Genomic DNA, 47999 nt, shown 5'->3' on the forward strand with positions numbered 1-47999 from the left:
GGCTGCGGAGGGAGGTGGGGCCCCCGGCTGCGCGGCGGGGAGGCGGAGGGGCCTGCTACGGAGGTGGGCACGGATGCGGGGCGGGGGCGGCGGCGAGGTGGCGGGTGAGGTGGCGGGTGAGGTGGCCGGGCGGCTGTGGGTAGCGGGCGGCAGGGTGGCGGTATGGGGGAGCGGGCGGCAGGGTGGGGCGATGGGCTTCAGATTTCCGGAGGCGTTTCTCGGGGCGCTGATCGAATCCGGTCGTGGGCGCCGGGTGACGGTGCGGTGCCAGACGTGTGACAGGTATACCGAGCAGCTGACTCTGCCCGAGCCGGGGCCCGGGAGCCCGCTGGTGGATCTGCCGATGATGGCGATGTTCACCAGCGGGTACTCGTCGATCTGTCTGGGCTGCCGGACGCTGCACCGTCAGACTGAGCCGTTCGACGACTGACGGTGCAGGGTGGCGACGCCGGCCAGCAGGGCCAGCAGCACCACGGCGAACCAGGTCATCACCGTGATCACCGGGGCCGATTGTGCGGCTGTGCCGATCGACAGGGCGGAGACGGCCAGGGCGACGTAGGCGATCAGGAAGATTCCGGCTAGCGCCGCGCCTCGCTCCCGGTCGGTCGCGAGCGCGGCGACCGTACCGATGCTCGCTTTGAAAAGGACGCCGGCCCCGGCGGCCGCGAGCAGGCCGCCGAGCAGGAAGACCGTCAGGCTTGCCTGATGCATTCCGGTCACCAGGATGATCGTGCCGAGGGCCTGGGCGGTCAGGCCCACGGTGGTGCGGCGCCGCGCCGGCCATCCGGTGGTGAGGGTCTGCGCGGCCGCCGAGCCGCCGAAGACCGCGAAGACGATCAGTCCGGCGAGCGCGCGTGAGGGGTGGTGCAGGGTGCCGGCGACGAATCCGGGCGCGACCGAGGTGAAGAAACCGAAGACCGAGAACGCGGCGAACGCGCCGGTCGCCGCGGCGAGATGGGCGGGGCCGCGGCCGGTGGTCACCCGCTGCGGCCGGTACCGGTAGCCGGGATTCGGGCGCACCGTCTCCGGTGCGCTCGCGACCGCGGCGACGGCCGCCACCAGCAGGATCAAGAATATGAGGTACGGCGTACGCAGCGGAGCGTCCACGAAAGAGGCGAGCAGACCGGCGACGAGCGTTCCCAGTCCGAGGCCCCCGATGTTCGCCGCTGTCGACACGATCTCGAACCGGGCGCCGGAGGTCCCGTTGAGCTCGAGCAGGTGCGCGGTCGCCGTGGCGGTGATCATGCCGACGCCGAGCCCGGTGATGAACCGCGCCGCCAGCAGCACCGGCAGTGATGTCCCGGAGAGGAACAGCACCGCCGCGACGATCTCCAGCCCGAGTGCCGGAATCAGGATGGTCCGCCGTCCGACCTGGTCGGACACGTGCCCGGCCAGCAGCAGACTGGCCACCACACCGACCGCGTAGGCCGCGAAGATCACCGTGACCGTGAACGTGGAGTAACCGTAGAGCGGGTAGAGCGGTGCCGGAACGGTCGAGAACGCCATCGCCACCGCGAAGGCGAACGCGACGGGCCAGAAGCCCGTGGTCCGGGTGACCACCCGTGTCTCCAGAAGTGCCATGTGCCGACTGTCCGCCGCTTCGATCATCACCACCAACGAAAGATTCAGCTCGCGACGATCGCTGTCGTTGATACTTCCAGGTGTGGAACTCCGCCAGCTCGAATACTTCGTCGCCGTCGCCGAGGAGCAGCACTTCACCCGTGCGGCCGCCCGCCTGCACGTGGTCCAGTCCGCCGTGTCCGCCGCGATCAAGACCCTGGAACGCGAGCTCGGCGCCCCGCTGCTCGACCGCAACGCCAAACGGGTCCACCTCACCGACGCCGGTCTTGCCCTGCTGCCTCGCGCCCGGGTCGCCCTCGACGCGGCCCGGGACGCCCGGGACGCGGTCGCCGAGGTGCGCGGCGGCCTGCGCGGCACCCTGCGGATCGGCACGCTCACCTCGATCCGGGTGATCGACCTGCCCGCGCTGCTCGGCGAGTACCACCGGCGTCACCCCGGCGTACTCCTGCAGACGGCGGTGTCCCCGATGGGCTCGCGCGGGCTCGTCGCGATGCTCGCCGAGCACCGCCTCGACCTGGCGTTCGTGTCGGTGCCCGGGCCACGTCCGGCGGGTGTGCATCTGGTCGAGCTGGCCAGTTCGGTGATGGATCTCGCTGTGCCGCCCGATCACCCGCTGGCCGGCCGGGCGGCGGTGCCGATCGAGGAACTGGGCGGGCTCGACTTCATCGACCTGCCGGCCGGCTACGGCAACCGGGACGTCGCCGACCGGGCGTTCGCGGCGGCCAGCGTGCGGCGGCACGTGACCATCGAGATCACCGACATCGGGACGAGCGCGGATTACGTACGAAATGGGCTCGGTGTTGCTCTTCTCCCGCGTTTTCTGCTGACCGGTGGAAAAGGGCTCGTGACGATTCCGGTGACCGGTGCCGATCTCCGGTGGCCGTTGTCGCTGGCCGTTCCGGCGGACCGTCCGCCGGGCGCCGCCGCACGGGCACTGATCTCGCTGACCGCGGATTTCCTTCCGGTGTCATAGAGTGGGCCGCCATGAGGTCGTTCCGGTTCTGGATTGTCACGCTGGCAGCGGTCGTCACTCTCGGTGGAGGTGGCCTGATCGTGGCCGTGCTCGACGACGACGCGCCCGTGATGCACGACCCCGGGCCGGTGGTGGTGGCCGCGGCGGTTCTGCCGGCCACGCCCGCCCCGGCGGCCTCGACGTCCGCGGCCTCCCCGGCACCGGCCGCACCGAAACAGACGGTGACCGACCGTGCCGCCCGTGTCAAAAGCCTCAACACCGCGCTGAAAGCCGTCAAAGGCGATTTCGCGGTCGCCGTTCTCGATCGGAAAACCGGCCAGCGGTACGTCTATCGCGGTTCCGTCAAATACGACACCGCCAGCATCGTGAAGGTGCAGATCCTCGCCTGCATGCTCCTCAAGGCGCAGGACGCCGGCCGTGCCCCGACCTCCGCCGAGATGAAGCTGGCCCGCCCGATGATCCGGCTCAGCGACAACAACGCGACCACTTCCCTCTACCAGCGGATCGGTGGGAAGGCGGCGGTCACGAAATGCAACAAGCGGCTCGGTCTGACGCAGACCGTCGTCGACAGCCGCTGGGGCCTGACCCGCACCACCGCCTCCGACCAGGTCGTTCTCCTGTCGGAACTGGTCGACACCAGAGGCCCGCTCTCCGCGGCCTCCCGTAAGACGGCGTTCACCCTGATGAACACGGTCTCCACGGCGCAGGACTGGGGCGTCCCGGCAATCGCGAAGAAGGGCGAGATCTTCACGGTCAAGAACGGATGGGACACGCGTACGGCCGACGGCGGCCTGTGGGCGGTCAACACGATCGGCCGTATCACCGCGAAGAACGGCTCGGTGGACGTCTCCGTGGCCGTCCTGACCCGCCGCAACAAGAACATGACCGCCGGCGTCACCCTGGTCGAGAAAGTCGCCAAGCTCACCCGCAAACACCTGGCGTACTGAGGCTGGGGACTGATCGGCGACTGGCTGGACCGCGGCGCTCACGAGTGAGGCGGTACCCACCCACGGCTGTTGCACTGCTCGGCGCCGCAGAACACCCGGTGCCCGTTCGGCAGGGGGACGGAACCGGCACCGTGGCAGAGCGGGCAGTCGACGGCGTCCGCCGGCCGGGACGGCATCAGGCCCCGCAACTCCGGGTGGCCGCTGGCGGCGCGTACGTGCGCGAACTCCCGCTCGTCCGGTGTGGCCTCGACGATGCCCTCCTCGTCGTGGTGGTCGACCAGGACCTCCCCGGCGGGGGTGAGGAGGAGGACACAGCCGATGGTGCCGAAGACGTTCAGATAGCCGGGGTCGACCGCGTAGCCCGAACCGGGGCCGCCCGCCCGGGCCTGCTCCTCGGTCAGGCGCACGATGATCTCCGGCGCGACGATGCTCAATGATCCCTCCGCGATGACGACGTGTCCCCTGAGGTCTACCGATCGCTGTCAAAGGGTTGCCGATGGTGACCGTCCTGAGCGAGGCTGATCGTGTGGAGGAACCGGGTGCCCGGGCCGCGCTCGGGTTCGTTCGTGCCGTTGCTGTGCTCGCGTCCGACGCCGAGGTCCAGGTTGCCTGGCTGAGCCGGGTCTTCGCCGATGGTGGCGCCGTCGTGGACGAGCTGGCGCTGGAGTTCGATCAGGGTTTCCGGCTGCTGCCGTCGTTCGTGGACCGTGGCTGGATCGATCCCACGGCGGTGCCGGCGCTGGTCGAGCTCGACGAGCAGCTCGACACCATGAGCGACGACCATGACCGGACGTTGTGGAACGCCGAGGCACTCGCCACCCGTCCGGAGTGGGACCGCGCCCGGTACCTGGCACGGGCGGCTCTGATCCTGTTGCCCTGACGATGGGCGACGCGATGGTGTGCCACCGCGTGCGGGCCCGGCACAGCGGCCGCCCCGGGGCACGCCGATGATGACAGATGTCGCTATCGTGTGCGGCGCCACGCCCGGTTCGATCATGAGGAATGCCGATGCCGCTGCGCCGTTGGACCCGGCAGTTCGGGCGCTGGGCACTGGCCGTCGCGGCGGCCGTGACCTGGCTCGGTGCCCTGGGTGGACTGTTCCTGATCTTCGCCTCGGGCGCGACGGCGTTCAGCGACCCCTCGCCGGCTCCGATGTGGGCGGTGTGGCTGCTCCTGCTGGCCGGGTGCGTCCTCGCGCTGCTGGCCGACCGGTCGCGGGCGGCGAGCGTGATGGCCCGGCACGCGACGGCGGCCGGGTGGGAGCGGACCGACCCGCGTGGCCGGGAGTGGCCGTGGCCCGACCCGCGGCCGGGCGGCACTGTCCGGGTGCGTGCGGCCTGGTCGTTCACGGCCGGCGGGTTCCCGGTCGTCGCGGGGGAGATCCGGTGGGCCGGTGACGCGTTGGCCGGTCTGACCGACAGCGCCGAGGGCCGGGGTGTGGTCGTGGTGGTCCGCCTGCCGTGGGCGGCGCCGTCGATGGCCTACCACGTGCCGTTCGAGCGGGTCGGTGACTCGCCGCTGCTGGACCGGGCCGACCTGCGCCGGGCGTTCCTGACACGGCGGATCCCGCCGTGGGCGGTGCGGGAGCGGACCCTGGTCACCGTCGAACCGGCCGGCGAGAGCGTCACGCCCGCCCTGGTCGGTGTGGCGGTCCGGCGGGCGCTGCTGGTCGCGGAGTTGCTCGATCCGGGCGCCGGGACCCCGCCCGCTGTCGAGGCGGCCGGCGTTGAGGACGTCCTGCCCGGGGATCACGCCGACGCGGCCGCCTGAGAGGTGTGCGCGGTGAGGGCCGCACACGCCCGTGAGGCGCCTTGCGGTCCGGTGTCGTGGTCGCCTCGCGGTGTGGCCCCGGGAGGGGTGGGTGCGGTTGGCGGGCGGTGTGGCCGTACCGGAAACAGATGGGGTTGACCTGGGGTTTGGTGATTTGTGACACGGGTGCCTGGCTCCGGATGTAAGGACCCCGGCGTGCTACGGTCCGGGTTGGGAGGACGCCAAGATGCAGACGCGTACGGATCTCATCGAAGATCTGATGGGACGGTTCCCGCACATTCCGCGCGAGGCGGTGATCAAGGAAGACCTGCTTCGGGGCGGGCTGGCGTTCGACGATTCGGCGCTCACCGACAATGAGAACGGTGATGTGAAGCCGAAGTCGTATTTCATCTTCTCGTTCGATCACCGCACGCTGCCGGAGCTGGGTGAGGCGGCGCTGCGGCGCCCGCCGGAGGAGATCGTGCTCACCGGTGGGCCCTATGGATTGCGGCGCACCGTCGTTTCGGTGCGGGTCAATCCCTCGTCGCCGTACCGGGTGAAGCCGTCCGAGGACGGCCGGTTGATGCTCTTCCTGGACGGGAAGGCGATCGCCGATGTCGGGCTGCCACCGATGCCCGACTATTACCGGCACACGCTGGAGAGCGGCAAGCAGATCATGGAGGTGGCGCCCACCATTCAGTGGGGCTATCTCATCTACCTGACCGTCTTCCGCGTCTGTCAGTATTTCGGCGCCAAAGAGGAATGCCAGTACTGCGACATCAACCACAACTGGCGGCAGCACAAGGCGGCCGGGCGGCCCTATACCGGGGTCAAACCGGTCGACGAGGTGCTCGAGGCGCTCGCGATCATCGACAAGTACGACACCGCGAAGACGTCGCACGCCTACACGCTGACCGGCGGCAGCATCACCAGCAAGGTCGACGGGCTGGCCGAGGCCGACTTCTACGGGCGTTATGCGCAGGCCATCGAGGAGCGGTTCCCCGGCCGGTGGATCGGCAAGGTGGTCGCGCAGGCCCTGCCGAAAGAGGACGTGCAGCGGTTCTACGACTACGGCATCCGCATCTACCACCCCAACTTCGAGGTGTGGGACAAGCGGCTGTTCGAGCTCCACTGCCCGGGCAAGGAGCGTTATGTCGGCCGGGCCGAATGGCACCGCCGCATTCTGGAGTCGGCCGAGGTCTTCGGCCCGCGCAATGTGATCCCGAACTTCGTCGCCGGCATCGAGATGGCCGAGCCGTTCGGTTTCCGCACCGTCGACGAGGCGATCGAGTCGACCACCGAGGGCCTGCAATATTTCATGTCCCGGGGCATTCTGCCGCGCTTCACCACCTGGTGCCCCGAGCCGACGACGCCGCTCGGCCGGACGAACCCGGAAGGCGCTCCCCTGGAGTACCACATCCGGCTTCTCGAGGCCTATCGCGCGACCATGGAGGCCAACGGACTGAGTAGTCCGCCCGGTTACGGCCCGCCCGGCGCCGGCAACGCGGTCTTCTCGGTCAGCTCGTTCATGGACACTCTGCCGGCCGCTGAATGATCGAGGCTTTCCGCGAGCTGCTCCGCATTCCGACGGTTTCCACGCGGGATGCGGCGGCCTGGGATCATGCCGCCTTCGACGCCTTCCACGAGGCGTTGAGGCGGCATTTTCCGCTGCTCCACGAACTGCCGCTGATCCGGGTCGGCAGCCACGGCCTGCTGTTCCACTGGGCCGGTGCCTCGGCTGAGAAGCCGATCGTGCTGATGGCGCACATCGATGTGGTGCCGGTCGAGGGCGAGTGGACCCACCCGGCGTTCGACGCGGTCGTCGAGGACGGGATCATCTGGGGTCGCGGCACCCTCGACTGCAAGGGCAGCCTCACCGCGATCTGCCAGGCCGTCGAGGACCTGCTCGCCGCCGGGCGCACCCCGGCGCAGGACGTGTGGCTGTCGTTCGGCTGCAACGAGGAGGTCGCCGGCGACGCGGCCCCGCTCGCCGTCGATGAGCTGCGACGACGCGGCGTCACCCCGTGGTTCGTGCTCGACGAGGGCGGGGCGGTCGCCTACGACGCGTTCCCCGGCGTCGCGAAACCGATCGCCGTCATCGGCGTGACCGAAAAAGGCATCACGTCGCTCGAGTTGCGCGTCGACGGCCGCGGCGGGCACGCGTCCACCCCGGCCCCGCTCGGCCCGACGGCGCGGCTCGCGCGGGCCATCACCCGGCTCGACCGGCAGCCGATGCGGGCATCGGCGCCGGACGCCACCGTCGAACTCTTCCGGCGGGCGGCCCCGCACGCTTCCACCCCGATGCGGTACGCGTTGAGCACCGCCGTCCGCAGCCGGGCCCTCCTCACCCGGCTGCTGCTGGTGGCGGGCCCCGAGGCGGCGGCGATGGCACGCAGCACCTTCGCGGTGACGACGCTCAGCGGGTCACCGGCACTCAACGTGGTCGCCGCCACGGCCACCGCGGGCGTCAACATCCGCATCCTCGTCGGCGACACGATGGACGGGGTGATCAAGCACGTCCGCCGGGTGATCAAGGACCCGCAGGTCCGGATCACCGTGATCGACGAGGGCGAGCCGTCACCGTCGTCGCCACTGGACTCCGCCTTCGACCTGATCGCGTCGGTCACGGAGGCCCACTTTCCGGAGGCGGTGACCTCGCCGTACGTGATGATGGCCGCGACCGACGCCCGACACTTCACGAAGATCAGCGAGCGGGTCTACCGGTTCACGCCGTTCGAGATGACGAAGAAACAGCGCGAGTCGATCCACACCAACGACGAGCACATCACGGTCGACGCTTATGTGAAGGGGGTCGCCTGGTACGGCGCCCTCATCGCGAGCTTGCCGGAGAAGTAGCCGGTCACCCGGAGGCACCCGCCGTGCCGGTTGCCTGCCGTTCAGGTGGCGTTGTTCGGGTGTCGTTTGTTCAGGTGGAGCGGGCTCGGACGTGCATCCGCTCACCCTGGCGGCCCAGGATGCTGAGGATCTCGACGGCGTGGTCACCGGTGCTGCCGAACCAGTGCGGCAGCCGTGTGTCGAACTCAGCCGCCTCGCCGGCGCCGATCACGAAGTCGTGGTCGCCGAGAACCAGGCGCAGCCGGCCGGACAACACATACAGCCACTCGTAACCCTCGTGGACCCGCGGGTCAGGCTCGGTCTGGTCCGCCGGGATGATCACCTTCCACGCCTGTAACGACCCGGCGTGCGGGGTCAGCGGCAGCACCACGCGGCCGTTGACCGTGCGGGGGGTCAGCCGCACTCGTGGATCGCCGACCTGCGGGGCTCCGACGAGTTCATCGATCGGCACCCGGTGCGCCTGGGCGATCGGCAGCAGCAACTCCAGGCTGGGCTTGCGCTGGCCGCTCTCGAGCCGCGACAGGGTGCTCTTGGAGATCCCGGTGACCTCGGCGAGCGCGGTCAGAGTGACATTGCGCTGAGTCCGCAGCCGTCGGAGCCGCGGTCCGACATCGGCGAGGGCGGCGGCGATCGTCTGTTCCACGTTCCCATTTCACGCAGTCATCCCAGAAACAGCAACCCAGATTGCCGTTTCTGCGGCCCACGGCACCGAAGCCGCCACTTGTCGCTCCTGGTAGCGACGTGTATGGAGGGCCCCGAGCGAGCACGGCGGGTGCGCGGGGCGCGATGCGTGCCGCGCGGTCAATGCGAGGCATCGCGCGAGACGGGAGCCCGTGCGGCGCGGTGGCTGTGCGGTGAGTGCGAGCCGCGAGACGCGTGCCGCGCGGTGGGTGCGGAGTAGAGCGGGTGTTAGGTAGGCGCCGGATGTTCCGCGGCCGCCGGATTTGGGCGTTGGTGTTCGGGGCGACGGGTGGATTCCCGGAAACGGCAACGATGTTTGCTGGATGGATGGCGTGGGTTGAGTCTTGGCCGCATGAGCGAATACGACGTTGCAGTGGTGGGTGGCGGCGCGGCCGGACTGAGTGCCGCCCTGGTTCTGGTGCGGGCCCGGCGACGGGTGGCCGTGATCGACGCGGGGCAGCCCCGGAACGCCCCGGCCGCTCACATGCAGGGTTTTCTGTCCCGGGACGGGATGGCCCCGGCCGACCTGCTCGCCGCCGGGCGGGCCGAGGTGACCGGATACGGCGGCCGACTGATCGACGGCACCGTCCGGGAGATCACCCCGACGGCACCGGTCGGGGCTGCCGCCGGGGACGCCGGATTCCGGGTCCGGCTCGACGACTCGACGAGGCTCCGGGCTCGCCGGGTGATCGTGGCTACCGGGCTGCGTGACGAGATCCCCGACATCCCGGGTCTCGCCGAACGCTGGGGACGGGACGTGCTGCACTGCCCCTACTGTCACGGCTACGAGGTGCGGGACCGCCCGCTCGGTGTCCTCGGCGGCAGCCCGGAGAGCGTCGATCACGCCCTGCTGATCCGGCAGTGGTCGGACGACGTGACCTTCTTCGCCCACGGTTATGAATCGACCGGCGCCGAACGTCAGCGGCTGACCGCCCGCGGCATCCGCGTCGTCGACGGCATCGTGAACCGCGTGATCATCGACGGCGACCGGCTGGCCGGCATCGAACTCGACTGGGCCGGCATGGTCGCCCCGCATGCCCTGTTCGTACGGCCGCGCCTGGTCCCCGCCGACGGTCTGCTCGCCGGTCTGGGAGCGGTCGTCACCTCCGAACGCACCGGCCGCACCAGTCTCCCCGGCATCTGGGCCGCCGGGAACGCCGTCGACCCGCGCGCCCAGGTGATCACCGCGGCCGGTGCGGGATCGGCCGCCGCCATCGACCTGCACGCCGACCTGGTCGAGGAGGACGTGCGCGCCGCGCTCCCGTTCTCCGCGGCCCAGGAGCGCGAGGCCGCGGCGGTTCGGCAGAACGTCGCGGCAGTCTGACCCCCTTCAACCGAACGAACGAGGAGTAATCGCCGTGTCCCATAAATCGAGCCGCCACCAGATGGCCGTGATGATCTGGATCGCGGTCGCCCCGACCCTGATCGTCCTTCAACTGCTGCTCGGCGAGCTGCTGCGGGACGTGCCGATGGTCGTGCGGACCCTGGTCACGGCGACGATCGCGGTGCCGATCGTCGTTTACGGCCTGCTGCCGCTGCTCCAGCGCCTCCGGGCGCGGATGGCGGCGACGGCGCGGGGCTGATCCGGCTGCCGGCCATCAGCGGGGGCCCAAGCCGGTGCGGCCGTCGATCAACTCGCGGGCCGCGTCGAGGTGGCCCGCGTGACGCGCGGTCTCCTCGATCATGTGCAGGATGATCCGCCGCAGGTCGGTGGTCTGGGCGGCCAGCCGCTCGTCCTCATGTTTCCCGACCGGCGCCGCATCCAGGGGCGTTTCCGCGATCAACCGGTCGGACAGCGAACACTGCTCCCGGTAGAACGCGAGCACCTCGGCCGAGGATCGTGGCGTCACGAACGATGGGCAGCCATCGTCCCACGGGCGGGGTGACAGCGTGCCGGTCAGGACGGCCTGGAACCAGTGTCGCTCGGCGTCAGCCAGATGTTCGATCAACCCGATCGGTGTCCAGCCCGATGGCAGCACCGTCGTGTGCAGCGCCACCTCGCCGAGCCCGTCGACTATCGCCATGGCGGTGGCCCGCTGGTAGCCCAGAAACTCCTGCAGAACGGCCTTTTCTCCATCGATCCCCGTCATGCCCGCACGCTACCGCGACCCCCCGACAATTCTGCGCGGGCAGGTTGCCGCCCGAAGGCCGCCGCCGGGAGGGCAACCCTAAGGAGAGCGGAAGGCGTCAGAGGCGGGAGACGGGAGGTGGTGGGGACCAGCGAGCCGCACCCCACCACCGGAGAGGAGCCGGGCTTCAGCTGAAGTCCGGTTCGGGTCGATCCTCCCGCGGCCGGGTAATCTTCGTCGGGTGAGAAGTCGTCGGTTCGCGCTGGTCCGGGCGGATCTGGACAATGCGGTCTGCCCTCTGCCCGACGAGCTGGCCGCCCAGGTCGCGGGCCGTGAGTCGGTCACCGTCGTCCTGGAGCACCGGGCGCTGGGCCTCCATCCGGTGCGGGAGACGTTCGAGTCGGTGGCCGTTCATGATCCGGGCCTGCACCTGACCGGGATCGCCTGGCCGGCCGATGTGCGCCCGGGTGTGCTGGCCGGCGTGGCCTGGCGCTCCTCGGAGGAGTTCGTGGTGGTGCGGACCACCGTGCTGGACGAGCCGTTGCGGGTGGACGGCGTCGACTACTTCCATGAGTACGACCCGAAGGTGATCACCCGCGAGTTCGATCCGGGGGTGTCCAATCGGGGTCAGGTGCTGAAAGCTGTCCGCCGGCTGGGCCGCGTGTTCGACGACGGGTCGGCGGTCTTCCCGGAGGCGGAGCTGCCCGCCCACTGCGGGCTGGGCCGTGGCAAGAAGGGCACGTTCCTGCTGCGCAACGCCGTCGACCAGTTGCTCCGCGAGGGCTATGTCACGCGCGTCACCGGCAGCACGAGCCCGGAGGGCGAGCTCAACTATCCGGCGGTCGACGGCGAGGACACGCTGGACCTGCTGTTCTACGCCCCGCTGGTGGAGGAGGGCCCGCTACCGGGTGAGCCGAGCGGCGACGGGCACGGTGACGGCGGCGATCGCCGTGACCATTGGGTCAACGGGTTCGTCCGCCGGCTGCCCGCCGGCTCCCACGCGTCGAAGAAGCAGCAGAGCCTTCACCAGCAGGCGATGGAGAAGGAGCAGATCGACGGGTTCACGCTGGAGCCGGGTTACACCTTCGTGAAACGGCATCACCGGGGATAGTCGATCTCCGCGATGTCGTCGGCGAGGTAGGCGACCGTCACCCCCGGGTTGAGCCGGCGCACCAGCGCGTCGGTGAGCGGCCGCAGCGTGAAGACCTCGGTGACGGCGCCGAGGTCGACGTCCTCCTCGTAGTAGTCCTCGGCGAACTCCTGGTACGCCTCCGGGGTGCCGTCGACGAGCAGCTCGAACAGCCACGTCACGTCGTCGAGCCCGCGCCCGTGCCAGCGGTCGCCGCCGGTCTCGCGCCACAGGCAGATGTTGGCGCCCGCGCTGAACGCGGGTTCGGCGACCTGGGCGGCGAACACGGCCGGCACGTCGTCGAAGAGTGCCGGGTCCCGCCGGTTCTCGTGGTCGAGCCCACGGATGTAGACGCCGGCGGGGGAGAACACGATCGAGTACTCGTCGCCGGACCCGTTGCGCATCGACGCCATGTGCTCGCCCCGCTCGACGTTCCACCGGGAGTCGTACGAGTAGTAGCGGCTCTCCCAGCCCGGGCTGATGATCGCGTCGCACATGGCCAGCGCCTGCGACCGCCGCCGCAGCTCCTCGACGTCCGGCAGGGCCCGCGCCGTTTCAAGAACACTCACAGGAAGATCCTGCACTGTTGGCGGATGAAAGCCCTCGCCGGCCTCGGTGTCGTCTGTGTCCTGGCCTCGCTCGCGCTCTACGGGTCGCTGCACGTGCTGCCACCGTCGGCCGAGTTGGACTGGACACGCCGCACCATCAGTCAGTATGCGCTGATGCCCGACGGCTGGGTGTTCGACGCGGCGACCCTGCTGCTGGCGGCCGGTTCGGCGGCGATCCTGGCGGCGCTGCACCGCACCGGGCGGCTCACCCGCGGCGCGCTGACGGTGCTCGCGCTGTGGGTGGTGGGGCTGGTCGGCGTGGTGTGGTTCGAGAAACACAACTGGCAGGCCGGCCCGTCGAGCAGCGGCACCGTGCACCGGGTGTTCAGCGTCGTCGCGTTTCTGAGCCTGCCGATCGGCGCGTTGCTGGCCGCGGGCGGAGCGGCGGGCGGAGCGGCGGGCCGGACCCTGGGGACGGCCCGGTGGGTGGCCGCCGGCGGGGTGGTGTCGCTGCTCTGCTTCACGCCGATCCTGTGGGCGGTGCTGGCCGAGCCGTGGACGGGGGAGCGCTGGTGGCGGGCCATTCCGCTGGGCACCGTGGAGCGGCTGCTCGGCCTGGCCGAGGTGATCACGGTGCTGTTGCTGGCCTGGTGGGCGGTCCGTGAGCCGAACCGGCGCAAGGAGCCGGTAATGTCCGACTGATACCGGGCGGCACCTGTTCCGCACGGACGTTGCTCCCGTACCTCCGTAGCTTTCGCGTCGTGCGGTATCGAACGTTGACTGTCACCGCGGCGCTGACCGCGGCCTCCCTCACCGGTGTGACCCCCGCTGCCGCGGACGCGGCCGCCGGCACCGTGACCATCGGGCTGCGCCCGGGCGCGTCCGCCGCGGCGACGGTCGCGGCCCTCGATGCGGACCCGGCGGTCCGTGTCCTGACCAGTGATACGAACCCGCAGCTCAACGCGGTCACGGTGACCGTCACCGGCGACGCGGCTCGGGCGCTGGCCGGTTTCCCGGAGGTGACCTACGTCGAATCGACGCCGGTCGCGCGGGTCACCCGTACCCCGGATGATCCTCTGCAGTCGCGGCAGTGGGGCAATCGGGTGATCGGCAGCCCGGCCGCCTGGGATGTCACGACCGGGTCGGCCGACGTCGTCGTGGCCGTCGTCGACACCGGCGTGAGCCCGGTCAGTGAGCTGGCCGGACGGCTGCTGCCGGGCTACGACTTCGTCAACGACGACGCCGATCCGGCCGACGACAACGGGCACGGCACCATGGCGGCATCGGTGATCGCCGCGGCCGGCGACAACGGCGACGGGCTCGCCGGTCTCTGCTGGACCTGCCGGATCCTGCCGGTGAAGGTGATGGGCAGCAACGGCTCGGGCGGGCACGACGACATCGCGAAGGGCATCGTCTACGCCGTCGACCAGGGCGCCGAAGTGATCAACATGTCGCTGGGCGGGCCGGACGGCTCGCAGATCCTGGCCGACGCGGTCGCCTACGCCGCCGATCACGGTGTGCTCGTGGTGGCCTCGGCCGGTAACGACGGCGTTCCGGACCTGTCCTATCCGGCGGGCTATCCCACGGCGATCGCGGTCGCCGCGTCCACCGAGGACGACGGCCGTTACGACTGGTCCAACTACGGCGCCGGCTGGGTCGACGTCGCCGCGCCCGGTGTCAATGTCGCGCAGTCCAGGGACGGCGGCTATTTCTGGTTCACCGGCACGTCATCGGCCGCGCCGATGGTGGCCGGCGTTGCGGCGCTCGGCCTCTCGGTCCAGCCGGTGGCGACCGCCGCGCAGGTCCGGACGGCGATCGAGACCACCGCGGTTCCGGCCGGTGACTGGGTCGCCTCCGGCCGCGTCGACGCTCTCGGCACTATCAACGCGCTGACCAGCGGTGATGTCACCGCTCCGGCGGTCGGCTGGTCGTCGCCGGCGGCTTCCTCGACCCCGCGCCGGGGGAGGATGGGCGTGGTCGCTGCCGCCTCCGATCCGTCCGGAATCGCCCGGGTCGAACTGCTCCGCGCCGGGCGCGTCGTGGCCACCGATACCGCCGCTCCCTGGACGTTCACCTTCGACAGCGCAGGCCTGAACGGATCACACACCCTGACACTGCGGGCTACCGACCGTCACGGCAACACCCGCTCCGCGAACCGGACGTTCCTCTTCGACAACACCGCGCCGACGATCACCAAGGTGCGGGCGACGAAGTCCGGCGGAACCCTGAAGATCATCCCCTCGATCCGCGACAACGTCGGCATCAAGCAGGTCAAGGCCGTGATCACGGCTGGTTCGAAGAAGATCACCCTGACCTCGGCGAAGTCACCGTGGACCCTCTCCTGGAAACCCGGCAAGCGGCGGATCACCAAACCGGTCACCCTCACCGTCACCGACCGTGCCGGCAACACCAAAACCACAAAGATCAAAGTCTGACCGATTCTGTACGCCCATCGAGCCCCGCTTCCCCGGAAGAGGCGGGAGCGGCAGCCGTGCGGGACGCACACGCCCGTGAGGCGCCTTGCCGGCCGCGAGGGCACGCCTGCGTCGCGTCGTAGGCCCGGGACGGGGTGGTTCGGCGGGGCTGGGTGCGGCGTACCGTCGAAGTTTCGGGCTGCGGTCTGTCGATGTTGGCGGCAGACTGGCGGGGATGAGTGATCCCGGCGCGTTCGAGAGTGCTCACGAGGGTCTGGTCCTGGGTGGACGGTATCGGCTGGTGGCGCCGATCGGCGCCGGTGGGATGGCCGTCGTGTGGCAGGCACATGACCAGGTGCTCGGCCGTGCGGTGGCGGTGAAACTGCTGGCCGCCGCGCAGGCCGGGGATGCCCGGTCGCGGGAGCGGATCCGGCGGGAGGCGCGGGCCGCCGCGGCGCTGTCGCATCCGAACATCGCGCAGGTCCACGACTACGCCGAGTCGCGCCGTGGCGGACGGGTCGTTCCGTATGTGGTGATGGAGCTCGTGCCGGGCGGGACGCTCGCGGCACGGCTGAGGGCGGGGGCGCTGGCGCCGGGATTCGCGATGCGGACCGGTGCGGAGATCGCGGCGGCGCTGGCCGCGGCACACGCGGTGGGACTAGTGCACCGGGACATCAAGCCCGGCAACGTGATGCTCGCCCCGACCGGGGCCAAGGTCGTCGATTTCGGCATCGCGGCCGCCGTCGCGCCGGACGGTGCCGGTGCGCCGGACGATCCGGACGAGTTGCTCGGCACACCCGCCTATCTGGCGCCGGAGCGGCTGGTCGGCGACGCGGTGGTGCCGGCGTCCGATGTGTATGCGCTCGGGGTCGTGCTGTACCGGATGCTGTCCGGCCGCAATCCGTGGACCAGCGAGGACACCCGGCAGATGATGCGGGACCACCTGTATGTGCCGCCGGCGCCGCTGCCGGTGGTCGCGGGTGTGCCGGAGTACGTGGTGCGGCTCTGTGACCGGTGCCTGGCCAAGAATCCGGACCATCGGCCCAGCGCAGACGAGGTCGCGGCGACGCTCTCGCACGGGGCCGGGATCCGGGTGGTCGGTGACGTGGCGCCGATTCCTTCCGGGGGCGCTCCGGAACGGGTGCGGCGCCCGGTCGCCGTCGGAGCGGCGGTGGTGGCGCTCCTCGCCGCCGCCGGGGCCGGGGTGTGGATCCTCACCGACCGGCCCGAGAGTGGAGCCGCGGGTGCGACGGGGCGGACCGTCGGCGGGTCCTCCGTGCGGCCGTCCCCGGTGACGCCCACCCGGCCGGGTGCGGCGACCGGCACGCCGGCTCCGCGGCCGGACCGATCCGGGGCGGCGCAGGCGGTGCAGGCGCCCTCCCGGCAGCAGATCCCGTCGCCGGTCCCGACGGCCACCGTGCCGTCACCAGCAGCGTCGTCGTCGCCCACGCCGGCCCTGGTCGAGCGGACGTTCTCCGCCGAGGGCGGGACCGTGCTGGCGACCTGCCCGTCCCCGGCGACCGCCGAGCTGCTGTCCTGGACGGCCGCGCAACCGTACAAGGTGCAGTCCGCCGACCCGGGCCCGGCGTCCGCACCGGCTGTCGTCTTCAAGCACGGCAACGATCTGATCACCGTGACGGTCACCTGCGACGGCGGGATTCCGGCCGCGGAGGTTGCCCAGCCCTGACCCGGCCGTAATACTTGCACATACCGTGCAGAAATCACGGCTGTCTATCGGGAGGGTCGATGGGGATTACTCGCCGAAGTCTGATGGTGGTGCCGGCCGGCGTGGCGCTCGCCGCCGGGACCGGTGCACCGGCGATGGCGGGCCGGGGCCGGCCACCACGGCCGGTGATCTTCGTCCACGGCAGCGCCGGATCGGCGATGCAGTTCCGGGTGCAGGCCAAACGCCTGGCGAGCAACGGCTATCCGGCGGAGATCGTCGAGGCGCACGAGTACGACTCGCCCAACATCGCCACGATCGTGCAACAGGTCTGGGCCGGCCTGGACGAGCGGATCACCCGGCTCCTCGCGCTGACCGGATCCGATCAGGTCGACCTGGCCGCCCACTCGCTCGGCACGTTCGTCTCGCAGGGCTATCTCAACAGCTCGCCGGAGCGGGCCGCCCGCATCGCCCACTACGTCAACCTGGACGGCCGGCCCGCCGCGGCCCTGCCCGGCGGGGTCCCGACGCTGGCGATCTGGGGCGAGGGCGACCCGGCCCGGACCGTCGCCGGTGCGTCCAACGTGTACTTCCCCGGCCAGTCGCACACCCAGACCGTGTCGTCGGAGGAGTCGTTCCGGGAGATCTTCCGGTTCCTGCGCGGCCGTGACCCGCACACCACGAGCGTGCGGCGGGAGCGGGTCGCGCACGTGTCCGGGCGGGCCGTGCTGTTCCCGAGCAACACCGGCGTGACCGGGGCATCGCTGGAGATCCACCGGGTCGGCGCGCACACCGGGCGCCGGCAGGGCCGGGCGATCAGGGCGGCCGTCGCGGCCGACGGCAGGTTCGGGCCGGTGCCGCTCCACCCCTTCGAGAGGTACGAGTTCGCGCTGCTCCGCCCCGGCGAGCCGACCCACCACTTCTACTTCGAGCCGTTCCGCCGCTCGGACTCATTCGTGCGCCTGCTCACCAGCCGTCCCGGCGAGGGCCTCGGTGGCCTCGTCGACACCAGCGACCGGCACACCGCGCTGACGTTCCAGCGGCAGAAGGAGTGGTGGGGCGGCGAGGGCGACCACCTGTGGATCAACGGGCAGGACATCCTGAACCCGGCGACCGCCCCGCACCAACGACGGGTGATCGGCGTGTTCGCGTTCGACGACGGCAGCGACGGGGTGAGCGACCTGTCGGCGCCGCTGCCCGAGTTCATCGCGCAGACGTTCATCTCCGGGGTCGACCTGTTCATCCCGGCGTCCGCGCGGGGGACCGTGTCGATCGTGGCCCAGGAACGGGGCGGCGGCATCACCCGGCTGCCGGTGCCGGCCTGGCCGTCCAGTGGGCACCGGATCAGCGCCGAGTTCGGCTGAGCCCCTCCACCACCGCGACCACCTCGGGGAACGCGGCGACCGACGCGGTCACGTAACGGTCGTCGAAGTCGGTGGGACGGCGCACGCCGCTCTGCATGCAGGCGATGAACGCGATACCCGCCCCGCCGGCCGCCACCGCGTCACCGGGCGAGTCGCCGACGTAGACACACTGTGCCGGCGACAGCCCGGAGTGCGCGAGCAACTCGTCGAAGGCCCGCGGGTCGGGCTTGCCGTGCCGGGTGTTGCCACGGTGCCAGATCGCGCTGACCCGGGTCGCGAGCACATGATCGGGTTCGAGCATGTGCCGGATCTCGTGGCCCTCACGGGATGTCAGCAGCATCACGCTGCGGCCGGAGAGGACCAGCTCGTCGAGGGCCGCCAGGTTCTCCGGCGGGATCACGTCGAGCCGGCCCTCCTCCAGGTAGCGGTCCATGGTCGTCTGGAACAGCGGCGCGAAGACGGTCAGATCGATCCCCGGCGAGCGGTGCGGCATCGCCTCCAGCAGCGGCTCACCCCAGGTGGCCAGGTGCAGGCTCCGCGGCATCGGCGACCGGCCCATCGAGGCCAGCACCTCGTTCTCCAGCTCGAACGACGCCGCCTCGGTCATGCAGAGGGTGTCGTCCACATCGATCACGACCGCCTTGATCATCTCGCTCATCCCCGGTGCTGGTAGACCATCTGCCAGTTGCCCCGGATCACCTTGAGCAGCATCGTGACGTGCCGCCCGGCCTCCTCGGCGGAGCACAACGCCTCCCAGCGGCCGGTGCCCACCAGCCACTCCACCCCGGTCAGCGGCCCGGTCGCGGCATCGAGCAGCGTAGCCGTCACCGCGTCGCGACCCCGGGACACCCGGCCCGACACCCACAGGACCGCGTCGGCGTCGACCAGTCCGGCCAGGTCACGCCGCTCCCGGTAGGCGTCGAGGAACGTGCTCAGCTCCCGCGCCGTCTCCAGGCCGGCGTCGATGGTGATCGCCTCGCCGCGGGCGATCGGGCGCAGCGCGACGTCACAGCCCCGATCGAAATCCTGGTGGCAGGACGGGTCGCCGGAGTGGTTCACGAACCGGGCCGGCGCCGGATAGAGGTAGCGGCGGCCGCCGTAACTGTGCACGAACAGGTCCTCGCCCGGCGGCAGGGCCAGATAGGCGGCCTCGTCCAGCGGCGTCAGGCGGTAGGGGACGACCACCTCGCCGGCCTCGAAGTCACGGGCGGCGTAGACCCCGGTACCCGCGAGGTCACCGGGGCCGAGCACGACGTCGCTCACCGGGCCGGTCAGAGGATGAACGCGGAGATCATCTGGCCCAGGGCCCGGATGTCCGAACTCGCCTTGAACTCCAGGCGCACCTTGCCGAGGCCGCTGAAATACAGCTCCAGCTCGGCGTCCCGGTCGAAGTTGCCGGCCGTCTCGATCGAGAAAGCCTGGATCTTGTTGTACGGCAGAGAGGTGAAGTCGACCTTCTTGCCGGTCATCCCCTGCACGTTCGCCGCGATGAGCCGCTTGTTGGTGAAGGCCACGAAGTCACGGGTCGTCTTGAACGCGTAGATCAGCTGCTCGCCCTGGATGAGCAGCGGCGACACCTGCGAATACACCGAACCGGGGTCGACGGGGGTGAGCTTGAAAACCGACGGGCTGGAGAAATCGATCACGCGATCACGGTAGCCCGCGCCCGCCAGTCGCCGGCCCGGATCCACGACGGCATCCCGGACGCCGGCTACGTGACCATCCTCGGGGTGCTCGGCCAGATGGCGCGAACGTGGGTGGCCGAGGGACCGCCGGGTCCGCTTGTAATATGCAGTCTGCGGGCTGCATAATGCAGGTCATGGACTTGGTCTTCCGGGCGCTCGCCGATCCGACCCGTCGCCGGCTGCTCGACAGTCTCCGTGAGGAGAGCGGGCAGACGCTGGGTCGGCTCTGCGGCCGCCTGGAGATGACCCGGCAATCCGTCACCCAGCACCTGACCGTGCTGGAGGAGGCCAATCTGATCAGCACGGTCCGCCGTGGCCGGGAGAAATTGCATTACCTCAATCCGGTCCCGATCCACGAGTTGCAGATGCGCTGGCTGGCCCCGTTCGAGGAGCCCCGCTTGCGGGTTCTCTACCAGGTCAAGCACCGCGCCGAGGAGCCCGAGATGACGCCTGATTTCGTCTACGTGACCTACATCCACGCCACCCCTGAGCGGGTCTGGGAGGCGCTGACCTCAGCAGACCTCACCGGGGAGTTCTGGGGACACAGCAACGTCTCCGACTGGCGGCCGGGTTCGCCGTGGGAGCACCGGCGGACCGATGGGTCCGGGATAGCCGACGGGGGCGGTGTCGTCCTCGAGGCCGACCCACCCACCAGGCTCGTCATGACGTTCGGTGAGGCCGGTTCCGGTGCCGGGCCGGAGGCGTCGACGGTGACTTTCCTGATCGAGCCGCATCAGGAGATCGTCCGGCTCACCGTCACTCAGGTGAAACTGGCGAGCGACGCCGACCGTGAGGCCGTCTCACACGGCTGGCCAGCCGTGATGGCCAATCTCAAGTCGCTGCTGGAGACCGGCCACGTGCTGCCACAGGCGCCGTGGGAGATGCACGCCGAGTCACGCGCGGGCGGGTGACGCCGTGCCTTGCGGGTGGGTGACGCCGGGTGGGCGACGCCGGGTGGGTGGCGGCACGGCCGCCACCCACCGTGCGGTCCGCTGCGTCAGGCGGGTTCGACCGGCAGCCACAGTTCGGTGGTCGCGGTGCTGAAATCGGCGGCCCGGTCCACGATCGAGACGATCGACGGGCCTGGCCGCAGACGCCACGGATTGGAGGGGAACCATTCGGTCGCCGTCGCCGCCCACGTCGTCTGCAGCACCTCGGGGAAGGGCCCCTCGGAGCGGAAGACCGCCCACTTCCCGGCCGGCACCTCGATGGCGTCGAGGTCGTCCGGCACCGGCGTCGGCCCGGTGACGGCGACCCCGTGGAGGTAGGTGAGTTCGCTGCCCTCCGGCGCGTCCGGCTCGATGCCGTCGGTGACCTGCAGCAGGCCGGCCGGCTCGCTGCTGCTGAGTTCCTTCAGCCGCTGGTGGGCCTCCGGTGACAGCGACGCGATGTGCTGCTGGATGTGCGGGTTCACGCCTACGTGGATCAGCGGGACCCGCGCGGCGTGGCCGACGAGCCGGAAAGCGGGGCGGTCGGCGATGCGGGTGTCCATGGGGGTGCTCCCTTCGACGGTCAGGCGAAACCTGAGATGTGGTTGGGTCCGAAGGGGACCTCCGTCACGGCGGACCTCACCGGGGCCGGCACCGTGGACCGCCCGGAAAGCCCGGCCGAAAGCCTCGGTCGAGCCGTATCCGTAACGGACCGCGATGCTGAGCAGATCCTCGTCACCACGGACGACGTCACCAGCCGCCACCGTCATCCTCCGCCGCCGGACGTATTCCGACAGCGGCATACCGGCCAGCGACGAGAACATCCGCCGCAGGTGGTATTCGGTTGTCCCGAGCGACTTCGCCACCACGCCGATGTCCAGGTCCGCGCCGAGCCGCTCCGCAACGCCGGGCCGGCCCGCGCCGCTTCCTTCGGCGTCGCGGCGGACCGCGGCGCTTTCCGCGGCGCCGGGGCGGACCGCGGCGCTTTCCGCGGCGCCGGGGCGGACCGCGGCGCTTTCCACGGCGCCGGGGCGGACCGCGATGGTGAGGTGCTCCTCGACCAGGTCGACGAGCCGATTGAGTGCCGAGATCATGAGGTCTCCCTTCGGCTTCCACTCTCGTCCGCGGGGCCCGGTCCACGCCCGATCGTTCTGGCCCGATCCGATCATGTTTGGCAGGCTCATACGATGGAACTCCTCGATGATCGGGCGCTGCACGCCTCATCGGTCGTCGCCAACAACGCGATGAACCGGGAACGACAGCTGCTCGGGGTCAACAGCTACGCCAAGGCGCTCGGGTTCGACCCGTTGACCAGGGCCGGGGCGTCATGGCTCGACCTCTGCTGCGGCAGCGGGCGGGCGCTGATCCAGGCCGCCGGGCTGACACAGGGCGTGACCCTGACCGGGGTGGATCTGGTCGAGGCGTTCCTGCCCGCGGCACCCGGCGTGACACTGGTCGCGGCACCGATCGAGACGTGGGCACCGGAGCGGGCGTTCGACCTGATCACGTGCGTGCACGGGCTGCACTACGTGGGGGACAAACTGGGCGTCCTCGCGAGGGTCCTGACCTGGCTGTCGCCTGCCGGGACGTTTGTAGCCGACCTCGACCTCGCATCGATCCACCCCGGTGGGCGGCAGCTGACCGCACATCTGCGTGCGGCCGGCGTCGACTACGACGGTCGCCGTAAACGGATCACCTGCACCGGTCCTCGTGATCTCGATCTGCCCTACCGCTACCGGGGCGCCGACGACCGGGCCGGGCCCAACTACACCGGTCAGCCGGCCGTGAACTCCTACTACGAAAAAACCATTTGACCGTACCGATAATCTGATCCTCCGTGCTCGCGATGGGTTTCGAGGGGGGCTTTCGCCCACCTCGTCTCACCGGAGCCGACGTTGAAATTCCTGCTCGTCACCGTCTTCCTCGACATGCTCGGGCTCGGCCTGATCGTGCCGATCCTCCCCGCGCTGATGACCGTCGTCACCGATGATCCGGCGACAGCGGTCCTCTGGTCGGGGGTGCTCGGATCCACCTACGGCGTGCTGCAGTTCGTGGTGTCGCCGCTGCTCGGCCGGCTCTCCGACCGATGTGGTCGCCGCCCGGTCCTGCTCGCGTCACTGGTGTGTCTGGGCGTCGACTGGTTCGCCCACGCGGCGGTGTCCGGGCCGTGGCCGCTGCTGTTCTTCCATGCTCTCGCCGGGGCGTGCGCGGGAACGAATACCGTGGTCAACGCCTACGTCGCGGACGTCACCGAACCGGCTGACCGGGCTCACGCCTACGGCCTGATCGGCGCCGCCTTCGGCCTCGGTTTCGTTGCCGGGCCGACGCTCGGTGGACTGCTCGGCGCGGTCGACGTACGCCTGCCGTTCGTCGCCGCCGGTGTGCTCTGCTTCGCGAACGCCGCCTACGGCTGGTTCATCCTCCCGGAGTCCCGCCCCGGCGACGGCGCGACCCCGCTCACGCTGCGCGGCGCCAATCCGGTCACCGCGATCGCCGTGGTCCTGCGCCGTCCCGTGCTGGGCCGTCTCACCTGGGCCCGCCTGTGCGCCGATATCGCCCGCATGATCCACCAGGCGGTGTGGACGTTCTTCCTGACCGTCCAGTTCGCGTGGAGTACCGCCCACATCGGCATCGTCATGGCAGCCGGGGCGCTGGCCGGCGCCGTCTTCCAGGCCCGGGCGGCCGGCGCCATCGTCCGCGTCCTCGGTGACCGGCGGGCCGCGATCACCGGAAGTCTCATCGGCGCGGTGTCCCTCGCCGGCACCGGATTCGCGACCGAACCGTGGATGCTCTACACCTGTCAGGCGGTGGGCGTGGCCGGTTCGTTCGGCGGCGCGGCCGCCCAGTCCTGGATCTCCCGCGGCATCGGCGCCGACGAACAGGGCACCGTCCAGGGTGCGCTGACCGGCGTCAGCGCGATCGCCGAGGCATGCGTGCCGGTCGCGGCGGGCGCCGTCTTCGCGTCCCTCATCGCGTACGGCCACCCGTCCCTGATCTTCACCGGAGCCGCAGTGTTCGCGGCCGCCGCGACCCTCCTGCTAGCCACCACGAGGGAATCCGCCAAGACGACGTAGGCGGGCCCGCACCACCCGCCGTTGCCGAATGCAGCGTGGGTCAGCGCTCACGATCAGGGTTCGTGTGCGGTGGTAGTCGTGATAGCGAGGATGAACGATCGCGATCCGATGATCGTGATCGTTCATCCTCGCGATGGCGATGGTGAGGTCACACGTTGGCGTTGTGTGTGCTCTCGTCGTCGTGCCCGAGTGGTCGTGCCCGAGTCGTCGCCGTCGCCCGGCGGGGACCGTCAGCCGAGGTGGCGTAGCAACGGGTGCCAGGTGGCCATGCCCGGCGGCGGGGGCGGGGGCGGCGGGACGTCACCGGCGGCGCAGCGCAACAACGCGAGCGTCATCCGGGAGCGGCGGATCACGTCGGGCGTGCGGTCGCGCCAGGCCGCGGGGAGGGATGCCGCCTCGGTGGGGGACATCGGCAAGGCGGCCAGGCAGGTCCGGCTGACGTCGCCGACCGGGACGGTTCCCGGGCGGTCGAGGACGAACCGGGACCAGCGCCACGCCCACTCGTCCGGCGGCCACCGCGCGGCCGCCCGTTGCAGCAGCCACAGGCCGTAGGCGGTCCAGATCGGACGCCGGTCGGGCTCGTCGCGGTGCAGGTTGTCGAGGGTGGCGATCACGTGCGGCCAGTCGGCGGGCGGGATGCCCGGCCAATCGTCCGGCGGGCCGGCGGCGACCGCCCGGACCCGGCGGCGCAGGTGGGCGGGCGCGGGCCCGGAGCGGGTGAGGGGCGGCGCGGCCGGGATGCTGATCTTCAGGAGGCGGCCGGTGGCGGCGTCGACGCAGGCCTCGCTGTCGGAGGCGACCACCCGGATGTACTCCGAACCGGGTACCGCCAGATCGCCGGGCACCAGGTCGAATCCGTCGAGTTCGCGGACCAGCCTTTTCCATTTCGGTGGTTTGCGCATCCGGTGCGCCTGCACCGTCACGAATTGGCACTGCCACGGCTGATCCGGCGTCCAGCGCGTGAAATGGGCCTCGTACAGGCCGAAGTCGCGGACCATTCCGTGGTCGCCGAGAACGGTCTGGAAGAACGCCGACGGCGCCGGATCATGATTGGGGGAGAAGCCGTCGACACGGCCGGTGGCCAGCGCCTCCAGGCAGAGCTCGACGGCCTCGGCACGCCGGGTCACCGCGGGAGACCGTCGATGACGGCCGCGGTCTCGACCATGTTGACGCCGATGGCGGCGAGGTCCGCGACCCGCTCACCACTCGTCCGGGAAACGGCGTCGACCACCAGCACGGTACGGAAATCGCGCTCACTGGCCCCGAAGAGGGTGGCACGCGGACAGTTGGGAAGGTTGCAGCCCGCCACCACGACCGTGTCCACACCGCGCTCCCGCAGCCACGAGTCCAGATCGGTCCGGTAGAACGCACCCCACCGTGGCTTGAACAGCACGATCTCGTCGTCCCCGATCGGCTGCGGCCGCCCCGACAGCAGCAGCGCGTGATCGAGCGCGACCGGCTCCGCCAGCCCCGCGATGATCTCCGACCCGGGTGTGCCCGGAACGACCGGTGGTGGATCGAGGGCCCGCCGTGGCAGGTCGATGTCGGCACTGCCGGGCGGATAGAGCCGGACGATGTGCACGACCGGCCGCCCCGCACTCCGGAACGCCGCCGCCAGAGCCGTGACCTGCGGAATCACCTCGACGGTGCCGCTGATCCCGGTGAAGTCGGCCTGCATGTCGATGACGATGAGGGCCGAGGATCCCCAATGCGGTGCCAGGTGCTCGCTCACCTGTTTGAATCTATCCAATGCGACGAGCTCTGGTCATCGGCGGGACCGGCCTGATCGGCGGCGCCATCACCCGTCACCTGATCGCGGCGGGGTGGCGGGTCACCGCCACCGGTCGGCGCGAACGCCCGGTCCCGTCCGGTGCCACCCTTCTCCTGGCAGACCACGACACCCTGCCCACCGGCGCGTACGACCTGGTCGTCGACGCCGCGTGCTACACCGCCGAGCATGCCCGCCGGGTCCTGCCGCTGATGCGCGACGCCGGTTCCGCGGTGATGATCTCCAGCCGGGCCGTCTACGTCGACGCCGACGGCAACCATGTGAACTCGGCCGTCCCGCCCCACTTCGACGGCCCGGTCACCGAGGAGCAGCCCACCCTGCCGCCCGGCGACATGGACCACGACTCGGCCGAGGGCTACGGCCCGAACAAGGTCGCGGCCGAGCGGGTGCTCCTGGACAGCGGCGCCCCGGTGACCGTGCTGCGCCCGTCCAAGGTGCACGGCGCCGGCTCGAACCCGCCCCGCACCTGGTGGTTCCTCCGGCGCGCCCTGGATCGCAGACCGTTCGTGCTGCTCGCCGGCGGGGGCCGGGGCGTCGACCAGACGTCGGCGGCGGTCAACATCGCCACCCTGGTCGAGTGCGTCGCGGACCGGCCGGGCGCGCGGATCCTGAACGCCGCCGACCCGGACGCCCCGGACGGCCTGACCATCTCCCGGGTGCTCGCCGGCCTGGCCGGGCACACGTGGGAGGAGATCGCGGTGCCCGGCGACGGCGAGCTCGGCCGGCATCCGTGGCACCGGGTCGAGCCGTTCGTGCTGGACACGACCGCGGCGGAGAGGCTCGGGCACCGGCCGGCCGGTGACTTCGCGGCGACCGTCACCGACGAGGCCGGGTGGGTGCTGCGGAGCCGGCCGGGTGACCCCGGCGGCTGGTTCGACTATCCGGCCGAGGACGCCTGGGTCCGGACGGCCTCTAGATTGGACATGTGACCGGGTTCGGGGGACGGCTGCGCTCGTTGCGGCGCGGGGCCGGGTTGACGATGGAGCAACTGGCCGAGGCGTCGGGCGTCAGTGTCCGCGCGATCAGCGACATGGAGCGTGGGCACAGCCGAGCGCCTCAGCCCCGTACCCTCGCTGCTCTCGCTGTTGCTCTTGAAGTCTCCGACGAGGAGCACGACCTGCTCGCCGGGTCGGCGCGGGCGCAGCGGATGGAGACCGGCCGGCCGCGGCTGTGCGAGCCGCCGCGCGACGTCGGTGACTTCGTGGGCCGGGTCGCCGAGATCGACCGGATCGGCAGGTTCCCGGCGCAGGTGATCCTGGTGCACGGGCAGCCCGGCGTCGGCAAGACGGCGCTCGCGGTGCACGTCGCGGCCCGCCGTGCGAGCCGGTTCGAGCGGCGGCTGCACCTGGACCTGCGTGGCGTCGACGCGGAGCCGCTCGAACCCGGCGAGGCGGCCCGCCAGCTGCTGCGCGCCCTCGACGTCAGCCCCCGCCGGATCGCCGGCGACACGGACGAGCGGTGCAGCCAGATCCGTGCCGTGCTCGGCGAGCGCCACTGCCTGGTGATCCTCGACAACGCCGCGGACGAGGCCCAGGTGCGCCCGCTGCTGCCCGGCCCGGGCGGCGGCACCGTGCTGATCACCAGCCGCCGGATGCTCGGCGGACTGGAGGGCGTGCTGCGGATCGGGCTGGACCCGCTCGCCCCGGACGAGTCGGCCGCCCTGCTCCGCTCGATCGCCGGGCAGGCCGGTGATCCCAGCGCCGCCGGGCAGGTCGGCGAGGTCGCCCGGCTGTGCGGGCATCTGCCGCTGGCGCTGCGGATCGCCGGCACCCGCCTGGCCACCCGGACGACGTGGACGGTCGGCAACCTGCTCGACCGGCTCGCCGTCGCCGACCGGCGGCTCGCGGTGCTCAGCACCGGCGACACCGGGGTGGCGGCCGCGTTCGCCCTGTCGCACGCCCAGCTCTCCGGTGAGGGCCGGGCACTGTTCCGGCGGCTCACCCACGTGCCCGGCCCCGACTTCGCCGCACCGATCGTGTCGGTCCTGACCGGCGCCGACCCGCACGACGCCGAGGACCGCCTCGACGAGCTGGTCGAGCTGGGCCTGCTCCAGTCGGTGGGCGCGGACCGCTACCGTTTCCACGACCTGATCCGCCTGTTCGCCGAGGAGCGCCTGCGGGTCGAGGAGCCGGCCGGGGCCCGTGCCGCGACCCGGCAGCGGGTGGCCCGGTGGCTGCGGGACGACGCGGCACGCTGACGTTCTGCCGGTCGTTCCGCATGGTCTGCCGGCGGGCGCGACGGTTGGCTGACCGGTATGAGTTCCGTTTCCCGCCGAACCGTTCTGGCCGGCACCGCGGCGGCCGCCGTGGCCGTCGCCGCGACCGGTTCACCCGCCGCCGCCGGCGGCCACAAGGTCAAACCCACGATCGTACTCGTGCACGGCGCGTTCGCCGACGCCGCCGGCTGGTCCGGTGTCCTCAAGCGACTGATCCGCGCCGGCTACCCGGTCCTCGCCCCGGCGAACCCGCTGCGCGGCGTCGCCTCCGACGCCGCCTACCTGACCAGTGTCCTGAAGACCATCGACGGCCCGATAGTGCTGGTCGGTCACTCGTACGGCGGTGTCGTCATCACCAACGCGGCCACCGGCCTCGCGAACGTGAAGTCGCTGGTGTACGTGGCGGCGTTCGCCCCGGACGCCGGCGACGACGTCTACCACCTGCAGAACCGGTTCCCCGGCACCGAGCTGACCCTCGACGCCCTCGACTTCCGCGAGCACCCGGGTGGCGTGGACGGCTACGTCAAACGGGAGTTCTTCCAGCGGGTGTTCGCCGGCGACCTGAGCCCCGCCGACGCCGACCTGCTGTGGGCCACCCAGCGGCCCGGCGACGCGAGCACCCTGCAGACGCCGTCCGGTGAGCCGGCGTGGCGGACGATCCCGTCGTACTACCTGGTCGCTCGGGACGATCGGCTCATCCCGGCGGCCGTGCAGCGGTTCATGGCCGAGCGGGCCGGAGCCCGTACCGTCGAGATCCGCTCCTCGCACGTCGCCATGATCTCCCACCCCAAGGCAGTCGCCGACCTGATCGAGAGGGCCGCCCGATGAGTTTCGTGACCACCGCCGACGGTACGCAGATCTACTACAAGGACTGGGGCGCCGGCCGTCCGGTCGTCCTCAGCCACGGCTGGCCGCTCAACTCCGACAGCTGGGAGGCGCAGCAGCTGTTCCTGGCCGGCAACGGCTACCGGGTGATCGCCCACGACCGCCGCGGGCACGGCCGGTCCAGCCAGACCTGGCACGGCAACGAGATGGACACGTACGCCGACGACCTCGCCGCCCTGCTGGAGTCCCTCGACCTGCGCGAGGTGACCCTGATCGGCTTCTCCACCGGCGGCGGCGAGATCACCCGCTACCTGGGGCGGCACGGGAGCGCCCGGGTCGCGCAGGCGGTCCTCGTCTCGGCCGTTCCGCCGCTGATGGTGCGGCGCGACGACAATCCCGGTGGCGTGCCGATCGAGGTGTTCGACGGGATCCGCGCCGGGTCGGCCGCCGACCGGTCACAGCTGTACCGCGACCTCGCCGACGGCCCGTTCTTCGGCAACAACCGGCCCGGCGCCGACATCTCCGAGGGCATCCGGCGGGCGTTCTGGCTCCAGTCGATGGCCGCCGGGCACCGCAACGCCTACGAGAGCATCGCCGCGTTCTCGGCCACCGACTTCCGCGGCGACCTCGCGACGTTCGACGTGCCGACGCTGGTCATCCACGGTGACGACGACCAGGTGGTGCCGTTCGAGGTCGGCGGCAAGGCCTCGGCCGAACTCGTCAAGGGCGCGCGGCTGATCGTCTACCCGGGCGCGCCGCACGGCATCACCGACACGCACAAGCAGCGGCTCAGCGACGATCTGCTGGCGTTCCTTCGGGAGTACGACGCCTGACGGTGTCGTCATCGGCGGCGGCCGGATGCCGTGGCATCCGGCTGACGTCCGGCTCCGGACGGAACGCCTCGGCCAGCTTGTCCCCGTGGATCTTCAAGGGTGCTTCCGGTGTGTGCGTCTCTCCCATACCTCCCATGGTCGACCCGGCGGGCCGGTCACGGGACGTGTTTGCGCGAGCCCGCATGCTTCCACGTCGCCCACCAAATCGGCCCCGGTCAGCCGCCGGTGATCGGCTTCGTCAGGAAGACACAGGTCAGTGCGGCCTGGGCCGGCTTCCCGGTGACCATTTCGCGGATCTCCGGGTCCGAGTTCTTCGGCATCTTGCAGGACTTGCGGGCCTCGGCGATCACCCGCAGCGCCTCACCGATCTCGGTCTCGCGCTGCGGGCACCGGTAGTCGACGTCCAGGTGCACGTCGGCGAGGGTGCCGTCGTCGGTGTTGACGGCGACCCAGCCGGCGAACTCCTCACGGTCCCAGCGGCAGACCTGCTCGGCGACCTCTTCGATCTCGGTGAAACCCGTGTCGGACAGCGGGTGCCCGATCTGCTCCTCCAGGGCACGGCGGTAGCCGGCGGCGTCGTAGAGGGCCTCGGCCACCGGCTCGTTCAGCACCGTCCCGGCGGTGGTCGCGGAGAAGCCGGCCGGCGTCGGCGTCGGGGCGGCGGGCCGGTCGAGGACACCGGCCCGCACCGCGCCCGCGCCGGCGGCGCCGATCAGCGCGATCAGAGCGACGGCCATGCGGGTACGGCGGGTCGTCCGGCGTCGGTGCAGTGCGCGGCGGGTGTGTACGCCCCGGTACCGCTCCTCCATCCGATGATCCCCTTCGCCTCCGCCGGTCAGCCGTTCCACCGGTCCATTCGGCCGGCCGGGCCCGCGGCCAAGGAGTTCGGGGCAGATCACACGGTCAGTCGCCCTTGACGTTGACGATCTGCCGCAGGGTGTGCCGGATCTCCACCAGGTCCTCGGCGTCCCTCATGACGACGTCGATCGGCTTGTAGGCCTGCGGGATCTCGTCCAGGAACGCGTCGGTGTCCCGGAACTCGATGCCTTTCATCGCGATCCGCAACTGCTCACGGGTGAACGTCTTCCGGGCCTGGGTGCGCGAGTAGGCACGGCCGGCCCCGTGCGGCGACGAGTTCAGGGCCGCCGCGTCACCCTTGCCGGTCACCACGTACGACGCGTCGCCCATCGAACCCGGGATCAGGCCGGGCACACCTTTGGCCGCGTTGATCGCGCCCTTGCGGGACAGCCACACCGTCTCGCCGTAGTGGGTCTCCTGCTCGGTGTAGTTGTGGTGGCACTGGACACGCTCGCGCTGCTCGACCGGGCCGCCGGCGAACGCGGCGAAACAGGCGATCACCCGGTCCATCATCTCGTCCCGGTTGGCCAGGGCGAAGTTCTGCGCCCACCGCAGCTCCCGCAGGTAGGCGCCGAACTGCTCGGTGCCCTCCTCCAGGTACGCCAGGTCACGGTCGGGCAGCGAGATCCCGCGCTCGGCGATCAGGGCCTGCGCGACCCGGATGTGGTGGCTCGCGATCTTGTTGCCGACGCCCCGGGAACCGGAGTGCAGGAAGAGCCAGACCGCGCCCCTCTCGTCGTGGCACACCTCGATGAAGTGGTTTCCGCTGCCCAGGGAGCCGAGCTGGAGCGTCCAGTTGCGGGCGTACCCGGCCGGGTCGAAGCCGGCGGCCTCGGCCTCCGCGGTCAGCCGCTCCACCCGCTGCCGGGCCGAGCCGGTCAGTGCGGTGTTGTAGGAGCCGGCCGACAGCGGCACCGCCTCCTCGATCGCGGTCCGCAGCCGGCTCAGGTCGCCGCGCAGGTCGTCGCGGTGGTACTGGGTCCGGACGGCCGCCATCCCGCACCCGATGTCCACGCCGACCGCGGCCGGGATGATCGCGCCGAGCGTCGGGATCACCGAGCCGACCGTGGCGCCCTTGCCCAGGTGCGCGTCGGGCATGAGTGCGATGTGCGGATGGATGAACGGCAACCGCGACGCCTTCTCCGCCTGCCGCAGCGTCTCGTCCTCGAGGATGCTGGCCCAGCTGAGGAGCCGCTCGTTGATCTGCCGCATGATGTGTCCCCCGTGTGAATGTCCTACCGCAGGTCGCGGGCGTGCTGGATGCCGTGGTCGGTCTCGGTGACCGGCACGAACCCGGTGCGGCGCAGGACTGCCAGCGACGCCGCGTTCGTGCGGTCGGCGCCGGCGGTGAGCTGCCGCAGCCCGTAGTCGTCGCGGGCCAGGACGATCACCCGCTGCACGCCCAGGGTGGCGAGCCCGCGCCCGGCCGACCGCTCGGCGACCCGGAAACCGAGCTCGGCGCTGCCGTCCTCGACGTCGACGAGGTTGAACCGGCCCAGGACGGCGCCGTCGTCGGTCAGCACGTGGAAGTGGCAGCTGCCCGCCTCCTGCTCGGCCAGCAGGGCCGCGTGCCGGTCCTCGAACCGCTCGAAATACGCGTCGCCGCGGTCCAGCACCGTGCGGGCGAAGAACTCCCGGTTCGTCACCTCGAACTCCAGGAGTGCCGCCGCATGATCATCCCGGAGCCGCTGCAGTTCGAGCACGCGCCAATCGTAGGCATCCGCCGGTCAGGGCAGCGTGGCCAGGGCGGCTCCCGAACGGCCGGTGCGATCACCCAGACGGGTCTCGGCGTGGCGGTACGCGGCCGCGGTCACTGCCGCGATCACGGCCAGGGTGATCCACAGCGCGGCCGGTTCCACCGACAGCAGCGTGCCGACCAGCGCGGGCGCCAGCGCGCTGGAGACGCCCCAGGCCAGCTGGTAGACGGCGGTGTAGCGGCCGGTCAGGTGGGGCGGTGCCAGGGCCAGGGCGATCGTGTCGGCGGTCGGCTCGTAGAAGGCCTGTGCCGCGGCCAGGACGACGACAGCGGTCAGTGTCGCGGCGACCGGGTTCAGCGGGACGGGGAGCAGGAGCAGGCAGCCGGTCGCCCAGAGGAGGGTGGCCAGCGCCAGCACGCGCAGCCGGCCGGTGCCCCGGGTGAGATGCGGGGTCCGGGTCATCGCCGCCGCGACCAGGCCGGTGAGCAGGCCGGTGGCGAGTCCGGGCAGCCAGACCGGGGCCCGCACCGAGTCGATCAGGTAGACCGGCAGGGCGATGACCGGTGCCGAGACCAGCAGCGTGCACGAGATGTTGAGCGCGGTCACGTGCAGCAGGGCCCGGTCGCGCAGCACGGTCCGGTAGGAGGACGGGGCGTCCACGGACGGGGACACGGCGTGCACGGCCGGGTGACGGGTGCCGGCCGTGGCGACGGCGGTCAGGATGCCGGCCAGCGCGTAGGAGGCGGTGTCCACGGCGAGCATCAGGGTCAGGCCGTGATCACGGTCGGCGGCGAGCACCGCCGAGGCGGCGAAACCACCGAGCATCACGCCGGCCAGGCGGGCACTGCGCAGGTAGCCGAGCCAGCGTTCGGCCCGGTCGGCGGCGACGGAACCGACCAGCGGGGCGAACCCGGACCAGAACATCCGGACGGCGGCCACACCCAGCACCGACGCCAGAGTGAACGACCAGATGTCCCGGGCGGTCAGCAGGAGCAGCCCGCCGGCCACCGCGACGCTGTTGGCCAGGACGATCACGCGGGCCGCGCCGAGACGGTCGACGAGGGCTCCGGCGAGTGGGCCGGCGGCCAGGGCGATGACACTTGCGATGCCGATGGCCGCCCCCGCGGCGGCCAGCGGCAGACCGGCCACCTCGTGGCCGTAGAGCAGGCCGAACGGTCCGAACAGACCGCTGCCCAGAGCGTCGACGATCATGGCGGTGGCGAGGAGCCGCAGGCGCGGCGAGCGGGCATTCATAGGCGAAAGGCTATATAGGACGGTGACCGGCGGCTCCAGCCCGCAGCTCGCGCTGCGGCCTGGAGCCGGGATCACGTCGCGTCGTAGGCCCGGGACGGTGTGGATTGTGCGGGCGGCGTACGGCGTACCCTATGAACTCGTCCTCGACCATTGCTGGTTGGTGCCGGAACCGCAGGTGTATTGCTGGATGTCGGCGCCGTCCGCGGTGTTGGCCGAGACCACGTCGAGGCATTTCCCGGAGTGCCGGGCCTTGATCTGGAAATAGCTTCCGGTCGCGGCCCACTGCCATTGCTGGTTCGTGCCGTTCCCGCAGGTGTACTGGATGATGTTCGCGCCGTCGGCGGTCGACGAGGAGGCCACGTCGAGGCATTTCCCGCTGTGCTGGGCGACGATCTGGAAATAGCCGCCGCCGGCGTCGCGGAATTCGAATTTCTGGTTGCCGCCACCGTTCCAGGTGTACTGCTTGATCTCGGCGCTGTTGGCCTGGGAAGCGCTGACCACGTCCATCACTTTGCCGCTGTTGCGATTGGTGACCCGGTAGTAGGTGGCCGCGTTGCCGGTGACCGTGCCCGCCGCCGCGTCGATCGTGATCGTCGGGTACCAGGACAGCGACATCGACGTCGAGCTGGGGAAACTGATCGGCAGCCAGACGTACCGCGAGTCGTTGACCGGCCCGGACCACGCGCCCGCCCAGCGGTCGCCCATGTAGAGGTAGCTGGTGCCGGACGTGCCGGTGATCGGCAGGACGTAGGCGGGCTGCGAACCGTAACTGGTCGAGTCGCCCACGTTGGTCCAGCCGGACCAGGGGCCGCTGATGCTGGTCGCGGTGGCGTATTTGGACTGGTTCGGGTTCCAGCCGGAGGTGCCCGAGGTGAGCAGGAAGTAGACGCCGTTGCGTTTGAACATCGCCGGCGCCTCCCGGGTGGCGTTGTCCCAGAAGTTGCCGACGACCGTGGAGACCTGCAGGTAGTCGGCCGTGAGCCGGTAGATCATCAGGTCCCGGTTCTCGTCGGCGGCCGAGATCATGTACGCGGTGCCCCCGTCGTCGTAGAGCGTGATGTCCCGCGACATGTAGGTGCCGAACGGCCGGAAACTGCCGTGGTAGGTGTAGGTGCCGTCGATCGTCGCCGACGACGCCACCGCCGCCCGCGCCTCGCCGTAATCCGACCCGTTCTCCTTGTGCATCCACATCACATAGCGCCCGGTCGACGCGTTGTAGATGACCTTCGGCCGTTCGATCTTGGAACTGCCCAGTTCGGAGGCCGACGACGAGGTGAGCACGTCGTTGCGGAACTCCCAGTTGCGCAGGTCGGTCGAGCGGTAGACGGAGACGGCCCGGAACGTGTCGTCGGCGTTGCGATTCTCGCCGAACCAGTACCAGTAGGAGCCGACCTTGAGCACGCCGCCACCGTGGGCGTGCACCCCGGCCCCGGACGTGTCGGTGAACTGCACCCCGTTGGTGATCGTGACCGGTGCGGCCTGCGCCGGCGCCGGCAGCGCCACGATCAGCAGGAAGGCCGCGACGGCGGCGAGAAGTCTCATCCAGAGCCCCGATCGATGCGTAAGAATATGCGTAACGTCTTCGTAAACGGTCGGAAACGGTGATGCCATGGTGCGATCCCGATCGGTCGCAAACGCAACCAATCGAACAGCGCTGTTCCAGGTGCAGCGACACGAGCGGTTGCTCATCGAGCTGCGGCGCTGCGGAGCGGTCCGGGTCAGCGACCTGGCCCGCGACCTGGGCGTGAGCGAATTGACCATCCGCCGCGACATCACCGCCCTGGCCGCCCGCAACCTGTGCCACCGCGTGCACGGCGGCGCGACCCTGCCGTCCCGGCCGTCGCCCTCGCCGGACAAACCGGCCCGCAAGACCGCGTTCACGATCGGCATGGTCGTCCCGTCACTGGACTTCTACTGGCCGCCGATCGTCGCCGGCGCCCGGGCTGCCGGCGCGGCCCTCGGCGTCAACGTGCAGTTGCGTGGTTCCAGCTACGACCCGGAGGAGGACCGGCGGCAGATCGGCCGGCTCGTCGACGCCGGCCAGGTCCAGGGCCTGCTGCTGGCGCCCAGCCTCGACGGCGAGGACGCGGGCCGGATGCTCGACTGGATCAGCCGGCTGCCGGTCCCGACGATCCTCGTCGAACGCCAGCCCCGCCGGTGGACCAGCGCGCCCCGGCAGATCGAATGGGTGCGCACCGACCACGCCCTCGGCCTGGAGATCGCCGTCCACCACCTGCACGAACAGGGGCATCGGCGGATCGGCCTGCAACTCTCCGGCGGCAGCCCCACCTCGATGTACCTGCTGGAGGGCTGGCAGCGGGCCTGCGCCGACCTGGGCATCCCCGGCGACGCCGTCAACACCGGCTGGAAGCGACTCACCGCGCTGATCGTGCACAGCGACCCGCAGGCCATCGTGATCGCCCGTAACGCCGCCGACCAGGGCATCCGGGTTCCCGACGACCTGGCGATCGTCTCCTACGACGACGAGGTGGCCCACCTGGCCGACCCGCCGCTGACCGCGATCCGCCCCCCGAAGAACCACGTCGGCCGCCTGGCCGTCGAACTGATGGTGTCCCGCCTCCTCGACGGCGACAAACGACCCGTCCAGGGGGTACTGGTCGCACCGGACCTGGTGGTCCGCCAGTCCTCGCTGGCCCGCAGGATCAGGGTGTGACCGACAACGTGAGACTCGCCGTCGTCGTCATGTTCCCGGCCTCGGCGACGAGTGCACCCACATCGCGTTCGGGGACGCCGACCGGTAGCCATCGGTCGGTGAGCGTCCCCGAATCTCGGACCGGGTCGCCTTGTCGCCCCGATAGCGGCGGTCAGTGCCCCCGAAACGCCGATTGGGTGCGCCCAATGCCCCATCGGCGGCTCCCGGCACCGCCGGCTGAACCAGAGTGACCGTGCCGCCAACGGCCGATCCCGACCGGCTGACCGTCACCGCTGCCCCGAGCGAGCGGGGACAGCACTGAGAGCCGGGTGAGGTCGGGGTTCGGGCGGACCCCAGTGCCGCGTGTGCCCGGATGAACTCGGCGAACGCCTCGTGTCAGGCGGCGCCTGACATTGAGGCAGTGGGGTCAGGAGTTCGGGGCGGCGGCTGAGTCTCGGATGCGCAGGGCGGGGCTTATCACGATGCGGTGTGTCGGGCGCCCCGGGTCGGCGAGACGGTCGGCGGCCAGGCGGACCGCGGCCCGGCCGATCGAGCCCCGGGGTGGGCGGACCGCCGTCAGGGCCGGGCTGAACAACCCCGCCACCTCGTCGTCGTAGGCGATCACCGACAGGTCGCCGGGGACCGACATGTGGCGCTCCTCGCAGCGCTGGACCAAGGCGATCGCCTCGGCGTCGGCGTGGACCAGCAGTGCCGTGGTGCCGGTCGACAGAGCCCGGTCGAGGGCCTTGTCGAGGGCCGCCTTGCTGTCCGGCGTGCGGGCGTCGGGGACCAGGGCGTCGACCGTGTCGTTCGCGTCGAGGCCCAGTTCGGTGACGGCCTCGTGCCAGCCGCGGTGGATGTGCGGGCTGGTCGGGCTGAGGGCGGCGAGGACGACGCCGACCTTGCGGTGACCGAGTCCGGTCAGGTGACGGACGGCCATGCCGGCGCCCTGCGCGTGGTCGGAGACGACCGACTCGAGGTGGGCGTGGTGCGGGCCGGCGGTGGCGGTGCGTTCCAGCAGGACGACCGGCATGCCGAGCCCGGCGAGCCATTCGATGGTCTGCTGGGCGGTCGGCGCGTCCATCCGCGGGGCCACGATCAGCGCGTCGACGCCCTGGTCGACGAGCCGGTCGAGCTGGGGCCGGTCGTCCTCGGTCTGATACGACGAGCCGCGCAGCACGATCCGCAGGTCGAGGTCGCGGGCGGCCTCCTCGGCGCCGCGGGCCACATGCGGGTAGTAGTAGTCGAGCGACGGCACGAGCATGCCGATGCTGCCGCTGAACAGGTCGTCGCTGTCCCGCTGGTCGTCGCCGCTGGGCAGGGCGACGCCGCCGTGGACCCGGCGGACCAGACCCTCGGAGGCGAGCTGGGCGATGTCGCGGCGGATCGTCACCGTGGAGGCGCCGAGGGCGTCGGTGAGGTCGGAGACCCGCAGCACGCCGTCGCGCTGCAACTGTTCCAGCAGCCGCGCCCGGCGGGCCACCTGCAACGGCCCCCGCTTGTCTGTGTTGCTCACCGTCTCTCCTTCACGGTCAGTTCGAGGGTACCGACGGGACCCAGTGTGGTGACGTCGATGTCCAGGCGGGTCAGCCGTTCGCCCCACACGTCGGTGAGCATCGGATCGTCGAGCGACCGGGCGGTGACCGTGCACGGCAGGTCGCCCCAGGTCACGCTGACGCCGTCGATGTCGGCGCCGCCGCCGGTGAGGGTGACCCCACCGGCCGCGATCAGGTGGATCACGGTCCGCCCGGAGCCGGGCAGCAGCTCCCACGAGTCACGGACGGTGATCGTGCCGGTGTCGCGGTCGAGCCGGGCCGTCCGGGTCCACCGGCGGACGTCGTCGCGGGGGTAGGCGGCGGCCAGGTCGAGGGTCATCGTGGCGGCGCCGACGTCGACGGCCACGTCACGGGCCGCGAACGACCGGCCGGCGGCCTGCTCCGAGCCACGGATCGACGGCGTGTTGTGCCAGGTGGATCGCATGGTCCAGATCTCGTACCGCCGGGGTCCGAAGGTCTGCGCGGTGTAGGTGGGCCGCCCCGGGTCGACCAGCACGGGCACCCCGTCGCGGGCGACGATGAAGCTGCCGACGTCGTTGTGGTTGTGGTTCTCCCCGTTGTGCCCACCCTTGACGGCCAGGGTGAGACCGGCGGCGCTGCCCGCGGCGGGCCGGGCCAGCAGCACCTGCGTCGACGGGAACCACACGTCGCGGGGCAGCGGTGACGTGCCGGGGACGGCGGCGATCCAGTCCTGGTCGACGACCGCCTGCAGCAGGTAGCCGAGCCCGTGGCTCTCGTGCGCGACGGCTTCGCCAGGCCGCCGGTGGGTGGCGGCGTGGGCAAGAGCGTCACGGGCGCCGGCCGCGCGGGCCAGCCGGTACAGGACGTGCCACGGCTGGTGCGCCGACGGACGCGCGGGCCCGTCGGCGTGGTTGAGATACCAGGGTCCGCCGAGGTGGACGCGATGCGGGAAGTCGATCAGCGCGGGGTCGAGGTCCTGGCCAAGCCGTTCCAGGGTCTCCAGGTAGGGCAGGGCGCCGTGCCACCAGTAGTGATAGCCCTCGTCGATGGCGCCGTCGGCGGGCACGGCGGCGGCGTAGAGGCCTATCCCTTCGGCTACGAGGTCGGTCAGCCGGCCGGGGAAACCAAGCAACGTTGCCGCGATCAGGACGTTGCTGTGGATCCAGGGGTTCCAGTTGTGGACGTGACCGTCGAGACCCAGCCAGTGCCAGTCGCGCCGCTCGATGAACGGCTGGAGCACGCGCACGGAGACCTCGTGCCGGATGCGGGCACGCAACCCCGGATAGCGCTCGTCGAGCTGCGCGCCGAGCACGTGGTCGGTCCACGCCAGATCGGCGGCGACCTCGCCCGCGCCCAGGTCGACGCAGGGGTCGGTGACGGTCGGCAGCACCGAGCCGTGCCGGGTGAACGTGTCGTCGTGGGCCGGCCAGCACCAGGTGCTCTGCTCACAGAAGAGGGTCACCCCGTCGGCGACCTCGTCGAGCCACACCGGGTCGAGGGTCGCGGCGGCCAGCACGACGGCCCGGGCCAGCCGCTGATGCCGGCCCCAGATCGCCTGCTCGTAGGTGTCGCGGTCACCGTCACGGAAGTAGCGCGCGAAGTCGCGGGCCAGGGGAGTGGGCCACGGCGTGCCGAGAGTGGCGCGGGCCCGCTCGGTCAGCTCCCGGAGTGTCGGCTCGTCCGCCGAACTCCACACCGGGCGGTCGGTCGCCGGCGGCACGAACATGGTCACCTCCCCGTGATCGATCGCGATCGTATCAGATCACTTTGGCCCCTCCTTGGCGATCGAGTCACGCGCGGAGAGCCGATCGGCTAGCTGTAAGTAGTCCTAAACGGCCAGGTCACGACGTAATGCGATCACTTCTGTCGTGCTTTGAGCGAAGAACTCATTGACATGCTCGATTGTGAGCGTTTAACGTCCCGGAAACCGATCACAGGCCCCGCCCGATCGATTCCGGAGCGTGATGTGCCCCCGCCGAACCGCGCCCTCGACACCCGTGCCGACTGGACCGGGTTCGCCGACCGACTCCTCGCCGCCGCGTCCCGGCACGCCTCGCCGTCGCACGCGCTGATCACGCTGCCCGGCGCCGAGGGCGGCTACGGGCGTGCGGTCGACGGCCTCGAGGGCTTCGCCCGCACGTTCCTGCTGGCCGGCTTCCGCCTGACCGGCGAGCGCGGCCGGGGCCTGGACCATCTGGTGGAGCGATACGCCTCCGGCCTTGCGGCGGGCACCGATCCGTCAAACCCCGATCGATGGGTACGGCTGACCGAACACGCCCAGGCCAAGGTGGAGGCGGCCTCGATCGCCCTGATCCTCGACATGACCCGCGAGTGGATCTGGGACCGTCTGGACTCGTCCGTCCAGGAGCGGATCGTCGACTACCTGGCCCCGGCCGTCGGCGACGACACCTATCCGCGGATCAACTGGGTGTGGTTCCGCCTGGTCGTGCAGACGTTCCTGCGCTCGGTCGGCGGCCCCTTCTCCGAGGCCGAGATGCGGGCCGACCTGGCCACCCACGACACGTTCCGGCGGGCCGACGGCTGGCTGTCGGACGGCTCGTCGCGTGCCTACGACCATTACACCGGCTGGGCCCTGCACCTCTACCCGGTCCTGTGGTCACGAATGACCGGCGCTCCCGGACTCCGCCCGATCGACCGTGACCTGCTCGACCGCTACCTCACCGACGCGCTCGCCCTGACCGGTGCGGACGGCTCGCCCCTGATGCAGGGCCGCAGCCTGGTCTACCGGTTCGCCGCGGCCGCCCCGTTCTGGGCCGGGATCCTCGCCGGTGTCCCGTCCCATGGTCCCGGCCAGCTGCGGCACGCCGCCGGTGCCGTGGCCGGTCACTTCGCGGCGGAGGCCGAGAAGCACGGCGACCTCCTCACTCTCGGCTGGCACGGGCCGTGGCCGCGGCTCGCCCAGTCCTACTCCGGTCCCGGCTCGCCCTACTGGGCCAGCAAGGGACTGCTCGGCGTGGCCCTCCCGGAGGATCATCCGGTGTGGGCGGCGCCGGCCGAGCCGCTGCCGGTGGAGACCGGCGACGTGCTCCGGGCCGTCCGCGCCCCGGGCTGGCTGATCGCCGGTACCCGCGCCGACGGCATCGTCCGCGTCATCAACCACGGCACCGACCACGGCGACGAGGGCGTTCCCGGCGGGGACTCGCCGCTCTACGCCCGGCTCGGCTACTCGACGGCGACCGCACCGGTCCTCGACGAGAGCGGCTGGACCGACCCCGAGGACCAGTCGGCCGTCCTGCTCGACGGGGCCGGGCGGCACTCGCACCGCACGGGAATGCGCACTCTGGCCGTACGCGTCGAGGGGTCTCTGGGGTTTGGTGGGTCTGTCGCCGACGCGCATTGGCTGGAATCGGACCCGCCGGGCCGCAACCACGGTGAAGGCCGCACCGGAAAGCTCCGCCCGGCCGGGCGGATCACCACGATCTCGCTGGTCCGCGGTCCCTGGGAGGTCCGGCTCGTCCGGGTCGCGCGGGCCGTGCCGGACGCTGTCCGGCTGCGGATCGGCGGCTGGCCCGCCACCGGCGGGCTCGTCTCGCGCGTCACCCCGGTGATCGGCACCGGCGTCGCGGGCGTGACCGAACACGACGACGCGTCACCACTCGGCGGCCCGGTCCGGGTGCCGTGGATCGAATTCCCGGTGCCGGAGAGCTGGATCGCCGTGCTCGTCGAGCTGTCCACCTATCCGGCGGAGACGACGTGCCGCGCCGAGATCCACCAGGGGCACGTCCGGGTCGTCTGGCCCGACGCCGTTCTCACCCACACCCGTATCGACAATCTCGTTTCTGACATAGAGGAGTAGAGATGAAGCGCTCCCTCGCCGCTGTCACGGCGCTCCTGCTCGGCATCACCGGCTGCAGCAGCGGCGGTGACGCCGAGGAGTCCGGCCCGGTCACCCTCACCCTGGCCGGGTGGAGCCTCGCGACCACGCCGGAGTTCAAGACCCTCGCCGACGGTTTCAAGACCTCGCACCCGGACATCGTGGTCGAGCTGAAGGAATACGACGCCGCCAACTACGACACCCAGATGATCGCCGACCTGGCCGCGGGCAAGGCGCCGGACATCTACGTGCAGAAGAACCTGAAGAACTTCTTCACCTACCAGAACGGCAAGCAGCTGCTCGACGTGTCCGACGTGGCCGGCAAGCTCGGGCCCAAGGTCGGCGGGCTGAGCAGCTACCAGGTCGACGGCAAGACCTGGGCCATCCCCTACCGCGCCGACTCGTGGGTGCTCTACTACAACAAGGCGCTGTTCGACAAAGCCGGCGTCAAACACCCGGACGGCAGCTGGACCTGGGCGGAGTACGCGACCGCGGCCAAGGAGCTGACCACCAAGCTCAAGGCCTCCGGCGACAAGGCCCTCGGCGCCTACCAGCACACCTGGCAGTCCACCGACCAGGGCTTCGCGCTCGCCCAGAGCGCCGGTGCCAGCCTGGAGAGCGGCGACTACGGCTTCCTCAAGCCGTACTACCAGACCAGCCTCGACCTGCAGACCGCCGGTGCCCAGGTCAGCCTCGGCGACGCCACCACCAACAGCCTCACCTACCAGGCCCAGTTCGGTAAGCAGCAGGCCGCGATGATGGTGATGGGTACCTGGTACATCGCGACCCTGCTCAACCAGCAGGCCAAGGGCGACGCCGACACCTTCGAGTGGGGCATCGCGCCGGCGCCGCAGCTGACCAAGGCCACCACCGGCACCGCGGCCACCCCGGTCACGTTCGCCGACCCGACCGGTCTCGGCATCAACCCGAAGATCAGCGAGAAGAAGATCGCGGCGGCCAAGGAGTTCCTCGCCTACGCCGCCGGAGCGGAATCGGCCAAGGCCCTCGCCGGGATCGGTGTGACCCCGGCCGACAACAGCGCGGTCGCCGACACCATCTTCTCGCTCAAGGGCGCGCCCACCGACGAGCTGTCGAAGTTCACCTTCTCCACCCACGACACCAAGCCGGAGAACCCGGTGTCCAAGTACACCGCGCCGCTCCAGAACATCCTCAAGGACCTGCACACCGAGGTGCTGTCCGGGGCGTCGCCGATCGACGCGGCCATCACCAAGGCACAGGACCGGGCCAAGAACGAGGTCCTGAGCAAGTGAGTCTCCGCGGGCCCGGTTTCCCGCCGGGCCCGCGGCCCTCTTTCCGGCCCTCTTTTCTGGTCGGGCCTACGGCCCCTCGAGGAGATCCCTGATGACGACGATGCCCGTGCGACGCCGGCGGTGGCGTAACACCGCGATCGGGCTGAGCTTCCTGCTGCCGAACTTCATCGGCTTCCTGATCCTCACGCTGATCCCGGTCGGCCTGCTGTTCTACTACGCGTTCACCGAGTGGAACGTGTTCGGCGGCTCCACCTGGACCGGGCTGGACAACTTCCGGCAGATGGCCCGGGACACCACGTTCTGGACCGCGCTGCGCAACACGCTCTACTACGCGGCCTTCCACATCCCGCTCACCCTGGGCGTCTCCCTCGGGCTGGCGCTGCTGCTCAACCGCAAGCTGCGCGGGGTGGCGTTCTTCCGTACGGTCGCGTTCTTCCCGTACATCACCTCGATCGTCGCGATCGCGCAGATCTGGAACATGCTGTTCAGCCCGGGATACGGGCCGGTCAACGAGGTGCTGCGGTGGATCGGCGTGGACAGTCCGCCGGGCTGGACCACGTCGGCCGACTGGTCGATGCCGGCCGTCATCATCGTCGGCACCTGGCGGGACATGGGCTACTACATGCTGCTGTTCCTGGCCGGGCTGCAGACCATCCCCGGCCAGCTCTACGAGGCGGCCAAGGTCGACGGGGCGTCGGCGTGGCAGCGCTTCCGGGCGGTCACCCTGCCCGGGCTGCGGCCCACCACCTTCTTCATCACGGTGCTGCTCACCATCGGCAGCTTCAAGGTCTTCGACCTGATCCTGGTGATGACCAACGGCGGGCCGGGGCAGTCGACGCTGGTCCTGGCGCAGTACATCTTCCGGAAGGGCTTCGAGGAGAACCAGTTCGGGTACGCGTCGGCGGTCTCCATCGTGCTCTTCGCGATCTGTCTCCTGGTGACGGTCATCCAGTTCGTCGTCAACAAGCGCAGGAGCTCGTGATGACCACCCTTCTCTCTCCTTCGGTCCCGGCTGAGGTCGGCGTCGCTGCTCCTCCGCGGCGTCCGTCACGTGCCTGGCGCGTTCTCGGCTATGCCGCTCTGGGCGCCGCCGGGGTCGTGGTGCTGCTGCCGTTCTACTGGATGGTCATGTCGTCGCTGAAGACCAACAACGAGGTCTTCACCATCCCGGTCCAGTGGATCGCCACCGATCCGGTCTGGGGCAACTACGCCGACATCTGGTCGAAGTCGAACATGGCGACCTGGCTCGGCAACACCGTCTTCCTGTCGGCGGTCGTCACCCTGCTCCAGGTCCTCACCGGAAGCTTTGCGGCGTACGGCTTCGCCAAGATCCGCTTTCCCGGACGGGACGTGCTGTTCCTCGCCTACATCGGCACCCTCGCCGTGCCGTGGCAGTCCTACATGGTCCCGCAGTTCGTGATGATGACGAAACTGCAGCTCACCGACTCGCTCTGGTCGATCATCGCGTTGCAGGCGTTCGGGGCGCTCGGCGTGTTCATGATGAAGCAGTTCTACGAGACCGTCCCCGACGAGCTACTCGACGCGGCCCGGATCGACGGGATGAGCGAGTACGGCATCTACCGGCGGATCATGCTGCCGCTGTCGGTGCCGGCGCTGGCCAGCCTCACCCTGATCACCGCGGTCACCACCTGGAACGACTACATGGGGCCGCTGATCTACCTGCGCAGCCCCGACCTGTGGACGATCCAGATCGGGCTCAAGTCGTTCATCAACCAGTACAACGCCGAATACGCGCTGATCATGACCGGGTCGGTGCTGTCGGTGCTGCCGATCGTGGTGGTCTTCCTCGCCGGGCAGCGCTACTTCGTCGAGGGCATCGCGACCACGGGGCTCAAGGGATGAACTGGGGCCGGATCTTCGAGGCGGTGCATGTCGCGCTGCTGACGAACCTGCTGCTCGCCGTCGCCTGCGCGCCCCTGGTGCTGGTCGTGCTCACCACCGATCCGGGGCGGACCTGGCCACTGCTCGTGCTGTTCGCCCCACTCGGCGGGCCGGCGCTCGTTGCGGTCTTCGCTGTGCTCCGGACGTACTCCTCCGTCTTCTCCCTCTCCGCCCCCGTCCCCTCTACCTCTACCTCCTTCATCGCCTCCGCCGCCACCGCCTCCGCCGCCGCCGCCACCCCAACCGCCGCCACCGCCTCCGCCGCCGCCTCCGCCACCCCAACCGCCGCCTCCGCCTCCGCCGCCTCCGCCGCCCCAACCGTCTCCTCCATCTCTGCTTCTGCCTCTGCCCCCTCCGCCTCGTCCGGCGAGGTCTTCGGGGTTTTCTGGAGTGCCTGGCGAGGATCGGCGCGGCGCGCGCTGGCTGCCGGGGCGCTCGCTACCGTCGCGCTTCTCGTCCTCGGGGTCGACGCGGCCTGGCTCGCGGGACGTACCGCCGGCGCCCTGCTGCTGCCGGTGGTCGCCGTCGTCATGACGCTGATCGTGATCACCACCGTGCTGACCCTGGTGGCGCTGGCCGAACGGCCCGACGCCCGGCTGCGAGACCTGGCCCGCATCGGCGCCTACCTGGGGCTGCGCCGGTGGTACCTGAGCCTGTTCTCGCTGTTCGTTCTGCTGCTGTTCGAGGTGCTGCTGGCGGAGCGGCCGGCCATCGCGATCGGTGTCGCGGCAAGCCCGTTGCTCTACATCGTCTGGGCGAACAGCCGGTTCACCCTGACCACTATCGGAAGGACGACATGACGGCGATCGCCGACCAGACCGGAACCGCGGTGACCGCCGCTCTGCGCACCATCGACGCCAACATCGCCGAGTTCGGGGATCGGTACCCCGACGACACGACCGTTGACGACCGTTATCGGCCACGGCCCGCCAACACCGGGTGGACCACCAGTTTCTGGCCGGGAATGCTGTGGCTCGCGCACGATCTGACCGGGGACGAGACCTACCGGGAGGCGGCCTCCGCGCACGTCCGGTCGTTCGTCGAGCGGGTCGACCAGGAGATCGACCTGGACACCCACGACCTGGGGTTCCTCTACACGCTGTCCTGCGTGACGGCGTGGCGGCGCACCCGGGATCCGGAGGCCAAGCGGGCGGCGCTGTCCGCTGCCGATCACCTGATGCGCCGGGTGCTGCCGTCGGCCGGGATCATCCAGGCCTGGGGTGACCTCGCCGATCCGCGGCAGCAGGGGCGCACCATCGTGGACAGCCTGATGAACACGCCGCTGCTCTTCTGGGCCAGCCGGACCAGCGGGGATCCCCGCTATGCGGCGGCGGCCCGGCGGCACGCGGCTCAGCTGCGAGACCACATCCTGCGGCCGGACGACACCACCTACCACACGTTCTACTGGGATCCGGTCACCGGAGCGCCGCTGCGCGGGGAGACCGAGCAGGGCAGTGCGGACGAGTCGTGCTGGGCCCGCGGGCAGGCGTGGGGGATCTACGGGTTCACACTCAACCACCAGCACACAGGCGATCCGACGCTGCTGCGCGCGGCGATCCGCTGCGCCGACTATTTCCTGGCCCACCTGCCACCGGACGGGGTGGCCTACTGGGACCTGATCTTCACCTCACCGGCTGCCACCTCCCTCTCCCCAACCTCGTCCGCCACGGCCTTCCTCTCCTCCACCTCCTCGCTCGCTGTCGAAGAGCGGGACAGCTCGGCGGCGGCGATCGCCGTCAACGGGCTGCTGGAGCTGGCAGCCTTCGTGCCGCCCTCCCTGGCTGATCACTATCGGTCGTCGGCCGGGCGGATCCTGCGCTCGCTGATCGACGGCTACTCGACTCTCGACGTACCCGGCTCGAACGCCCTTCTCCTGCACGGCGTCTACGACAAACCCAAGGCTGTCGGCGTCGACGAGGGGAACCTCTGGGGGGACTACTTCTACCTGGAGGCCCTCGCCCGCGTCACCCGCCCCGGCTGGACCCACCCCTGGTAAGGAGCAACACTGATGGACTACCGCTACCACTGCTACATCCCGGCCGAGTCCGGAATCAACGAGCTGCCTTTCAACCCGTGCTCGCTGCTCGATTTCCATCTGCTCACGCTGGAGGCGGGGGAGACCTGGACGGGGTCCTCGGGCGACCGGGAGATCCTTGCGGTGATCCTCGGCGGCACGGCGAACTTCACCGTCGGAGGGTCGAAGTTCACCGGCGTCGGCGGCCGCGCGGACGTGTTCAGCGGCAAGCCCCACTCGGTCTACATCCCCCGTGATGCCGACATCGTGATCGAGGCGATCAGTCCCGTCGAGATCGCCCTGCCCAGCGCACCGAGTGACCTGGACACCGAGCCCTACGTCATCGAGCCCTCCGCGGTCGCCACCGGCCGGTGGGGCGGCGCCAACTTCGGTCGCAACTACCACCAGATCCTGACCGAGATCGCCCAGCCGTCGCTGCCGGCTCGGCGCCTCATCGTGGGCGAGACCTACACCCCCTCCGGGAACTGGAGCACCTACCCGCCGCACCGGCACAAGACCGACAACCTGCCCGCCGAGGCCGCGCACGAGGAGATGTACTACTTCCGTGTGGCGCCGAAGGGCGGCTTCGGGATCTGCCGCCTCTACACCGACGAGGGTTATGAGGAGAACTTCACCGTCCGCGACCACGGCATGCACATGATGCCCGAGGGTTACCACACGGTGGTCAGCGCGCCCGGCTACACCACGTACTACCTGTGGTTCCTGGCCGGAACACAGCGCACGCAGGGCGCTCACGAGGACACCACCCTCAGCTGGGTCGGCAAGACCGTCCCCACCTTGCGCGACCTGGGCCTCTGACCGTGCCCCTCAGCTTCCGTCTCGACGGGCGCGTGGCCCTGGTCACCGGCGGCAATCGTGGTCTCGGCCGGGCGTGTGCTGACGCCCTGGCCGAGGCCGGCGCCTCGGTCATCGCCGCAGGCAGCAAGGAACTCGATCTCGCCACCGCTGACCTCCACGCCTATGTGTCCGAACTCGATCAAATCGACATCCTCGTCAACAACGCCGGGATCATCCGCCGGGCCCCCGCCGCGGAGGTCACCGCCGGAGATTGGGACGACGTCCTCACCGTCAACCTGGACGCTGCCTTCCACCTCAGCCAGGCCGCCGGCCGCCGCATGATCGTCCAGGGCCACGGGAAGATCATCAACATCGCGTCGATGCTCTCCTTCCAGGGCGGCGTCCGGGTGCCGGCCTACACCGCCAGCAAGCACGCCATCCTCGGCTTGACCAGGGCACTCGCCAACGAATGGGCCGGTTTCGGCGTCAATGTCAACGCCATCGCACCCGGTTACATGGAGACCGACAACACCGCCGAACTCCGCGCCGACCCGACCCGGGCTCCCGCCATCACCGACCGCATCCCGGCCGGCCGCTGGGGCACCCCGGACGACCTCAAGGGCGCGGTGGTCTTCCTCGCCTCCGACGCAGCCCGCTACATCCACGGCGCCGTCCTCCCGGTCGACGGGGGCTGGCTGGCCCGCTGAGTTACCCCGATGGCCCGCCTCCCGCAGGCGCGCCACCGGCACACCTGCCCTCGCCTCGTCCTCCACACCGCGCACCCCACCGCGGGCAAAGGATGGTGGGCGCCGGGGTGAGCGGTTTCCGGGTGGCTGGGCCACGGGGGGATGGTGGGCGCCTGGGGTGAGTAGTTTC

General features: G+C 70.7%; 47 protein-coding genes and 1 pseudogene. 30 read left to right on the plus strand and 18 right to left on the minus strand.

Translation table 11 applies throughout. The annotated features are described in order from the left end of the window. The first annotated feature begins 190 nt into the window (after positions 1 to 190). Positions 191 to 430, plus strand: coding sequence for a hypothetical protein (locus ACFO0C_RS48750; RefSeq protein WP_378073794.1), 240 nt, complete (start codon positions 191 to 193; stop codon positions 428 to 430). On the opposite strand, the gene ACFO0C_RS48755 is transcribed toward ACFO0C_RS48750, so the two are convergent. Beyond that, on the minus strand, positions 406 to 1581 hold the full coding sequence (locus ACFO0C_RS48755; protein ID WP_378073795.1) for an MFS transporter: 1176 nt from the start codon (positions 1579 to 1581) through the stop codon (positions 406 to 408). The genes ACFO0C_RS48750 and ACFO0C_RS48755 overlap by 25 nt on opposite strands. 82 nt (positions 1582 to 1663) lie before the next feature. Here ACFO0C_RS48755 and ACFO0C_RS48760 point away from each other — a divergent pair, with 82 nt between their 5' ends. Together ACFO0C_RS48760 and ACFO0C_RS48765 are read left to right on the plus strand one after the other, a co-directional pair. Beyond that, positions 1664 to 2554: a LysR family transcriptional regulator gene (locus tag ACFO0C_RS48760; RefSeq protein ID WP_378073797.1), complete on the plus strand. Its 891-nt coding sequence runs from the start codon at positions 1664 to 1666 to the stop codon at positions 2552 to 2554. An 11-nt stretch (positions 2555 to 2565) separates the two neighbouring features. Then, entirely contained in the window at positions 2566 to 3501 is a 936-nt protein-coding gene (locus ACFO0C_RS48765) for a serine hydrolase (protein ID WP_378073798.1), read from the plus strand. Between the two features lie 38 nt (positions 3502 to 3539). On the opposite strand, the gene ACFO0C_RS48770 is transcribed toward ACFO0C_RS48765, so the two are convergent. Then, positions 3540 to 3935, minus strand: coding sequence for a hypothetical protein (locus tag ACFO0C_RS48770; protein ID WP_378073799.1), 396 nt, complete (start codon positions 3933 to 3935; stop codon positions 3540 to 3542). 62 nt (positions 3936 to 3997) lie between these two features. Here ACFO0C_RS48770 and ACFO0C_RS48775 point away from each other — a divergent pair, with 62 nt between their 5' ends. From ACFO0C_RS48775 to ACFO0C_RS48790, 4 genes are all read left to right on the plus strand, one after another. Further along, positions 3998 to 4381 carry a hypothetical protein gene (locus ACFO0C_RS48775; protein ID WP_378073800.1) on the plus strand — a complete coding sequence of 128 codons (384 nt, stop codon included), beginning with the start codon at positions 3998 to 4000 and terminating at the stop codon, positions 4379 to 4381. Between the two features lie 128 nt (positions 4382 to 4509). Then, positions 4510 to 5271 carry a hypothetical protein gene (locus ACFO0C_RS48780; RefSeq protein WP_378073801.1) on the plus strand — a complete coding sequence of 254 codons (762 nt, stop codon included), beginning with the start codon at positions 4510 to 4512 and terminating at the stop codon, positions 5269 to 5271. A gap of 226 nt (positions 5272 to 5497) precedes the next feature. Next, positions 5498 to 6805 (plus strand): radical SAM protein, encoded by a 1308-nt coding sequence (locus ACFO0C_RS48785; RefSeq protein WP_378073803.1) that lies wholly within the window; start codon positions 5498 to 5500, stop codon positions 6803 to 6805. After that, positions 6802 to 8106 (plus strand): M20/M25/M40 family metallo-hydrolase, encoded by a 1305-nt coding sequence (locus tag ACFO0C_RS48790; RefSeq protein ID WP_378073805.1) that lies wholly within the window; start codon positions 6802 to 6804, stop codon positions 8104 to 8106. The genes ACFO0C_RS48785 and ACFO0C_RS48790 overlap by 4 nt, the downstream gene beginning before the upstream one ends. Positions 8107 to 8176: 70 nt before the next feature. Here the strand turns inward: ACFO0C_RS48790 and ACFO0C_RS48795 are convergent, their stop codons facing one another. Next, positions 8177 to 8749, minus strand: a complete 573-nt coding sequence (locus ACFO0C_RS48795) for a helix-turn-helix domain-containing protein (RefSeq protein WP_378073806.1) — start codon at positions 8747 to 8749, stop codon at positions 8177 to 8179. Positions 8750 to 9139: 390 nt separating this feature from the next. Between ACFO0C_RS48795 and ACFO0C_RS48800 the strand changes: the two genes are divergently transcribed. Together ACFO0C_RS48800 and ACFO0C_RS48805 are read left to right on the plus strand one after the other, a co-directional pair. Continuing rightward, positions 9140 to 10111 (plus strand): NAD(P)/FAD-dependent oxidoreductase, encoded by a 972-nt coding sequence (locus ACFO0C_RS48800; protein ID WP_378073807.1) that lies wholly within the window; start codon positions 9140 to 9142, stop codon positions 10109 to 10111. A 34-nt stretch (positions 10112 to 10145) separates the two neighbouring features. After that, on the plus strand, positions 10146 to 10370 hold the full coding sequence (locus tag ACFO0C_RS48805) for a hypothetical protein (protein WP_378073808.1): 225 nt from the start codon (positions 10146 to 10148) through the stop codon (positions 10368 to 10370). Between the two features lie 15 nt (positions 10371 to 10385). On the opposite strand, the gene ACFO0C_RS48810 is transcribed toward ACFO0C_RS48805, so the two are convergent. Beyond that, positions 10386 to 10877: a DinB family protein gene (locus ACFO0C_RS48810; protein WP_378073809.1), complete on the minus strand. Its 492-nt coding sequence runs from the start codon at positions 10875 to 10877 to the stop codon at positions 10386 to 10388. Positions 10878 to 11097: 220 nt separating this feature from the next. Between ACFO0C_RS48810 and ACFO0C_RS48815 the strand changes: the two genes are divergently transcribed. Next, positions 11098 to 11967 (plus strand): hypothetical protein, encoded by an 870-nt coding sequence (locus ACFO0C_RS48815; protein WP_378073811.1) that lies wholly within the window; start codon positions 11098 to 11100, stop codon positions 11965 to 11967. Here ACFO0C_RS48815 and ACFO0C_RS48820 read toward each other — a convergent pair. Continuing rightward, positions 11955 to 12554 (minus strand): hypothetical protein, encoded by a 600-nt coding sequence (locus ACFO0C_RS48820; protein ID WP_378073812.1) that lies wholly within the window; start codon positions 12552 to 12554, stop codon positions 11955 to 11957. The genes ACFO0C_RS48815 and ACFO0C_RS48820 overlap by 13 nt on opposite strands. A 24-nt stretch (positions 12555 to 12578) precedes the next feature. Between ACFO0C_RS48820 and ACFO0C_RS48825 the strand changes: the two genes are divergently transcribed. The 4 genes from ACFO0C_RS48825 to ACFO0C_RS48840 all read left to right on the plus strand — a co-directional run bounded on the left by ACFO0C_RS48825 (position 12579) and on the right by ACFO0C_RS48840 (position 17974). Then, positions 12579 to 13235 (plus strand): DUF998 domain-containing protein, encoded by a 657-nt coding sequence (locus ACFO0C_RS48825; protein ID WP_378073813.1) that lies wholly within the window; start codon positions 12579 to 12581, stop codon positions 13233 to 13235. Positions 13236 to 13294: 59 nt separating this feature from the next. Next, entirely contained in the window at positions 13295 to 14968 is a 1674-nt protein-coding gene (locus ACFO0C_RS48830; protein WP_378073815.1) for a S8 family serine peptidase, read from the plus strand. A 214-nt stretch (positions 14969 to 15182) separates the two neighbouring features. After that, positions 15183 to 16634: a serine/threonine-protein kinase gene (locus ACFO0C_RS48835; protein WP_378073816.1), complete on the plus strand. Its 1452-nt coding sequence runs from the start codon at positions 15183 to 15185 to the stop codon at positions 16632 to 16634. Positions 16635 to 16693: 59 nt separating this feature from the next. Continuing rightward, on the plus strand, positions 16694 to 17974 hold the full coding sequence (locus ACFO0C_RS48840) for an alpha/beta hydrolase (RefSeq protein ID WP_378073817.1): 1281 nt from the start codon (positions 16694 to 16696) through the stop codon (positions 17972 to 17974). Here the strand turns inward: ACFO0C_RS48840 and ACFO0C_RS48845 are convergent. The 3 genes from ACFO0C_RS48845 to ACFO0C_RS48855 are packed head-to-tail and all read right to left on the minus strand — an operon-like array spanning position 17955 to position 19620. Beyond that, a complete protein-coding gene (locus tag ACFO0C_RS48845) occupies positions 17955 to 18632 on the minus strand; it encodes an HAD family hydrolase (RefSeq protein WP_378073818.1) in 678 nt (225 codons plus the stop codon). The genes ACFO0C_RS48840 and ACFO0C_RS48845 overlap by 20 nt on opposite strands. Further along, positions 18629 to 19237, minus strand: a complete 609-nt coding sequence (locus tag ACFO0C_RS48850; protein WP_378073820.1) for an SET domain-containing protein-lysine N-methyltransferase — start codon at positions 19235 to 19237, stop codon at positions 18629 to 18631. The genes ACFO0C_RS48845 and ACFO0C_RS48850 overlap by 4 nt, the downstream gene beginning before the upstream one ends. 8 nt (positions 19238 to 19245) lie before the next feature. Continuing rightward, the gene (locus tag ACFO0C_RS48855) at positions 19246 to 19620 is read right to left on the minus strand and encodes a PH domain-containing protein (RefSeq protein ID WP_378073821.1); all 375 of its coding nucleotides are present in this window, start codon (positions 19618 to 19620) and stop codon (positions 19246 to 19248) included. A 173-nt stretch (positions 19621 to 19793) separates the two neighbouring features. On the opposite strand from ACFO0C_RS48855, the gene ACFO0C_RS48860 reads away from it, so the two are divergent. Then, positions 19794 to 20570, plus strand: coding sequence for an ArsR/SmtB family transcription factor (locus ACFO0C_RS48860; protein WP_378073823.1), 777 nt, complete (start codon positions 19794 to 19796; stop codon positions 20568 to 20570). A gap of 86 nt (positions 20571 to 20656) precedes the next feature. Here ACFO0C_RS48860 and ACFO0C_RS48865 read toward each other — a convergent pair whose 3' ends face one another. Continuing rightward, positions 20657 to 21682 (minus strand): AraC family transcriptional regulator, encoded by a 1026-nt coding sequence (locus ACFO0C_RS48865; RefSeq protein WP_378073825.1) that lies wholly within the window; start codon positions 21680 to 21682, stop codon positions 20657 to 20659. A 93-nt stretch (positions 21683 to 21775) separates the two neighbouring features. Between ACFO0C_RS48865 and ACFO0C_RS48870 the strand changes: the two genes are divergently transcribed. Together ACFO0C_RS48870 and ACFO0C_RS48875 are read left to right on the plus strand one after the other, a co-directional pair. Beyond that, the gene (locus ACFO0C_RS48870; protein WP_378073827.1) at positions 21776 to 22402 is read left to right on the plus strand and encodes a class I SAM-dependent methyltransferase; all 627 of its coding nucleotides are present in this window, start codon (positions 21776 to 21778) and stop codon (positions 22400 to 22402) included. Between the two features lie 81 nt (positions 22403 to 22483). Continuing rightward, positions 22484 to 23662, plus strand: a complete 1179-nt coding sequence (locus ACFO0C_RS48875; protein ID WP_378073828.1) for an MFS transporter — start codon at positions 22484 to 22486, stop codon at positions 23660 to 23662. Between the two features lie 230 nt (positions 23663 to 23892). Here ACFO0C_RS48875 and ACFO0C_RS48880 read toward each other — a convergent pair whose 3' ends face one another. Next, on the minus strand, positions 23893 to 24789 hold the full coding sequence (locus ACFO0C_RS48880; protein WP_378073829.1) for a hypothetical protein: 897 nt from the start codon (positions 24787 to 24789) through the stop codon (positions 23893 to 23895). Continuing rightward, positions 24786 to 25394: a cysteine hydrolase family protein gene (locus tag ACFO0C_RS48885; protein ID WP_378073830.1), complete on the minus strand. Its 609-nt coding sequence runs from the start codon at positions 25392 to 25394 to the stop codon at positions 24786 to 24788. Before ACFO0C_RS48885 ends, ACFO0C_RS48880 begins: the two co-directional genes overlap by 4 nt. Positions 25395 to 25411: 17 nt before the next feature. Here ACFO0C_RS48885 and ACFO0C_RS48890 point away from each other — a divergent pair, with 17 nt between their 5' ends. The 4 genes and pseudogenes from ACFO0C_RS48890 (at position 25412) to ACFO0C_RS48905 (ending at position 29324) form a co-directional block, all read left to right on the plus strand. After that, a complete protein-coding gene (locus tag ACFO0C_RS48890) occupies positions 25412 to 26380 on the plus strand; it encodes an NAD-dependent epimerase/dehydratase family protein (RefSeq protein ID WP_378073832.1) in 969 nt (322 codons plus the stop codon). Further along, a complete protein-coding gene (locus ACFO0C_RS48895; protein WP_378073833.1) occupies positions 26377 to 27648 on the plus strand; it encodes a helix-turn-helix domain-containing protein in 1272 nt (423 codons plus the stop codon). Before ACFO0C_RS48890 ends, ACFO0C_RS48895 begins: the two co-directional genes overlap by 4 nt. 57 nt (positions 27649 to 27705) lie before the next feature. Further along, positions 27706 to 28410, plus strand: a pseudogene (locus tag ACFO0C_RS48900) (alpha/beta hydrolase); the annotation flags it as partial. Beyond that, on the plus strand, positions 28314 to 29324 hold the full coding sequence (locus ACFO0C_RS48905) for an alpha/beta fold hydrolase (RefSeq protein ID WP_378073835.1): 1011 nt from the start codon (positions 28314 to 28316) through the stop codon (positions 29322 to 29324). The pseudogene ACFO0C_RS48900 and the gene ACFO0C_RS48905, both read left to right, overlap by 97 nt. A 215-nt stretch (positions 29325 to 29539) precedes the next feature. Here ACFO0C_RS48905 and ACFO0C_RS48910 read toward each other — a convergent pair whose 3' ends face one another. The 5 genes from ACFO0C_RS48910 to ACFO0C_RS48930 all read right to left on the minus strand — a co-directional run bounded on the left by ACFO0C_RS48910 (position 29540) and on the right by ACFO0C_RS48930 (position 34675). Then, on the minus strand, positions 29540 to 30133 hold the full coding sequence (locus ACFO0C_RS48910) for a hypothetical protein (RefSeq protein ID WP_378073836.1): 594 nt from the start codon (positions 30131 to 30133) through the stop codon (positions 29540 to 29542). 94 nt (positions 30134 to 30227) lie between these two features. Further along, entirely contained in the window at positions 30228 to 31394 is a 1167-nt protein-coding gene (locus ACFO0C_RS48915; RefSeq protein ID WP_378073837.1) for an RtcB family protein, read from the minus strand. Between the two features lie 23 nt (positions 31395 to 31417). Next, positions 31418 to 31885 carry a GNAT family N-acetyltransferase gene (locus ACFO0C_RS48920; RefSeq protein ID WP_378073839.1) on the minus strand — a complete coding sequence of 156 codons (468 nt, stop codon included), beginning with the start codon at positions 31883 to 31885 and terminating at the stop codon, positions 31418 to 31420. A 24-nt stretch (positions 31886 to 31909) separates the two neighbouring features. Then, on the minus strand, positions 31910 to 33133 hold the full coding sequence (locus ACFO0C_RS48925) for an MFS transporter (protein WP_378073840.1): 1224 nt from the start codon (positions 33131 to 33133) through the stop codon (positions 31910 to 31912). A gap of 129 nt (positions 33134 to 33262) precedes the next feature. Continuing rightward, positions 33263 to 34675: an RICIN domain-containing protein gene (locus ACFO0C_RS48930; protein WP_378073841.1), complete on the minus strand. Its 1413-nt coding sequence runs from the start codon at positions 34673 to 34675 to the stop codon at positions 33263 to 33265. Positions 34676 to 34796: 121 nt separating this feature from the next. Between ACFO0C_RS48930 and ACFO0C_RS48935 the strand changes: the two genes are divergently transcribed. Further along, a complete protein-coding gene (locus ACFO0C_RS48935; protein WP_378073842.1) occupies positions 34797 to 35807 on the plus strand; it encodes a substrate-binding domain-containing protein in 1011 nt (336 codons plus the stop codon). 406 nt (positions 35808 to 36213) lie between these two features. Here the strand turns inward: ACFO0C_RS48935 and ACFO0C_RS48940 are convergent, their stop codons facing one another. Together ACFO0C_RS48940 and ACFO0C_RS48945 are read right to left on the minus strand one after the other, a co-directional pair. Further along, positions 36214 to 37302, minus strand: coding sequence for a substrate-binding domain-containing protein (locus ACFO0C_RS48940; protein ID WP_378073844.1), 1089 nt, complete (start codon positions 37300 to 37302; stop codon positions 36214 to 36216). Continuing rightward, the gene (locus tag ACFO0C_RS48945; protein ID WP_378073845.1) at positions 37299 to 39029 is read right to left on the minus strand and encodes a heparinase II/III domain-containing protein; all 1731 of its coding nucleotides are present in this window, start codon (positions 39027 to 39029) and stop codon (positions 37299 to 37301) included. The genes ACFO0C_RS48940 and ACFO0C_RS48945 overlap by 4 nt, the downstream gene beginning before the upstream one ends. 240 nt (positions 39030 to 39269) lie before the next feature. On the opposite strand from ACFO0C_RS48945, the gene ACFO0C_RS48950 reads away from it, so the two are divergent. The 8 genes from ACFO0C_RS48950 (at position 39270) to ACFO0C_RS48985 (ending at position 47830) form a co-directional block, all read left to right on the plus strand. Continuing rightward, on the plus strand, positions 39270 to 41120 hold the full coding sequence (locus tag ACFO0C_RS48950; RefSeq protein WP_378073847.1) for a DUF2264 domain-containing protein: 1851 nt from the start codon (positions 39270 to 39272) through the stop codon (positions 41118 to 41120). Positions 41121 to 41122: 2 nt separating this feature from the next. After that, a complete protein-coding gene (locus ACFO0C_RS48955) occupies positions 41123 to 42409 on the plus strand; it encodes an ABC transporter substrate-binding protein (RefSeq protein ID WP_378073849.1) in 1287 nt (428 codons plus the stop codon). A gap of 91 nt (positions 42410 to 42500) precedes the next feature. Next, a complete protein-coding gene (locus ACFO0C_RS48960; RefSeq protein WP_378073850.1) occupies positions 42501 to 43391 on the plus strand; it encodes a carbohydrate ABC transporter permease in 891 nt (296 codons plus the stop codon). Then, positions 43391 to 44272: a carbohydrate ABC transporter permease gene (locus ACFO0C_RS48965; RefSeq protein WP_378073852.1), complete on the plus strand. Its 882-nt coding sequence runs from the start codon at positions 43391 to 43393 to the stop codon at positions 44270 to 44272. Before ACFO0C_RS48960 ends, ACFO0C_RS48965 begins: the two co-directional genes overlap by 1 nt. After that, positions 44269 to 45111: a hypothetical protein gene (locus ACFO0C_RS48970; protein ID WP_378073854.1), complete on the plus strand. Its 843-nt coding sequence runs from the start codon at positions 44269 to 44271 to the stop codon at positions 45109 to 45111. The genes ACFO0C_RS48965 and ACFO0C_RS48970 overlap by 4 nt, the downstream gene beginning before the upstream one ends. Next, the gene (locus ACFO0C_RS48975) at positions 45108 to 46307 is read left to right on the plus strand and encodes a glycoside hydrolase family 88 protein (protein ID WP_378073855.1); all 1200 of its coding nucleotides are present in this window, start codon (positions 45108 to 45110) and stop codon (positions 46305 to 46307) included. Before ACFO0C_RS48970 ends, ACFO0C_RS48975 begins: the two co-directional genes overlap by 4 nt. 12 nt (positions 46308 to 46319) lie before the next feature. Continuing rightward, positions 46320 to 47144 (plus strand): 5-deoxy-glucuronate isomerase, encoded by an 825-nt coding sequence (iolB, locus tag ACFO0C_RS48980; protein ID WP_378073857.1) that lies wholly within the window; start codon positions 46320 to 46322, stop codon positions 47142 to 47144. 2 nt (positions 47145 to 47146) lie between these two features. Continuing rightward, positions 47147 to 47830, plus strand: a complete 684-nt coding sequence (locus ACFO0C_RS48985) for an SDR family oxidoreductase (protein WP_378073859.1) — start codon at positions 47147 to 47149, stop codon at positions 47828 to 47830. Positions 47831 to 47999: the final 169 nt, after the last annotated feature.

The organism is Actinoplanes subglobosus (genome assembly GCF_042650585.1).
Lineage (GTDB): Bacteria > Actinomycetota > Actinomycetes > Mycobacteriales > Micromonosporaceae > Actinoplanes > Actinoplanes subglobosus.

Excerpts from the sequence above, each read along its gene's own strand:
- ACFO0C_RS48780 (WP_378073801.1), top strand. The coding sequence starts at position 4,510 with ATGCCGCTGCGCCGTTGGACCCGGCAGTTCGGGCGCTGGGCACTGGCC.
- ACFO0C_RS48840 (WP_378073817.1), top strand. The coding sequence starts at position 16,694 with ATGGGGATTACTCGCCGAAGTCTGATGGTGGTGCCGGCCGGCGTGGCG.
- ACFO0C_RS48975 (WP_378073855.1), top strand. The coding sequence starts at position 45,108 with ATGACGGCGATCGCCGACCAGACCGGAACCGCGGTGACCGCCGCTCTG.
- ACFO0C_RS48960 (WP_378073850.1), top strand. The coding sequence starts at position 42,501 with ATGACGACGATGCCCGTGCGACGCCGGCGGTGGCGTAACACCGCGATC.
- ACFO0C_RS48800 (WP_378073807.1), top strand. The coding sequence starts at position 9,140 with ATGAGCGAATACGACGTTGCAGTGGTGGGTGGCGGCGCGGCCGGACTG.
- ACFO0C_RS48790 (WP_378073805.1), top strand. The coding sequence starts at position 6,802 with ATGATCGAGGCTTTCCGCGAGCTGCTCCGCATTCCGACGGTTTCCACG.
- ACFO0C_RS48915 (WP_378073837.1), bottom strand. The coding sequence starts at position 31,394 with ATGCGGCAGATCAACGAGCGGCTCCTCAGCTGGGCCAGCATCCTCGAG.
- ACFO0C_RS48810 (WP_378073809.1), bottom strand. The coding sequence starts at position 10,877 with ATGACGGGGATCGATGGAGAAAAGGCCGTTCTGCAGGAGTTTCTGGGC.
- ACFO0C_RS48825 (WP_378073813.1), top strand. The coding sequence starts at position 12,579 with ATGAAAGCCCTCGCCGGCCTCGGTGTCGTCTGTGTCCTGGCCTCGCTC.
- ACFO0C_RS48970 (WP_378073854.1), top strand. The coding sequence starts at position 44,269 with ATGAACTGGGGCCGGATCTTCGAGGCGGTGCATGTCGCGCTGCTGACG.
- ACFO0C_RS48845 (WP_378073818.1), bottom strand. The coding sequence starts at position 18,632 with ATGAGCGAGATGATCAAGGCGGTCGTGATCGATGTGGACGACACCCTC.
- ACFO0C_RS48930 (WP_378073841.1), bottom strand. The coding sequence starts at position 34,675 with ATGAGACTTCTCGCCGCCGTCGCGGCCTTCCTGCTGATCGTGGCGCTG.
- ACFO0C_RS48955 (WP_378073849.1), top strand. The coding sequence starts at position 41,123 with ATGAAGCGCTCCCTCGCCGCTGTCACGGCGCTCCTGCTCGGCATCACC.
- ACFO0C_RS48785 (WP_378073803.1), top strand. The coding sequence starts at position 5,498 with ATGCAGACGCGTACGGATCTCATCGAAGATCTGATGGGACGGTTCCCG.
- ACFO0C_RS48835 (WP_378073816.1), top strand. The coding sequence starts at position 15,183 with ATGAGTGATCCCGGCGCGTTCGAGAGTGCTCACGAGGGTCTGGTCCTG.
- ACFO0C_RS48750 (WP_378073794.1), top strand. The coding sequence starts at position 191 with ATGGGCTTCAGATTTCCGGAGGCGTTTCTCGGGGCGCTGATCGAATCC.
- ACFO0C_RS48765 (WP_378073798.1), top strand. The coding sequence starts at position 2,566 with ATGAGGTCGTTCCGGTTCTGGATTGTCACGCTGGCAGCGGTCGTCACT.
- ACFO0C_RS48865 (WP_378073825.1), bottom strand. The coding sequence starts at position 21,682 with ATGATCTCGGCACTCAATCGGCTCGTCGACCTGGTCGAGGAGCACCTC.
- ACFO0C_RS48925 (WP_378073840.1), bottom strand. The coding sequence starts at position 33,133 with ATGAATGCCCGCTCGCCGCGCCTGCGGCTCCTCGCCACCGCCATGATC.
- ACFO0C_RS48870 (WP_378073827.1), top strand. The coding sequence starts at position 21,776 with ATGGAACTCCTCGATGATCGGGCGCTGCACGCCTCATCGGTCGTCGCC.
- ACFO0C_RS48860 (WP_378073823.1), top strand. The coding sequence starts at position 19,794 with ATGGACTTGGTCTTCCGGGCGCTCGCCGATCCGACCCGTCGCCGGCTG.
- ACFO0C_RS48965 (WP_378073852.1), top strand. The coding sequence starts at position 43,391 with ATGACCACCCTTCTCTCTCCTTCGGTCCCGGCTGAGGTCGGCGTCGCT.
- ACFO0C_RS48755 (WP_378073795.1), bottom strand. The coding sequence starts at position 1,581 with ATGGCACTTCTGGAGACACGGGTGGTCACCCGGACCACGGGCTTCTGG.
- ACFO0C_RS48945 (WP_378073845.1), bottom strand. The coding sequence starts at position 39,029 with ATGTTCGTGCCGCCGGCGACCGACCGCCCGGTGTGGAGTTCGGCGGAC.
- ACFO0C_RS48890 (WP_378073832.1), top strand. The coding sequence starts at position 25,412 with ATGCGACGAGCTCTGGTCATCGGCGGGACCGGCCTGATCGGCGGCGCC.
- ACFO0C_RS48910 (WP_378073836.1), bottom strand. The coding sequence starts at position 30,133 with ATGGAGGAGCGGTACCGGGGCGTACACACCCGCCGCGCACTGCACCGA.
- ACFO0C_RS48775 (WP_378073800.1), top strand. The coding sequence starts at position 3,998 with ATGGTGACCGTCCTGAGCGAGGCTGATCGTGTGGAGGAACCGGGTGCC.
- iolB (WP_378073857.1), top strand. The coding sequence starts at position 46,320 with ATGGACTACCGCTACCACTGCTACATCCCGGCCGAGTCCGGAATCAAC.